The sequence below is a fragment of the Methanothrix soehngenii GP6 genome, from assembly GCF_000204415.1.
GTDB lineage: Archaea > Halobacteriota > Methanosarcinia > Methanotrichales > Methanotrichaceae > Methanothrix > Methanothrix soehngenii.
Genome location: NC_015416.1, coordinates 1484584 through 1540072, shown reverse-complemented (window position 1 = coordinate 1540072; position 55489 = coordinate 1484584). Strand labels below are relative to the sequence as shown.

General features: G+C 48.7%; 62 protein-coding genes and 1 tRNA gene (2 of these 63 running past the window's edge). 38 read left to right on the top strand and 25 right to left on the bottom strand.

Going from position 1 to position 55489, the window contains the following annotated elements:
* The 7 genes from xseA to MCON_RS16125 form a co-directional block, all read left to right on the top strand.
* Positions 1-1000, top strand: the 3' portion of a protein-coding gene (xseA, locus tag MCON_RS07775; RefSeq protein WP_013719449.1) for an exodeoxyribonuclease VII large subunit. Its footprint begins 206 nt before the window's first position; only the last 1000 of its 1206 coding nucleotides appear in the window; its start codon lies off the left edge, out of view; its stop codon occupies positions 998-1000.
* Complete coding sequence (gene xseB, locus MCON_RS07770; RefSeq protein ID WP_013719448.1) at positions 997-1206, top strand: exodeoxyribonuclease VII small subunit; 210 nt, start codon at positions 997-999, stop codon at positions 1204-1206. The genes xseA and xseB overlap by 4 nt, the downstream gene beginning before the upstream one ends.
* A 97-nt stretch (positions 1207-1303) precedes the next feature.
* Complete coding sequence (gene trpB / locus MCON_RS07765; RefSeq protein WP_013719447.1) at positions 1304-2485, top strand: tryptophan synthase subunit beta; 1182 nt, start codon at positions 1304-1306, stop codon at positions 2483-2485.
* On the top strand, positions 2472-3248 hold the full coding sequence (trpA, locus tag MCON_RS07760) for a tryptophan synthase subunit alpha (RefSeq protein WP_013719446.1): 777 nt from the start codon (positions 2472-2474) through the stop codon (positions 3246-3248). Before trpB ends, trpA begins: the two co-directional genes overlap by 14 nt.
* Positions 3249-3296: 48 nt before the next feature.
* Positions 3297-3914, top strand: coding sequence for an SGNH/GDSL hydrolase family protein (locus MCON_RS07755; RefSeq protein ID WP_013719445.1), 618 nt, complete (start codon positions 3297-3299; stop codon positions 3912-3914).
* Between the two features lie 45 nt (positions 3915-3959).
* A complete protein-coding gene (locus tag MCON_RS07750) occupies positions 3960-4598 on the top strand; it encodes a lamin tail domain-containing protein (protein WP_013719444.1) in 639 nt (212 codons plus the stop codon).
* Between the two features lie 172 nt (positions 4599-4770).
* Complete coding sequence (locus MCON_RS16125) at positions 4771-5103, top strand: hypothetical protein (protein WP_157863725.1); 333 nt, start codon at positions 4771-4773, stop codon at positions 5101-5103.
* 275 nt (positions 5104-5378) lie between these two features.
* Here MCON_RS16125 and MCON_RS07745 read toward each other — a convergent pair whose 3' ends face one another.
* From MCON_RS07745 to MCON_RS07735, 3 genes are all read right to left on the bottom strand, one after another.
* Positions 5379-6026, bottom strand: a complete 648-nt coding sequence (locus MCON_RS07745; protein WP_013719443.1) for a methyltransferase family protein — start codon at positions 6024-6026, stop codon at positions 5379-5381.
* A gap of 122 nt (positions 6027-6148) precedes the next feature.
* Positions 6149-7087 carry a DNA-methyltransferase gene (locus MCON_RS07740; protein WP_013719442.1) on the bottom strand — a complete coding sequence of 313 codons (939 nt, stop codon included), beginning with the start codon at positions 7085-7087 and terminating at the stop codon, positions 6149-6151.
* A 4-nt stretch (positions 7088-7091) separates the two neighbouring features.
* Positions 7092-7271, bottom strand: a complete 180-nt coding sequence (locus MCON_RS07735; protein ID WP_013719441.1) for a CopG family transcriptional regulator — start codon at positions 7269-7271, stop codon at positions 7092-7094.
* Between the two features lie 102 nt (positions 7272-7373).
* On the opposite strand from MCON_RS07735, the gene MCON_RS07730 reads away from it, so the two are divergent.
* Positions 7374-7910, top strand: coding sequence for a hypothetical protein (locus MCON_RS07730; protein ID WP_048132128.1), 537 nt, complete (start codon positions 7374-7376; stop codon positions 7908-7910).
* A gap of 198 nt (positions 7911-8108) precedes the next feature.
* Here the strand turns inward: MCON_RS07730 and MCON_RS07725 are convergent, their stop codons facing one another.
* A complete protein-coding gene (locus tag MCON_RS07725) occupies positions 8109-9080 on the bottom strand; it encodes a radical SAM protein (RefSeq protein ID WP_013719439.1) in 972 nt (323 codons plus the stop codon).
* Between the two features lie 170 nt (positions 9081-9250).
* On the opposite strand from MCON_RS07725, the gene MCON_RS07720 reads away from it, so the two are divergent.
* Positions 9251-10375: an RNA-guided endonuclease InsQ/TnpB family protein gene (locus MCON_RS07720; RefSeq protein WP_013719438.1), complete on the top strand. Its 1125-nt coding sequence runs from the start codon at positions 9251-9253 to the stop codon at positions 10373-10375.
* A gap of 111 nt (positions 10376-10486) precedes the next feature.
* Entirely contained in the window at positions 10487-11491 is a 1005-nt protein-coding gene (locus MCON_RS07715) for a calcium/sodium antiporter (RefSeq protein WP_013719437.1), read from the top strand.
* A 41-nt stretch (positions 11492-11532) separates the two neighbouring features.
* Here MCON_RS07715 and MCON_RS07710 read toward each other — a convergent pair whose 3' ends face one another.
* From MCON_RS07710 to MCON_RS07680, 7 genes are all read right to left on the bottom strand, one after another.
* Positions 11533-13044, bottom strand: coding sequence for a potassium/proton antiporter (locus tag MCON_RS07710; protein ID WP_013719436.1), 1512 nt, complete (start codon positions 13042-13044; stop codon positions 11533-11535).
* 81 nt (positions 13045-13125) lie between these two features.
* The gene (locus tag MCON_RS07705) at positions 13126-15120 is read right to left on the bottom strand and encodes a monovalent cation:proton antiporter family protein (protein WP_013719435.1); all 1995 of its coding nucleotides are present in this window, start codon (positions 15118-15120) and stop codon (positions 13126-13128) included.
* Positions 15121-15744: 624 nt separating this feature from the next.
* Positions 15745-16083 (bottom strand): cupin domain-containing protein, encoded by a 339-nt coding sequence (locus MCON_RS07700; RefSeq protein WP_013719434.1) that lies wholly within the window; start codon positions 16081-16083, stop codon positions 15745-15747.
* Between the two features lie 87 nt (positions 16084-16170).
* A complete protein-coding gene (locus tag MCON_RS07695; RefSeq protein ID WP_013719433.1) occupies positions 16171-16911 on the bottom strand; it encodes a 4Fe-4S binding protein in 741 nt (246 codons plus the stop codon).
* Between the two features lie 5 nt (positions 16912-16916).
* On the bottom strand, positions 16917-17312 hold the full coding sequence (locus MCON_RS07690) for an RDD family protein (RefSeq protein ID WP_013719432.1): 396 nt from the start codon (positions 17310-17312) through the stop codon (positions 16917-16919).
* A gap of 29 nt (positions 17313-17341) precedes the next feature.
* Complete coding sequence (locus MCON_RS07685; protein ID WP_013719431.1) at positions 17342-18394, bottom strand: COG1361 S-layer family protein; 1053 nt, start codon at positions 18392-18394, stop codon at positions 17342-17344.
* Positions 18384-20711: an efflux RND transporter permease subunit gene (locus MCON_RS07680; RefSeq protein ID WP_013719430.1), complete on the bottom strand. Its 2328-nt coding sequence runs from the start codon at positions 20709-20711 to the stop codon at positions 18384-18386. The genes MCON_RS07685 and MCON_RS07680 overlap by 11 nt, the downstream gene beginning before the upstream one ends.
* A 113-nt stretch (positions 20712-20824) precedes the next feature.
* Between MCON_RS07680 and MCON_RS07675 the strand changes: the two genes are divergently transcribed.
* Both MCON_RS07675 and MCON_RS07670 read left to right on the top strand, forming a co-directional pair.
* Positions 20825-21118 (top strand): MBL fold metallo-hydrolase, encoded by a 294-nt coding sequence (locus MCON_RS07675; protein ID WP_048132126.1) that lies wholly within the window; start codon positions 20825-20827, stop codon positions 21116-21118.
* Positions 21111-22409 carry a tetratricopeptide repeat protein gene (locus MCON_RS07670; RefSeq protein ID WP_013719428.1) on the top strand — a complete coding sequence of 433 codons (1299 nt, stop codon included), beginning with the start codon at positions 21111-21113 and terminating at the stop codon, positions 22407-22409. Before MCON_RS07675 ends, MCON_RS07670 begins: the two co-directional genes overlap by 8 nt.
* A 219-nt stretch (positions 22410-22628) precedes the next feature.
* On the opposite strand, the gene MCON_RS15615 is transcribed toward MCON_RS07670, so the two are convergent.
* Positions 22629-22799, bottom strand: a complete 171-nt coding sequence (locus tag MCON_RS15615; protein WP_162145012.1) for a hypothetical protein — start codon at positions 22797-22799, stop codon at positions 22629-22631.
* Between MCON_RS15615 and MCON_RS16405 the strand changes: the two genes are divergently transcribed.
* The 5 genes from MCON_RS16405 (at position 22798) to MCON_RS07655 (ending at position 25402) form a co-directional block, all read left to right on the top strand.
* Positions 22798-23172 (top strand): MBL fold metallo-hydrolase, encoded by a 375-nt coding sequence (locus MCON_RS16405; protein ID WP_162145011.1) that lies wholly within the window; start codon positions 22798-22800, stop codon positions 23170-23172. The two genes, MCON_RS15615 and MCON_RS16405, sit on opposite strands and share 2 nt — an antisense overlap.
* Entirely contained in the window at positions 23144-23809 is a 666-nt protein-coding gene (locus tag MCON_RS07665) for an MBL fold metallo-hydrolase RNA specificity domain-containing protein (protein ID WP_052297542.1), read from the top strand. The genes MCON_RS16405 and MCON_RS07665 overlap by 29 nt, the downstream gene beginning before the upstream one ends.
* 50 nt (positions 23810-23859) lie before the next feature.
* Positions 23860-23988, top strand: a complete 129-nt coding sequence (locus tag MCON_RS16875; RefSeq protein ID WP_269798786.1) for a hypothetical protein — start codon at positions 23860-23862, stop codon at positions 23986-23988.
* Between the two features lie 233 nt (positions 23989-24221).
* Positions 24222-24671 carry a helix-turn-helix domain-containing protein gene (locus MCON_RS07660; RefSeq protein ID WP_157863667.1) on the top strand — a complete coding sequence of 150 codons (450 nt, stop codon included), beginning with the start codon at positions 24222-24224 and terminating at the stop codon, positions 24669-24671.
* 110 nt (positions 24672-24781) lie between these two features.
* Positions 24782-25402, top strand: a complete 621-nt coding sequence (locus MCON_RS07655; RefSeq protein ID WP_202795792.1) for a transposase — start codon at positions 24782-24784, stop codon at positions 25400-25402.
* 27 nt (positions 25403-25429) lie between these two features.
* Here MCON_RS07655 and MCON_RS07650 read toward each other — a convergent pair whose 3' ends face one another.
* Complete coding sequence (locus MCON_RS07650; protein ID WP_013719426.1) at positions 25430-25825, bottom strand: hypothetical protein; 396 nt, start codon at positions 25823-25825, stop codon at positions 25430-25432.
* Positions 25826-26102: 277 nt separating this feature from the next.
* Between MCON_RS07650 and MCON_RS07645 the strand changes: the two genes are divergently transcribed.
* The 9 genes from MCON_RS07645 to MCON_RS07605 all read left to right on the top strand — a co-directional run bounded on the left by MCON_RS07645 (position 26103) and on the right by MCON_RS07605 (position 34779).
* The gene (locus tag MCON_RS07645) at positions 26103-26507 is read left to right on the top strand and encodes a hypothetical protein (protein WP_013719425.1); all 405 of its coding nucleotides are present in this window, start codon (positions 26103-26105) and stop codon (positions 26505-26507) included.
* Between the two features lie 26 nt (positions 26508-26533).
* Entirely contained in the window at positions 26534-27571 is a 1038-nt protein-coding gene (locus MCON_RS07640) for a hypothetical protein (RefSeq protein ID WP_013719424.1), read from the top strand.
* Between the two features lie 72 nt (positions 27572-27643).
* Positions 27644-29206 (top strand): mechanosensitive ion channel, encoded by a 1563-nt coding sequence (locus tag MCON_RS07635; protein ID WP_157863723.1) that lies wholly within the window; start codon positions 27644-27646, stop codon positions 29204-29206.
* A 46-nt stretch (positions 29207-29252) separates the two neighbouring features.
* Positions 29253-30536 (top strand): diaminopimelate decarboxylase, encoded by a 1284-nt coding sequence (lysA, locus tag MCON_RS07630; RefSeq protein WP_013719422.1) that lies wholly within the window; start codon positions 29253-29255, stop codon positions 30534-30536.
* 6 nt (positions 30537-30542) lie between these two features.
* The gene (locus tag MCON_RS07625; protein WP_013719421.1) at positions 30543-31184 is read left to right on the top strand and encodes a hypothetical protein; all 642 of its coding nucleotides are present in this window, start codon (positions 30543-30545) and stop codon (positions 31182-31184) included.
* Positions 31185-31267: 83 nt separating this feature from the next.
* Complete coding sequence (locus tag MCON_RS07620) at positions 31268-31996, top strand: ATP-binding cassette domain-containing protein (protein ID WP_048133043.1); 729 nt, start codon at positions 31268-31270, stop codon at positions 31994-31996.
* Complete coding sequence (locus MCON_RS07615) at positions 31984-33192, top strand: SufB/SufD family protein (RefSeq protein ID WP_013719419.1); 1209 nt, start codon at positions 31984-31986, stop codon at positions 33190-33192. The genes MCON_RS07620 and MCON_RS07615 overlap by 13 nt, the downstream gene beginning before the upstream one ends.
* Positions 33193-33360: 168 nt before the next feature.
* Complete coding sequence (locus tag MCON_RS15185; protein WP_013719418.1) at positions 33361-34317, top strand: tetratricopeptide repeat protein; 957 nt, start codon at positions 33361-33363, stop codon at positions 34315-34317.
* Between the two features lie 39 nt (positions 34318-34356).
* On the top strand, positions 34357-34779 hold the full coding sequence (locus MCON_RS07605) for an ester cyclase (protein WP_013719417.1): 423 nt from the start codon (positions 34357-34359) through the stop codon (positions 34777-34779).
* A gap of 66 nt (positions 34780-34845) precedes the next feature.
* Here the strand turns inward: MCON_RS07605 and MCON_RS07600 are convergent, their stop codons facing one another.
* Entirely contained in the window at positions 34846-37404 is a 2559-nt protein-coding gene (locus MCON_RS07600) for a cation-translocating P-type ATPase (protein ID WP_013719416.1), read from the bottom strand.
* Positions 37405-37940: 536 nt separating this feature from the next.
* On the opposite strand from MCON_RS07600, the gene MCON_RS07595 reads away from it, so the two are divergent.
* The 6 genes from MCON_RS07595 to MCON_RS07570 all read left to right on the top strand — a co-directional run bounded on the left by MCON_RS07595 (position 37941) and on the right by MCON_RS07570 (position 41631).
* Positions 37941-38093 carry a hypothetical protein gene (locus MCON_RS07595; RefSeq protein WP_157863722.1) on the top strand — a complete coding sequence of 51 codons (153 nt, stop codon included), beginning with the start codon at positions 37941-37943 and terminating at the stop codon, positions 38091-38093.
* 21 nt (positions 38094-38114) lie between these two features.
* Positions 38115-38486 (top strand): type II toxin-antitoxin system RelE family toxin, encoded by a 372-nt coding sequence (locus tag MCON_RS07590; RefSeq protein WP_013719414.1) that lies wholly within the window; start codon positions 38115-38117, stop codon positions 38484-38486.
* 407 nt (positions 38487-38893) lie between these two features.
* Complete coding sequence (locus tag MCON_RS07585; RefSeq protein ID WP_013719413.1) at positions 38894-39535, top strand: peroxiredoxin; 642 nt, start codon at positions 38894-38896, stop codon at positions 39533-39535.
* Between the two features lie 368 nt (positions 39536-39903).
* Positions 39904-40476 carry an isochorismatase family protein gene (locus MCON_RS07580; RefSeq protein ID WP_052297541.1) on the top strand — a complete coding sequence of 191 codons (573 nt, stop codon included), beginning with the start codon at positions 39904-39906 and terminating at the stop codon, positions 40474-40476.
* Between the two features lie 527 nt (positions 40477-41003).
* Positions 41004-41231: a type II toxin-antitoxin system VapB family antitoxin gene (gene vapB, locus MCON_RS07575; protein WP_157863721.1), complete on the top strand. Its 228-nt coding sequence runs from the start codon at positions 41004-41006 to the stop codon at positions 41229-41231.
* On the top strand, positions 41221-41631 hold the full coding sequence (locus MCON_RS07570; RefSeq protein ID WP_013719410.1) for a type II toxin-antitoxin system VapC family toxin: 411 nt from the start codon (positions 41221-41223) through the stop codon (positions 41629-41631). The genes vapB and MCON_RS07570 overlap by 11 nt, the downstream gene beginning before the upstream one ends.
* 498 nt (positions 41632-42129) lie before the next feature.
* On the opposite strand, the gene MCON_RS07565 is transcribed toward MCON_RS07570, so the two are convergent.
* The 3 genes from MCON_RS07565 to MCON_RS15180 are packed head-to-tail and all read right to left on the bottom strand — an operon-like array spanning position 42130 to position 43971.
* Positions 42130-42342: a hypothetical protein gene (locus MCON_RS07565; protein ID WP_013719409.1), complete on the bottom strand. Its 213-nt coding sequence runs from the start codon at positions 42340-42342 to the stop codon at positions 42130-42132.
* A 54-nt stretch (positions 42343-42396) separates the two neighbouring features.
* Complete coding sequence (locus MCON_RS07560; RefSeq protein WP_048132119.1) at positions 42397-42834, bottom strand: hypothetical protein; 438 nt, start codon at positions 42832-42834, stop codon at positions 42397-42399.
* Positions 42835-42861: 27 nt separating this feature from the next.
* Entirely contained in the window at positions 42862-43971 is a 1110-nt protein-coding gene (locus tag MCON_RS15180) for a trypsin-like peptidase domain-containing protein (protein ID WP_052297540.1), read from the bottom strand.
* 494 nt (positions 43972-44465) lie between these two features.
* Here MCON_RS15180 and MCON_RS07550 point away from each other — a divergent pair, with 494 nt between their 5' ends.
* Positions 44466-44720, top strand: coding sequence for a type II toxin-antitoxin system HicB family antitoxin (locus MCON_RS07550; RefSeq protein ID WP_013719407.1), 255 nt, complete (start codon positions 44466-44468; stop codon positions 44718-44720).
* Between the two features lie 353 nt (positions 44721-45073).
* Entirely contained in the window at positions 45074-45373 is a 300-nt protein-coding gene (locus tag MCON_RS07545) for a hypothetical protein (protein WP_013719406.1), read from the top strand.
* A 71-nt stretch (positions 45374-45444) separates the two neighbouring features.
* On the opposite strand, the gene MCON_RS07540 is transcribed toward MCON_RS07545, so the two are convergent.
* The 3 genes from MCON_RS07540 to MCON_RS15610 all read right to left on the bottom strand — a co-directional run bounded on the left by MCON_RS07540 (position 45445) and on the right by MCON_RS15610 (position 48433).
* Positions 45445-46323: a CHAT domain-containing protein gene (locus MCON_RS07540; protein WP_013719405.1), complete on the bottom strand. Its 879-nt coding sequence runs from the start codon at positions 46321-46323 to the stop codon at positions 45445-45447.
* Positions 46324-46496: 173 nt separating this feature from the next.
* The gene (locus MCON_RS07535; RefSeq protein ID WP_013719404.1) at positions 46497-47270 is read right to left on the bottom strand and encodes a hypothetical protein; all 774 of its coding nucleotides are present in this window, start codon (positions 47268-47270) and stop codon (positions 46497-46499) included.
* Between the two features lie 66 nt (positions 47271-47336).
* A protein-coding gene (locus tag MCON_RS15610) for an IS1 family transposase (protein WP_157863719.1) occupies positions 47337-48433 on the bottom strand; the annotation gives its coding sequence in 2 pieces (ribosomal slippage) (positions 47337-48013 and positions 48013-48433; 1098 coding nt in all).
* 459 nt (positions 48434-48892) lie between these two features.
* On the opposite strand from MCON_RS15610, the gene MCON_RS07515 reads away from it, so the two are divergent.
* Complete coding sequence (locus MCON_RS07515; RefSeq protein WP_013719402.1) at positions 48893-50107, top strand: ISAzo13-like element ISMco6 family transposase; 1215 nt, start codon at positions 48893-48895, stop codon at positions 50105-50107.
* 216 nt (positions 50108-50323) lie between these two features.
* Here the strand turns inward: MCON_RS07515 and MCON_RS07510 are convergent, their stop codons facing one another.
* The 3 genes from MCON_RS07510 to MCON_RS07500 all read right to left on the bottom strand — a co-directional run bounded on the left by MCON_RS07510 (position 50324) and on the right by MCON_RS07500 (position 52472).
* Positions 50324-50629 carry a hypothetical protein gene (locus MCON_RS07510; protein ID WP_048132112.1) on the bottom strand — a complete coding sequence of 102 codons (306 nt, stop codon included), beginning with the start codon at positions 50627-50629 and terminating at the stop codon, positions 50324-50326.
* Between the two features lie 48 nt (positions 50630-50677).
* Positions 50678-52102, bottom strand: coding sequence for a transposase (locus tag MCON_RS07505; RefSeq protein ID WP_013719401.1), 1425 nt, complete (start codon positions 52100-52102; stop codon positions 50678-50680).
* A 287-nt stretch (positions 52103-52389) separates the two neighbouring features.
* A tRNA-Leu gene (locus MCON_RS07500) sits at positions 52390-52472 on the bottom strand.
* A 77-nt stretch (positions 52473-52549) separates the two neighbouring features.
* On the opposite strand from MCON_RS07500, the gene MCON_RS07495 reads away from it, so the two are divergent.
* The 3 genes from MCON_RS07495 to MCON_RS16495 are packed head-to-tail and all read left to right on the top strand — an operon-like array spanning position 52550 to position 53796.
* Positions 52550-53164, top strand: a complete 615-nt coding sequence (locus MCON_RS07495) for a tyrosine-type recombinase/integrase (protein WP_048132110.1) — start codon at positions 52550-52552, stop codon at positions 53162-53164.
* Entirely contained in the window at positions 53124-53402 is a 279-nt protein-coding gene (locus MCON_RS17115; RefSeq protein WP_083804688.1) for a tyrosine-type recombinase/integrase, read from the top strand. Before MCON_RS07495 ends, MCON_RS17115 begins: the two co-directional genes overlap by 41 nt.
* 7 nt (positions 53403-53409) lie before the next feature.
* Positions 53410-53796, top strand: coding sequence for a hypothetical protein (locus MCON_RS16495; RefSeq protein WP_013719399.1), 387 nt, complete (start codon positions 53410-53412; stop codon positions 53794-53796).
* A 203-nt stretch (positions 53797-53999) separates the two neighbouring features.
* Here the strand turns inward: MCON_RS16495 and MCON_RS07485 are convergent, their stop codons facing one another.
* Both MCON_RS07485 and MCON_RS07480 read right to left on the bottom strand, forming a co-directional pair.
* Positions 54000-55022 (bottom strand): tetratricopeptide repeat protein, encoded by a 1023-nt coding sequence (locus tag MCON_RS07485; RefSeq protein WP_162145009.1) that lies wholly within the window; start codon positions 55020-55022, stop codon positions 54000-54002.
* 124 nt (positions 55023-55146) lie between these two features.
* Positions 55147-55489 carry the 3' portion of a hypothetical protein gene (locus tag MCON_RS07480; protein WP_232844361.1) on the bottom strand. It continues 173 nt past the right edge of the window, so 343 of the gene's 516 nt are visible here — the last part of the coding sequence; the start codon falls outside the window, past its right edge; it ends in the stop codon at positions 55147-55149.

Here is a 55489-nt window from a genome sequence, read left to right as displayed (position 1 = left end):
GGAATTGAGAAATGGCATGAATGTCCTCTTGTTTGGGGATGTGGCGGTCTACCGTCCTCAGGGGAGAGTGCAGCTGGTGGCCAGGGCCATTAAGAGGGATGCCGGTCTTGGCTTTCGGTTTTTGCAGTTCGAGGCCTTGAAAAAGAAGCTGGGGGAAGAGGGGCTCTTCGATCAGGAGCAGAAGCGTCCTCTTCCCCTCTATCCGGAGAGGATAGGGATTGTCACCTCTCTGCAGGGTGCAGCGCTGAGGGACGTAGTGCGCACCATCGGCCCCTATCCAGCAAGGATCATAATCTCTCCGGCCAGGGTCCAGGGGGAGAAGGCTGAGGAGAGCATCGTCTCTGCACTTCTCGCCCTGCAGGGCAGGACGGACCTGATCATCGTCTGTCGCGGAGGCGGCTCAGCCGAGGACCTGTGGTGCTTCAACTCGGAGGTGGTGGCAAGAGCAGTCTTCGCATGCGACAGTCCGGTGATCTCCGCCGTGGGCCATGAGACGGATGTGACCATCACCGACTTCGCGGCCGATATGCGGGCGGCAACCCCAACCGCTGCCGCGAAGATTGCAGTGCCGGATGTGGCGGATCTGAAGATCAGGCTGGAGCAGAGCCAGGTTCGGATTATGCGCGCCCTTTGGACAAGCCTGGAGAGAAAGGAGGAGCGTCTGGAGTATATCCAGCGCAGCCTCTCCCCTTCGAGGATGTACTCCATAACCGGAGATCTCAGGCAGCGTTTGGACCACCTGAGCGATGGGCTGGATCTGGCCCAGGCTGAGATGCTTAAGGCGCGAAAGACCAGGCTGGACGCGGCCAAGGGCAAGCTGGCAGCGGTGGGACCGCGCGCCACATTGCAGCGAGGCTATGCCCTGGTCCGCTCGAAGAAGGGGCTGGTCGTGGCCTGGGATGATGTCCTCCCCGGAGAGGAGGTTGAGTTGATCTTGGGTCGGGGTGCGTTGAGATGCCGGATTTTGGAATGCATCGACGAGAAGGAGATGGATGGATGAGCATAGAGGAAGTGGGGCTGGAGGATGCACTGGAGGAACTGGAGAGAATAGTCTCGGAGCTGGAGGAGGGGAAGATGAGCCTGGAGAAGAGCCTGGAGCTGTATGAACGAGGCATGAGGCTGGTCCGGGTGTGCAACCTTCGACTGGATAGTGCCCAGAGGAGGATTGAGTGCCTGACCGGCGAGCTGCCCTCCGATCTGCTCTGAGGCAAAGCTTAAATAAGATCTAGGATGTACTTTTTTATACATCATAGTATTAATTCGTGCATTAAACCATTTAGCTGGTGATTCGTTGAGCAGTATGATGATCGATAATTTCGCAGTCAAGTTCGGGAGGTATGGCGGCCTCTTCGTCCCCGAGACCCTGGTGGCTCCCTTGGCCGACCTCTCTATTGCCTATGACCGGCTCAAGAAGAGCCCCCAATTTCAAGATGAGCTGAAAGCTCTCCAAAAGGACTTCGCCGGCCGGCCCACATCGCTTTATCTTGCCCCCAACCTCAGCCGGAAGCTGGGCTGCCGGGTGTATCTAAAGAGGGAGGACCTGATGCACGGTGGGGCTCATAAGCTCAACAACACCCTTGGCCAGGCTCTGGTGGCAAAGAATATGGGCAAGACCCGCCTGATCGCCGAGACCGGAGCCGGCCAGCATGGCGTGGCCACGGCCATCGTGGGGGCAAAACTGGGCTTTGAGACCCAGGTCTACATGGGTGAGGTGGACATCGAGAGGCAGAAGATGAACGTCTACCGGATGGAGCTGATGGGAGCAGAGGTGATACCGGTCCGCTCCGGCTCCAGGACTCTGAAGGACGCCATAAACGAGGCTTTGAGGGACTGGGCCTCCAGCTTCGAGCACACCCACTATCTGCTGGGAACCGCCGCCGGCGCTCATCCCTTCCCCTCGATGGTCAGGGACTTTCAGAGCGTGATCGGCCAGGAGGCCCGGGAGCAGATCCTGGAGGCGGAAGGTCGTCTGCCGGATAGCATTGTGGCCTGCGTGGGTGGAGGGAGCAATGCCATGGGCATCTTCACTCCATTCCTGAAGGACGATGTGAGGCTGATCGCAGTGGAGGCAGGAGGTCGAGGCCCGGGGATGAGCGACAAGATGGCAGACAACGGCGCATCTTTGGGCTACGGCACAGACGGAATACTGCATGGTGCCCTCACCAAGATCCTCCAGGACCCATACGGCCAGATACTGGAATCCTACTCAGTGGCAGCAGGCCTTGACTATCCCGGAGTGGGTCCGGAGCTGGCATTCCTGGCGGAGAAGGGACGCGTCCTTCCCAGGCTGGCGGACGACAGGACCGCTCTAGAGGGATTCCGCGCCCTATCCCGGCTGGAGGGGATCATCCCCGCACTGGAGTCGGCTCATGCCATCGGCTATGCATTAAGAGAGCCTGAATCACTGGGCGATCTTGTGATCATCAATGTCTCCGGCCGGGGAGATAAGGACCTGGCTACGGTGATGGACTATGAGAATAACTGAGGCCTTCGAGAAAGGGCCCCTGCTGATCGTCTATCTCTGCTCAGGAGACCCGTCGCCCGGTGCCACCCCCGAGCTGGTGCGCCGGCTTGTGAGGGCGGGAGCGGATATCATCGAGCTGGGGCTCCCCCATTCAGACCCTATAGCGGACGGTCCGACCATCCAGGCGGCAGCGCAAAGGGCTATCGCTGCGGGGATGAACACCGATGTATACTTCCAGGTGGCAGAAGAGGCTGATGTGCCCGTCCCCAAGGTATTCATGGGTTACTACAATATGGTCTATGCCCGGGGCCTGGAGAGGTTTGCCCGGGACTGTGCCCGCTGTGGCATCACCGGCATGATCGTTCCCGACCTGCCCCCGGAGGAGGCCGCGCCCCTGAAAGAGGCCTGCGGCAAGCACGGCGTGGACCTGATCTACCTGGTGGCACCAAACACGCCCCCCGCACGGATCGATCTGATCGCTGAAGAGACGGGCGGCTTTCTCTATCTGGTGGCCAGGACCGGCGTCACCGGGGCGAGAAGCGAGGTCTTGCAGGATACAAGAGACCTCATCCTTCGGGTGCCGGGAAAAAAGCCAAAGGCGGTGGGATTCGGCATCTCCACCCCTGACCAGGCGGCTGAGGTCATCCGGGCGGGTGCCGATGCCGCCATAGTGGGATCGGCCTGCGTGGACCTGATCGCCAGGGGCAGGATCGATGAGCTGGAGGCATTGGTTGGGGAGATGAAAAAGGCGGTAAAAGCTGCGGGGAGAGCAAGGCTGCAATAGCTGGGACTATTGCATTGCCATGAAAGACGAATGACCTGAGGAATACCGATGAATGAAGAGCTGAGGAAGTATGTGGAAAGGACGCGCCGGGACATTGAGTCCGGGGCGGATGCCACTATCGTATGCTTTGGTGACTCCATCACCGCTGGCTATGCAGTGCGGCGAGGGTTTCCCTCCTTTTTGCTGGAGTCGCTCCGTCAGAGGTTCCCCGATTCAAAGATAGAGATGATCAACTCTGGCATCTCCGGAGATACCAGCCAGGACGGCCTGAGCCGGCTGGACTGGGCAGTGCTATCTTATGAGCCGGATCTGGTCACCATAAACTTCGGCATCAACGACTGTGTTTTAGGGCTGAGCCTGGAGGAGTTCGAGATGAACCTGGTGGTGATGGTGCGCCGCATCCGGGCAGGCCCGGACTCGGAGATCTTGCTCTTATCCTCCCAGCCCCTGGAGAGCCCTCCCTATGACCAGAGGGTATTGGACTACTATCAGACGGTGGAGAGGGTGGCAAAAGAGATGAATGTGGGCTTTGTGGACGTCTACGGCGCCTGGATGAAGCGGGTGCAAGCTGGTATGCCTCTAGATTCTCTGATCTTGCCAGGCTTGGACCACCCCAATGAGGCGGGCTACAGGATAATAGCCGAGGAGCTGATGAGCCTCTTTTGAGCAAGTCCTTGTTTGCAGGCGAGAAGGTTCGTGGAGGTATGAGGTATGTTAATGAAAAGCGCGGGTGGATGCTTGATCATATTGGCTATTTTATTGATACTTTTTGCTCTCTCGCTGGGAGGGGCAGCAGCCGCTCCAGCGGGCGTTGGGGCGGATATCGTCAAGATCATAAGCGTAAGCTACCAGGATGCCGATCAGTGGGTTGAGATCGCCAACATGGGATCTGGTTTGATGAATCTGGACGGCTGGTCGCTCAAAAACCGGGAAAATCAAAGCTATGCGTTTCCTGCAAACTTCACCCTGAAGGCCGGCTCAACAGCCCGAGTTCACTCCAAAGAGGGCAGCAATTCCTCCTCCGATCTATACAATAGCGCGCTCTTTTGGAGCGAGATGGGCGATACTGCCACTTTAGAGGATATAGCCGGAAGGATCATTTCCCAGTATAGATATCCAATAGAGGTTTCGACTCCCGGTAGCGCATCCGACAACAAACCCCTCTCCCTTCCCAATGCATTCTCCAGCGGCGGGATGAATCCGCCTTTTCTGCCTGCTTATAGACCGCCTCCCGGCAAAGAAATGAGCAGCTTGAGGTCCAGCTCCAGCACGCCGGTGAATTTGACGGGCCATACCTTCATCTGCCACGGCGGTCCGCTCAACTGGGCATGGACAACTGGATTGGGATAGAGAGCTTTTCCCCCCTCTTTGTCCTCCCGCCACCGGCGCCTTCTCCAACTCTCTGGTCCTCGTCGCCGTTCGACATCTCCTCATGCCATCATATGAATCTCATATAATGGTTACTCATTTATTTTGGGCAGAAGAGAATACAGCTAAAAGAAGAGTGAATGAGGGATAAGAAATGAGGATGATGTTCGCAGTTGTTTTCGCCTGTATAATTCTAGCATTTACCGCATCAGGCGTAGCTGGTGGAGTAGAAGTGGGTGACTGGTTATCTGGCGGATATGTCGTTACTGGCTACAATGCTCCTGCTGCCTTAAAATGGAGCCCGTCAGTCTTCAATTACGGATATATCGACTATTCGGTCTCTGATCCCTGGTATAGATCCGTTGCCAGACCGTACCTTGATAGTTGGTATTGGCCATCGTATTATTATCGAAGCGGAATTACCGTCTATCCTGTAAACTACTACAGCCCCGCTTATTATTGGCATGGTTTGCCCTGGCCATATTAACTTTTTGTTGAATCGAATGAGGCGTACTCGAAATGGCGAGCTAGCCTCGGTGGTGGGCTGCCCTCTCGGTCGACGCTGGGCGGGGGAGCACCAATGGGATCTGTTGGGCTCTGGACTCACCTCTTCTCCCCTAACCAGATCCTATTGACGCTCTTCAGAAGGATCGAGCACATTATTGCTGCAGGCGATCTTTCTTTCCGTCTATTCATCCTATCCAAGCCCTGCAGTACTGATGGATCTGGCCCTTTCAGCCTGATATTGATTTTTAACAGATGCTACCAGACATGCGGCAGGAGGCGGTATCGTCTCTCCTGGCAGTATTCCAGATATCCGGGCAGGTCACGCAAAAGCAGCCTCTCCTCAGCGATAATCCTCCAGCAGATGAAGGGAACACTTAGGGCGAAGATGGGAAGAGCCCACCAGGAGCCTAAGGCTATCGGCGTTGCCAGATACATGGCCAGCACTCCCAGGTACATGGGATGGCGGATAATGGCATAGGGGCCTGTGCTGATGACCCTTTGGCCCTCAGAGATCTGGATGATGCGAGATGCATAGCTGTTCTCCTTGAACACCCACAAGACCAGAATATAGCCGAAAAATACAGCAGCGTCTGCAAAGAGTACCAGGTGGACAGGGATGGCATTCAGTCCATGAAGGCGCAGGTCAATGGCAATGGCTACAAATCCAGCGATGATGATCAGAGAGATTGCATTAACGATCGCAATTTGCTCTTTTTCTCTTTCCTGCAGATTCATCCTCCGCTCCAGCATCTCCGGCTCATGCTTCAGAAAATAGCATACTGCAACCAGCATCGGCAAGACGAGAACCGCCCAATAAAGCCACCCCTGCCAGTAACGAAAGGTGCCGGCCAGAAGATAGATAATGATGGGAATGACAATTGCGGCCAGACCAAACCTTATCATTGCCTGCCTTCTCAGCCTTTCGTATCTCTGCCGGTCAATTCCATTATTATTATTATGGGATATGCCGTCTTCCTCCTGAATCCTTTGACTTCCTGGACTGGCATGAAGGCAAAGCTGATGCCCTATCTATAGATGTGCGGAAATCTAAACTCAGATGCCTTAAGATAGTCTTCGATAGATTCAATTCCGATCCATCTACGCTTTCTGGTCTCAGCCACAATACCTGTCATATTGCTTCCGCAGAATGGATCCATAACAACATCTCCTTGGTCTGTTAAGAAATCGATGAAGAGCTGTGGCAATTCTTTAGGGAATCGAGCTGGATGAGGCTTCATATTAGATTCTTTGCATTTTTGGAGATAGGGGCTATTGGCATCATTATTTCCAACCTGAAGTAGATTTGGCGGGATGGCTCCCTTATTATCCCTCTGGAACTTTGAGGTAATATTGTGCCCTGAAGGTCTCTTCTTAGCTACATATCCTCTCTCAATCAATCGCTGCATATCCTTGCTATATGGCTGAAGAATCTTCCTATTATCAGCTTTAGGGAAAGGAGATTTAGACAGCCAGAGCACTAGTTCAACAGAGTCCTTCACTCTGATCCTTCTGACAGTAACCCACTCGGCAGGAGCAGGTAATTTTGCAGGATTGTACCAATAAAACTCCTGTGCTAAATGAAACTTTTTGGCTAATTCTATAATAAGTTCAAATTGATAGGTCGATCTAGTGGGCTTGCCTCTATTCCATGATCCGCCTATGTTGATCACAAGGCTGCCATCCTCGGTTAGTACTCTAAGGAATTGATCGGCAAAATCCATAAACCATTTTACATAAGCATTAGCATCTACGTTACCGTATTCTTTCTTGTAAACAAGGGCATAAGGCGGAGAAGTGACGATTAAGTTAACCGATGATTCAGGCATATTTTTCATGACTTCTAGAGAATCGGCCAAATAGGCTGATCCGTGCTCGGTGAAGTAATAGGGCTTGTAGGGTATTATACTTCTAAAGGGGTTCTCTACACCCATATCCAGTGGGAGCACAGAGTTGTAAGATGTCATTGGACTACCTTTGGTTTTTATTCAGCTTATTCTTTGCGTTGGTTGATATGATCGACTTTTCAGCGAGCCAAGCGAGAACGATATTCCTTACAATCTCAGCATCCCCATTTCCCAGTTCGCCTCGAAAGTTCTCAATGAGGGCCCATTGTTCAGGGGTAAATACTACCTGAACCCGTTTATTCATTGGGCACCTCCCAGCCGCTGAAATGACACACTCATTACACAGGTGAAATAGGCTGGTATTATATTAGTTTTTCCCCCATTACGTTGCTCGGTTAGGTTGGAGATGCCACATAAATTAGAAGAGATCCTAAAAGCACCGGCTAATGACATAATGGACGCTATCTTAAAAGGATTCAGAGCCCAGATCGATGTGAAAGGGAAATTATCTGAGTTTTATGCCTACAGATATATAAAACATCTGGAAGCAGAACATATTATCGAGGAAGTAGAGTGGAGAGATACAGATGGAAGACCCGACTTCGAATTTTTATATAATGGCAAGAAATATTTAATGGAGTGCAAGAACCTAAGAAATAAGATCTATAAACGGCCTCCAAGCTACATGGTGGAAATCCAAAGGACCAGGGATTCAAAGCAGGGCCTGGAGACGAGACGTTATCGAGTAGACCACTTTGATATCCTCGCAGTTTGCCTATTTAACCAGACACAGAAATGGGATTATGTTTTCATCAGATCCAAGGATCTTGAGCGATGGCAAGAGCACCCAGAGTATCTAGAAAAGATGCAACGGGTTCCAATGACAATTGAAGGCCTATGGAAGAAAGATTTGATAGAGATTCTAAATAGCTTCGAAGGCTGAAATCTGTTAATGATACCAATTATGATTTATGATGATGCCGAACCAAAACATGCGAATCTGATGCCATCTCTCTCAATATGCTGAAGAAGATTCTGCCATCATTTGCTTATATCCAGTTGTGCATTCATTGGCTGATTTATAAGGCGCAATGATGATACGGCCTGTCTGATCGATGATGAGGATATTGAGTTCTGAGCGCTATAGATCCCTTCCCGGAGCGAGATCGCAGCCAGTGCACCGGTAGCAGCCGGTGAGAGCCAGGCTGCCGTCCAGACCTTTTTCATCCAGCTCCATCCTCAGATATCGAGCCAGCCCGAGCATCCGATCAGCCGAAGGCCGGACGATATCCACCTCCCCCCGGCGCAGGGGATGAGGATAAGCCGCCCTCAGGATGGGAAGAACACCCATATCAATGAGCTCATCTATTCCCTGGCGGAGGGACTGGTCCGACTCCCCCAGGCCAATGATCACATTGGAGAAGACGTGGTTAGGGCCGAACAGCTCCACGGCCTCCTCCAGAGCATCCATTATCTCTTGATAGGACAATCCCGGGCAGACTTGGGCGAATATATCGCGATCGACCGTCTCCAGATTGTACTTGACCTCATCAGCGCCCGCATCCAGAAGAATCCGATTGACTCCAGGAAAGGGGTTGACAGAGACGCCGATGGGCAGACCAAATGGCAACAGATCACGAACTAGAGCCGCCACCCTCTCCGCCTCATGCTGGGGGGAGACCTCAGTGCCGCTGGTCAGAGAGATGGACTCCAGCCTCCCCGTGGCCATCGCCTCTTTCGCCATCTCCATCACCCTCTCGTGAGACTTCACCTTTCCCATCAGCCTGGGGACGGCGCAGAACTTGCAGTCGTAGATGCAGCGCTCGGAAATGGTGATGTAGGCCTGATCAGGACAGTGCAGGAGGGGCTCGACTACTCTGCCCCTGGCAATTACCCTGCCCTCCAGCGAGATTGTTGCCTCATCCCCATCCATCTCCAGCTGAATAGCAGTGCTATCCACTACCGATAGGCGCACCATACGCGAGCCGGACTGAAAGAAGATCGAGCTTTCCCCCGCACCTGGACCGGCGGTGGACATCTTGCCCTCGCGACCAGGCTGGGAGAGCTGAACCGTTCCCCGGGAGAGAAGAAGGGCTTTTGTCTCCAGATCCATCGTACTAATTCTTATTTTCCAGGTTAAAAGAAATGATGGTCCAGGCAAAGAGGTTTATAACGTCGGGGTGTAAGGGCAGAGAAGACCCCTCTCCTTCAGGGGAGGGGATGAATCGTGCCCCGCCGTTGTGCAGAAAACTATAAACATAATCAACCGCATAAAAAGTATCTATGCTCAAGGCATATAAATTTAGGATCTATCCAACAAAGTCCCAAAGGACGAAGATGGAGAGGACCCTAGATCTATGCCGGTGGACATACAATCAGACCTTAGCATACCGAAAAGATGCTTGGGAGAAAGAAGGCAAATCCGTATCCAAGTACGAGACGCACAATCTTCTTCCAACGTGGAAAGAAGAGAAGCCTGAACTTAACGATGTCTTTTCCCAAACCCTTCAGAATGCCCAGGAAAGGGTGGATCTTGCCTTGAAGGCGTTCTTCCGAAGAGTCAAAGCCGGAGAGAATCCTGGATATCCAAGATTTCGGGGAAGAGGTTGGTACGATTCTTTTACCTATCCTCAGAAGGGGTTCAAGCTCAATGCTGGTAAGCTCTATCTTTCCAAGATTGGTAATATCAAGATCAAGCTCCATAGATCCATAGAAGGCAAAATCAAACGGCTGACCGTAAGGAGAGCTGCGACAGGTAAATGGTTTGCCTGCTTTTCTGTGGAGATCGAAGATCAACTTAAGCCTCCCTGGAAAGACGGTTCTCTCGTTGGTGTAGATGTTGGTCTGGAAAGCTTTGCGACTCTTTCCAATGGTGAGACGATAGCTAATCCTCGATTCTTCCGAGAAGAGGAAACGGAACTCGCCAGAGTCCAAAGGAAGCTCTCAAAAGCACCGAAAGGCACTCCAGAGAGAAAAAAAGCTCTTCGGATGGTTGAGCGGGTCCATGAAAGGATCGCTAACAAGCGATACGATTTTGCCCATAAGGTTAGTCGATATCTGGTTAACAGGTTCGGCTTGATTGCCTTTGAAGATCTTAGTATTCAAAATATGCTCAAAAACCATTGCCTGGCAAAATCCATCTCAGACGTGGCTTGGAATATGCTTGTGACTCTGACCTCGTACAAGGCTGTAAGTGCCGGTTCGATGGTAGTACTGGTAGATCCAAGAAATACGTCTAAGATGTGTTCCAGGTGTGGCATTCTGGTTGAAAAGACGCTTTCTGATCGCGTCCATAGCTGCCCTCAGTGCGGGCTATCCTTGGATCGGGATTGGAATGCGGCAATCAATATACTCAGATTGGGACTACAATCTGTCGGAATAAAAACCGTAGAAGCCTGCCCCTTTTAAGGGGTGGGAGTAGTCACTACCCTTCTAGACACATTTCAGCTACCTGGACTATGAGAGCAGCAGACAATCTGCTAACAGAGATCTGTCAGGAGAGGTGGGAGGCAGCTATCCATGAACGAGGTGATGATATTTTTCGCAGGCCTTCTCGCTCTCATCGTGGGGGCGGAGCTGATAGTGCGAGGAGCATCGCGCCTGGCAGCATTGCTGGGGATAAATCCTCTGCTGATCGGCCTCACCATCGTCTCCATCGGCACCAGCATGCCCGAGCTGGCTGTGGGAATCACCGCCGGGCTGCAGGGGAGCGGTCCCCTGGCAGTGGCCAACATCGCCGGCACCAATCTGGTCAACATCCTCTTCATCCTTGGCCTGAGCGCATTGATTCGACCCCTGGCCCTCCATCTGCAGGTCCTCAGTCTCGACCTGCCAATGATGATCGTCGCCGCCGCCGCTCTGGCCGGCCTGGCCTCAGATGGCGTCCTGACCCCTCTGGAAGGAGTCCTGATGGTTGGCGCCTCCGCAATATACACCCTGGCCGTCGTCCGCAGCAGCCGAGCGGAGTCGGACTATGTGAAAGGGGAGTTCGAGGACATGTGCGGCGATGGCTTCATGGAAAGTTGTGGCCCGAAGGCTCTGCCGCCAGAGAGAAAAGAGCTGCTGGCAAAAGCGAAGTATGTCGCCATGCTCATCGCGGGAATGGCCATAACGGCAATTGGAGCCGACTGGCTGGTGGATGGGGCAACGGGCCTCGCCCGAATGATCGATATCCCCGAGGCGATAATTGGCCTTTCCATCGTCGCCATCGGCACATCTGCTCCGGAGCTGTTCACCACAATCGTCGCCACCCTTAGAGATGAGAGGGACGTTGCCATCGGCAACCTCCTGGGAAGCAGCATCTACAACATACTCCTCGTACTGGGCCTTGCCGCTCTGGCCGCCCCCACTGGCCTTGCTGTGACCCGCCAGCTTCAGCTCTTCGACATCCCGCTGATGACCCTGGTTGCCCTGGCCTGCGTCCCTGTATTTCTCACCGGCAGACGCATCTCCCGATTGGAGGGGGGCCTGGGCGTGGCCGCCTATCTGATCTATCTCATCTGGCTGCTCCTGTTCCGGGCCTGATACCCTCTCACTCTTGGAGCGATCTTCGAGATCCAAAAAGCCTATTCATCCGGTTGGACGACGTACTGCTCAGGCTGATTATCATCGCTCGCAATTTCTTTTTTCTCCACCAAAGAGCGGAGGAGGTCGAGGGAAGGTCCGCTGGACTGGACGGAGAGGCGATCTCCCCCCTTCAATACAGTGCTCCCGCCGGGGCGGATGGGGTGCCCCTCTCTTCTCAAGACAGCGATCCAGGTGTCATCGGGCAGGTTGAGATCTGCGATCTGCTTTCCATCGGCAGAGCTGCCAGAAAGGACCTTGAGCTTAACCAGCGGCTCCCACTCTTCTCTTCCAGGCACCGCCTCTGGCGGCTCGGGGAGAGATACCAGGGGGGCATCCACACCCAGCCGGCGGGCGAAGAAAGGTATGGACGACCCCTGCACCAGGACGCTGGTCAAGACCACGAAGAAGACCACATTGAATATCATATCCGCCTTCTGAACCCCGGATATGAGGGGGAAAGTGGCCAGGATGATGGGGACTGAACCCCGGAGGCCCACCCAGGAGAGCATGACCCTCTCTTTGATGGGCATTTTCCTGAAGGGCAACAGGCATATGAGAACGGCCATTGGCCTGGCCAGGAACATCAGCACAAAGCAGATGAATAGACCAATGCCTGCCACTGGAATGAGTTTCGATGGAAAGACCAGCAGACCCAATGTTAAGAACATGACGATCTGCATCAGCCAGGCCATACTATCATGATCGTCTATCAGGCTGCGCTTATGGATAAAGGAGTGACTGCCCAGGCTCAATCCGGCGATGTAGACGGCCAGAAAACCGTTGCCCCCGAGAGCGGCAGTCAGTGCATAGGTCAGCAGGACCAGCGATATGGTCAATAGGGGGTATAGGCCCCGATAATCGAGGCGAATACGGTTTACGATAACGGCCATGCCCCTGCCCATCATATAGCCGAATACCGCTCCCAGGGCCATCTGCTGGGCGAACATGGAGATCAGAGTGGTGGGGGAAGCAATCGCCCCGGTGATCAATGCAATCAGACTGGTGGTGAGGAAGATGGCCATGGGATCGTTGCTGCCTGACTCCAGCTCCAGCAATGGCCTTAAATCTCCTTTCAGGCTGATCTGCTTAGAGCGGAGAATGGAGAATACCGCAGCAGCATCGGTAGAGGAGATGATTGCCGCCAGGAGCATCGCCTCCAGGAGGCTGAAGTCGAGCACATAGTAGGCGGCATAGCCGACGATTATGGCGGTGAGCATGACCCCAATAGTAGAGAGTATCACCCCCCTCCATAGAACGGGCTTGATCTCCTTCCATTTGGTGTCCAGGCCGCCGGAGAAGAGGATGAATATTAAGGCCACCGTACCCAGGTACTGGGCCAGCCAGGGGTTGTTGAACTCTATTCCCCCCGGCCCGTCTGAGCCGGCCAGCATGCCGATCAGCAGGAATAAAACCAGGGTCGGCACACCCAGCTGGGTGGACGCTTTGCTGGATACTACGCTAAGGAGAAGCATTACAGCTACGCCCAGCAGAAGGTATTCCAGCGGTATCATAACAGTATCTTTTACATCCTTACATCAATATTAGCCTTCTTGATCGTGACCTGTCATATTGTCAGGGCGGCGAGCCTACGATTACGAGGCCGTATTTTGAGAGCCATCAGCCCTGCCGAAGAGATAGCCGACCGATGCTAGCTGGGCCTCGGAGCCCAGGATGATGGCCAAATCATCCGGCTGAAGAACGAAGCTCTCATCAGGATGGTTGATCACCTGAGATTCCCTATTTACCGCCAGCAAGGATATGCCTATCTCTCTCAATCCGATCTCCTTCAGGGACCTTCCTGCCGCAGGCGAGCCGGCCGGGACCTTGATGGTGATGAATTCATTCTGAATCATATTGAGGTCAGTGGTGCAGTAGGGCTCTTTGGAGATGCTGCGAAACATCTCATACCCATCTGCCCGGATACGATTTATGAAAGAGTCTATCCTCTCCCTTGGCACTTCATACTTCTCCAAAACCCGGCAAAATATCTCCACACTGGTCTCATACTCCTCAGGAATAACCTCATTTGCCCCCAAATTATATAGAGCGCTCATCTCATTGATGTATCTGGTCCTGTCAATTATATATATGTCGGGATTCAGCCTCCGGGCCAGTTCGGTCATCCTGCGAGTTTCCGTTCGATCGGAGATAGCTATCACAATCACCCGGGCGCTCTTGACCCCAGTGCTCAAGAGGACATGCTCTTGGGTGGCATCTCCATACCGGATGGGCTCACCATTACGCAGACCGGATTTCACTGTCTCTGGATCGATGTCTACTATTACATAGGGTATTGCCTCGCTCTTGGCAGATAGGGCCACGTTCCTGCCATTAACCCCATATCCTATGATGATCAGGTGGTCTTTCATCGTCTTTATATCCGGCATATTAGCAGGCAGGGAGCGATTCAGCCTCTGGAAACGGGGGAGCCTTGATGTGGCATCTGCCAGCTTTGTGGATACCGCTATGATAGAGGATGTTGCCACCATGGTCAGGACTGCAACATCCAGAAATATCCGGTAGAGCTCCTGGCTTATAAGGCCGTACTCCAGCCCCACCTTGGAGAGGACGAAGGAGAACTCCCCGATCTGGCTGAGGGCCAGGCCGACCAGAACAGCAATTCTCAAGGGCAGGCCCATGATGGCCACCGTTGCCCCGGCGATCAGGGATTTCAGGAGCATCACCCCGGAGGCTAAAAGGATGATATAGAGAGGATTAGCCAGCAGGAAATTGACATCTAAGAGCATGCCGACGGAGACGAAAAAGAAGCTGGTGAAGGCATCCCGCAGGGGCAGGACATTGCCAAAGGCCTGATGGCTGTACTGGGACTCGGATATGGTGAGGCCTGCCAGAAATGCGCCCAGACCCAAAGACAATCCCGCCAACGAGGTGGCCCAGGCCACGGCGAAGCATATCGCCACCAGGCTCAGGAGGAACAGCTCCCGATCATCCGTCCGGGCGATGTGGTAAAGGGCAAGAGGGACCAGCCATTTGGCGCTGATGATCACCAGGGCGACAAGAGCCAGGCCCTTGGCCAGAATGAGGAGGGGAGATTCAGGAACCTCGCCCACAGCGCCTGGCAGGAGGGGGACGGCCAGCATCAGGGGAACTATAGCGATATCCTGGAAGATGAGAATGCCCAGGATGGTCCTGCCCTGGGGGGTGTACATCTCGGATTTTTTCTGGATTATCCTCAGCACAATGGCCGTGCTGCTCACGGAGACCAGAAATCCGATCAGGATAGCCGTACCGACCGGCTGGCCAAAGTAGATCAGCAGGGCATAGACAGCGAGGATGGCCAGGGCGACCTGAAGGGTGCCCCCAACCAGGACATACTTTTTCATCTGCATCAGATCTTTCAGGGAGATCTCCAGCCCGATGGTGAAGAGCAACAGGATGACGCCGATCTCCGCCAGGACATCAACCTGCTCGATGGCCTGAATCAGACCCAGGCCCTGGGGGCCGGCCAGCGCCCCGGTGAATATGAAGCCCACGATTGCCGGTGCCCTGACCTTATGGAATATGAAGAGTACTAATACCGATAGAACGAATATGACCGCAATATCCCCCAGCAGGAGCATTTCCATAACAATCGGCCCCCCACAAGGCCAGATTGTTTTCAACAAACCTTATGGATTATAATCATTTCTGAAAGGGATGGCAAAAGGAGAGAAAAAAGGATAAAGAAAGGATGCTCTTCGCTGTATCAAGTGGGTAGCAGGATAATTAATCCTGGTGGAATACGGAATAAAACCGCAGAGGCGCAGAGCTCACGGAGGACGAACGAACGGAGACGACTATTTGCTCAGAAATATGCTATTTTTTTCAAGTGCTGGTAATAAGATAAATTTCCACGTCTCTGCGAACTCTGCGTCTCTGCGGTTAATATTCGTAGCCGAATATTCAAACACGTGGTAGTTACGGAGTGAAACGGCGGCGACGCACCCCGCTGCAAGCAGACGGGGCATCCGAGGCGTCGCCGCATAAAGATAGTACTACTCGGATCTGATCAAATCCCTAAGTTGGACACGGATGCCCTTTATCCCCGATGCAAGCATCGGGGTATTGCGGTAAAAAAATAATAAAACCTCAGAGTCACAGAGCGCACAGAGGATCATGAAAAAATGTCGAATTCCTGTGACTTTTGCACGAACCCACACCAAACAGCGAGGAGCCAATCATATACCCTTGCCCTGGTGTCCAGGTAGATCTCAAAGCAGCCTGGTGGCCTCGCGTGGCCTGGGGGTCTTGACCACCAGGATTCGAGTGACGCTATTGCTCTCGTTCATCCAGCGGTGGGGAATCTTTGCCGGGCTCTCAATCAAGGTGTCCGCCCCTGCAACCGCTTTCTCCTCGCCGATCTCCACCACCCCAACTCCTTCCAGGACATAGAATATCACATCCACCGGAGTGATGTGCTTTTTCAATGACTCACCAGGCTGCAGGGTTATATGCACTACCTGGGCGCTCTCGGTATCGCTGATGCTCCGGGCATCCACCCCATGGGGATTGGGCTTGCTGGATACGTCTTTGACCTGCACGATCTTCATAAGTGTCTTATATTCACCCCATCTGGCATAAGCATTCCCCTGTATGCGGCTTTGGCCCATGCATTCGCCAGATCATGCGACCGCTATTCACCTCCCAAATGAATAACTAATCGCATTCTCCGAGCAGACATCAACACAGCAGCCGCAGAGGATGCATTCGCTGTTTTCCATGATCCCCTGACGGACCATGAGGTTTACATCAAGGCTCATGGGACATGTTGCCGAGCACCTTCTGCAATTCGAACAGCGGCCTGCATCGGATGAGAGTTGCAGCGCAGGCCAGCGGAAGAGGTCTCGGATCTTCCTTCCGGTGATGAGAATCACGGCGATCGGGCAGAAGTAATGGCAAAAGGCACGCTTGCCGGCTAGCAGGGCAAAGGCGGTGAAAAAAGCGATCTGCACAAAGAATATCGTGTACGATCCCTGTTGTGCAATTGATATGCCCTGATCGGTATAATAAAAGAGGTCGATGGTTTTCAGCCCTCCTGCAGAGCGAATTGCAGAGATGAGTGGGATAAAAAGTATGAAAAGGAATATCGGATATTTAAGCAGGTTCATCCTCCCTGTTCGAACATTTTTATCATTTAGGAGAATATAAATTTCCTGCAAGCCCCCTCCTGGGCAGAGCCATCCGCACCACAGCCTGCCCAAAAGAAGCGAGCTGATGAAAAGGAGAACGAATACGATAAGGCCGCCAGTGGCAACTCCTTGTGATGCACCCCGGATAATTACCGGACAGGATATATAAACAAAGGTGGCGGGCAATAGCACGAAAGAGAGGATGATCATCGCCCTCCTGATCTTTTGTCTGGCCGGGAATTTAATCATAGAATTTATATAACCTGCTTTTTGACAACGGTGTCCGACAGCTTATTGAAGAGGCGCTGCCTCTTTCCCCGAAAGGCAAATAGGCCGATCAGGCAGTCGACGGGGAGGAGAAAGGCCTTGCCAAAGGACTGCAGAGCCGAATCCCTAAAGCCGATGGCCTCTCCATAGGGCCCGACCACCACGATATTGAGCAGCATCTTTCCCAGGGATTGCCCACGGTATCCCTCCAGTGCGGTCCAGTAGACGAAAATCAGACCGGACAGAATCAGCATTGCGTCCAGATGCATTGGATCGATCCCAAGGACCAGGACTACTCTATGCCATATGAGTCCCATGAGCAGAACATCGATCAGCCAGGCCCAGAAGCGATCACTCCAGCTGGCCAGCACCAATTCATCCAATCCGGTCTCCTCCTTCAGCTATTCGAGATTCAGACCTTTTTCTGCCTCTTCTTGTAGATATAGCCACCAACAGCAATCAAGATAATAAGCGCTAGAGCTGCTGGCAGAAGAAGAGACCGGGCGGCAGGCTCAACCTTTACCGGTATTTTCATGCTCTCAGAGATCACTGTGTCTCCATTGACATCAGTATACTTGATCTCGCTGCTTATGCCATAATCCTTTGCTGTAGCATCGGAGTCGACGTCCATCCGGAAGAGGACAGTGGTCTCATTTCCCGGATCCAAATTTCCTATGAAGGCTTGATCATCGGTGGAGGAGAAGGGCTTGAAGATAGAAAGCCTGGCTACAGCATCCCTTACGGGATCCTCGCCGATATTCTTGTAGGTGGCATGGATCTCCTGCTTCTTGCCCCCGGCTAAAAGCTCAGCAGTGGTGTTCTGGATCACGAAGTCCGCCTGCTTCTTGACCCGGATGGTGACGGGCACTGTCTGGTTGGCCTTCTGGTAGACATAAGAGACCCGGTAGTTGGAGAAGGTGGATGTGCCCCCCTCGGTTACTAACTTGGAGGCATAAACCCGAACGTTATCCTGATAGTCATAAGTCATATTCAAGTGGAGTGGATACTCTCCGGCCGGAGCATGCTCCCCTATCTTGATGGTGAACTTGAGAGGAGACTGAGTCTTGTCCCCGGACTTGAGCGACTCGACCACCTGGTCGCCTGACTTCACCTCGATCTGAGGGGCCTGGGAGATCAGGGTGGCGGTGACCCCCAGAGCGGTAGGCTTCTTGTTCTCCTCCTCCAGCTCTGCGCTGGCGAGGGCATACTCCTTGGAATTCTGGGGCATCTGGTCCTGCTTGAAGCCTATGATCCTGCCGTAGTTGGTCAGATCAAGATAAAGGGTGACGGTATCCCCCCGCTTAAACTCATCTGTGCCGGAGATGCTCGCGGATATGTCCGGACTGCCGTACATGGTATAGTAATTGTCCCCGCCAAGCTCCAGGGGTATGTAGGTGTTCTGGGCTAATACCGGAGCCAGGAGGATGAACATAGAGGCCAGGGCGATGGCATACTTAATTTCCATTGATTCTTCTCCATCTTTGATTGTTGATCAGTGCAATTGCTCTCTTCATTTCCAGTTTTGCATTCTCTAATACTTCACGCTGAACTTCCATTCTAATGGCCAGGACTACGAACACGGTGAAGGTGGTGACCAGGGCGAGCACGACCGACATCACCGTGACCACTCCGAAGTTGCTGATTATGTTGAAGGGAGAGGCGATCAGAGCGCCAAAGCCGAAGATGACCGCCATCCCCGATGCCACCAATGCAGAACCTATGCGGTTGGCTGTGATCTTCAGGGCATCGATGGGATTGCCCACATTCTCCAGCTCTTCATAGAAGCGCTCCATCATAAGTATAGCGTACTCCGAACCCACCCCCAGGACCAGAGCGCCCAGTGTGGCGGTGAGGGGGGTGTACTTCAGCCCGCCGTAGTACATGACCAGCCCCATCCAGCCTATCACTACCAGCATGGGCAGCACTGGCAAGAGGGCCCGGATCAGGTCCCGGTAGATCAGCAGCAGCAGGACGAAAATCAGGAACAGGCCGAGCAGGGACATCTCCACCCTCCCCTCTGTCAGGGCATCCATGACCGTGGTCATCAGCACCGGCTGGCCGGTGATCCGGACGGAAACTCCGGGCGGTGGGGTATGCCAGGCCAGGTCATCCTCATAGGACCGGACCAGACGCTCCATCCCTTCCGTTCCCAGGTTGAGCTGGGCATTGCCTATATTCACATCTATTATCGCCAGGTTGTGACCGTTGAGGTATGCGCTGCTAACTGAAGAAGGCAGAGAGGCGATGATCTCCCTGGCCCGGGTGGTGTCGCCGGGCAGCTCTCCCCCATTGGCCGATTTGATATAGGTGGCAATGCTGGTGGCCCTCTCTGTCCGGTCCTCTCTGGACCTCATAAGGTAGCTGCCAAACTCGTCCATCCATTTGAGGTTCTCAGGATCGGTGACATCATCGGCCTGGATCAGGAACTTGATTGAGTCCGTTCCCCCATAGACATCTTTCATATGCTTCAGGTCGATCAGCGGCGGCAGGTCCGCGGGGATATAGTTCTGGGAATTCGTCTCTATGGGGACCAGAATGTCAGCATAATTCCCCGCCAGGGCCAAAAGTAAAGCCAGTGCCAGCACCGCCTTCCACCTCTCAATGCAGAAGGTGGCAGTGCTCTCGATGAAAGCACCAATTGGCGAGCCATTCTCAGAATGGGCTGCTGCCATCTTCTTTCGGGGCAACCTCTTCTCGGACTGATAAAGGATGGTCAGGTTCACAAAAAGGGCGGACAGGTAGCACATGACCAGGCCGATCATGCACATCTTTCCGAAGTCCTGGGTCGATGGGACGGAGGAGCTGAGAAGGGAGAAGAAGCCCGCCTCCGTTACCGTCAGGGCGACGAGCACCGGGATTGCCACATATTTCACCGTTCTCGTCGATGCTTGCAGAACGGATTTGCCTTTAGACAATTCCTCATCTATCCGGTTGTGAAACTGTATAGCATAGTCTATACCAATACCGATCATGATGGGAAATGCGGCAAATGTGGTCATTCCCATGCGAATATGGAGGAGGCCCATGGCACCCAGTGTCCAGACGATCCCCAGTAAGACCACTGGCAAGGGGAGAAGCGACCACCTGACATGCCGGAAAAAGAGCAGCAGGGCTACGATCATCAGCAGGCCGCACAGGGCGAGGATCTGGCCATTGGTGCTGTTCATCATCTGCACGATTGCCGCCTGGAAGGAGGGGTCGCCGGTGATGGTCACGCCGTATCCCGGGGGGAATTCTGCGTAGTCCACTGCGTTCTCTGTTTCCAGGAGGAGCCTGTTTCGCTGCTCTTCGGTCAGGGTGGAGGTGGTGGGCATGCCGATGATGATTCGGGTGTGGCCGCGATCCGGCATCAGATGGGCAATGGAGGTGCCTGCATTTGCCAGGATCTCGTCAATCCTCTCCTGAGAGGGGATTTGCCGGATGCCCGTCCTCTTGTATTCCTCGTCCGCTATCCAGTCGGCTGCGCTCTGGACGCCCAGAACATGCTCCACCTGATGCATATGATCTGATAATCGCAGGATGGAAGACAGGACCTCGGCCCCTGCCACGTCATCGCCCTCGATGAGTATCATATTGCCATCAGAGCCGAAGTTTTCCAGGTAGAGGTGATCGTAGAGCTGATAGAGGGCGGAGTCTTTTGAGACGAATGCCTCGGTTGTCATGCCCTGGCTCTCGATCTGCTGGGCATAGTGAAGTGATACCAGTGTAAGGAGAACTGCTGCCACGATGATTATCACAGGATTGCCGGTAATCCATTCTCCCAATCGCTCCAGGTCAGCCATGGCAGTGAAACCCTCTATCCGGATTTTTTCGAACGAACCAAATTATTGCGATATACTTAAGCTTTGTGTCCTATTCGGAAGCTTAATCTTGGATGAGCCCCCGCACTTTGGGCATGAAGCTGGAGTTCCATGGAGCGGCTGGAGGGGTTACAGGCTCGCATATGGTCCTCCACGCCCGGGATCTCCGAATCGGCATAGATGCAGGCCTATTTCAGGGTGGCGATACCGATCGGAACCAGGATGGCTTTGGCCATGATCCCAATCGACTGAAAGCGATGATTCTCACCCATGCCCATGTCGACCACAGCGGCAGGATTCCTCTTTTTATCAACGAGGGATTCAAGGGCTCGGTCTGTTGCACCCATGCCACAAGAGACCTCTATCTGGATATCCAAGTGGGTGATTGAGACGAAACTGAAATTGATATTGGCTTTTATGGTGCTATTGGCGACGGTTGTGATGCCCGCATTTGGACAGCAGACTGCTGCGGAATGGCTGGAGAAAGGAAATGCTTTTGTGATGCTGAGCATGTACGATGAGGCCATACAGGCTTACGATCAGGCTATCAGCATAGATCCACAGGATGCCTATGCCTGGTCCAACAAGGGCGAAGCGCTCAGGGCCCTAGGCAGATATGATGAGGCCATACAGGCTTACGATCAGGCTATCAGCATAGATCCACAGTATGCCTATGCCTGGTCCAACAAGGGCGAAGCGCTCAGGGCCCTAGGCAAATATGATGAGGCCATCAACGCTTGCGATCAGGCTATCAGCATCAATCCACAGGATGCCTTCGCCTGGACCATTAAAGGTAATGCGCTCTATGACCTAGGCAAATATGATGAGGCCATCAACGCTTACGATCAAGCTATCAGCATAGATCCACAGTATGCCTATGCCTGGTCCAACAAAGGCACTGCGCTCGGTCACCTGGGCAAATACGATGAGGCCATCAAGGCTTGCGATCAGGCGATCAGCATTGATCCGCAGAATGCCTATGCCTGGTACAACAAAGGCACTGTGCTCGGTATCCTGGGCAAATACGATGAGGCCATCAAGCCTTTCGATCAGGCTATCAGCATTGATCCTCAGTTTGCCGAAGCCTGGTACAACAAAGGCACTGCGCTCGGTCGCCTGGGCAAGTACGATGAGGCCATCAAGGCTTGCGATCAGGCGATCAGTATTGATCCTCAGTTAGCCGAAACCTGGACCATTAAAGGTATTGCGCTCTATGACCTAGGCAAATACGATGAGGCCATACAGGCTTACGATCAAGCTATCAGCATCAATCCGCAGATTGCCGAAGCCTGGTACAACAAAGGCGTTGCGCTCACGGCCCTAGGCAAATACGATGAGGCCATCAAGGCTTGCGATCAGGCGATCAGCATCAATCCACAGGATGCCTTCGCCTGGACCATTAAAGGTATTGCGCTCTATGACCTAGGCAAATACGATGAGGCCATACAGGCTTACGATCAGGCTAACAGAATCAATCCTCAGTTTGCCGAAGCCTGGTACAACAAAGGCGTTGCGCTCACGGCCCTAGGCAAATACGATGAGGCCATCAAGGCTTGCGATCAGGCTATCAGCATTAATCCTCAGTTTGCCGAAGCCTGGTACAACAAAGGCGTTGTCCTTAAGGCGCTCGGCAAATACGATGAGGCCATCAAGGCTTTCGAATCAGGCTATCAGCATTAATCCTTAGTTTGCCGAAGCCTGGTACAACAAAGGCGTTGCCCTTAAGGCGCTCGGCCGCACATCCGAATCAGATGCTGCTTTCGCCAAAACCAAGGAGCTGGAGAATGCAGCCTGATCTCTTTTTTTTACTGTAGGCGAATATCATAAAAATCCCGGTACATTGCTCTTCAGACTCATCGATGAATCAAATGGTTTTTGTGGGGATACGATATCGTATCTCTACTGTTCCGGGCACAAATCGCCCCACTTCACCCTTTTAGCCATCCAGTCATAAGACCTCTTGGCCAGTGATCCTTGTGAAGAGCTGAATGCGTGATGGTTGATCTTGCAGCCCATAAACTGGGCCCAGATCTCACCACCCACTACCTGCGGGACTCCCTGCCAGATCATGCTCCAGGACTCCGCCCACCTGATGGAAGAGGCGGCGGAAAGGGAACGCCGCCATGCCAGCAATATGAAAAGGCCTCCTCGTCCGCCTCTATACACCAGAGGAGATGCAGAAAGGGCAATGCGCCAGTTTAAATCCTTAGACTACTCCAAGAAATTTAATATCGGGGACATATCTGTTCGATTCAGTGATGCAGGCCATATCCTGGGCTCAACTATCGTTGAGATGGATATTGGCAAAAAGAGGCTGGTCTTCAGCGGAGACCTGGGCAGGCCGGACACCCCAATCCTCCGTGATCCTCAAAGGGTGGACGAGGCCGACTGGCTGGTGCTCGAGTCCACCTATTGTGATAATCCCGGCATTCGCCATAGGTAGGACCCAGGAGATCCTCTATGAGCTGAATCCCTTTGCAGAAGCGGGCAAGCTCTCCGGGGTGAAATGCTTCGTAGACAGCCCCATGGCCATCTCCGCCTCTGAGATCTACCGCCGCCATCCGGAATGCTTCGATGAGGAGACCCTCGGCCTCATAAGCAGGGGTGACAGCCCACTGGAGTTTCCGGGAATGGAGTATGCCCTCTCCAGGGATAAGTCAAAGGCGATAAATGAGCTGAAGGAACCGCATATAGTCATCTCAGCCAGCGGAATGTGCACCGGTGGAAGGGTGCTCCATCACCTGATGCAGAACATCGAGCGCAAGGAGAGCACAATACTGTGCGTCGGCTATCAGGCAGAGGGAACCCTCGGTCGAAGGATGCTTGACGGCATAAAAAGCGTGCAGATAATGAACCACGAGTTCGATGTACGGGCAAGGATCGAATCGATGGACGCATTCTCCGCTCATGCCGGCAGAAGCGAGATCCTGGAATGGCTGCGCGCTTTTCGGAGCTTTCCTGGCCAGGTATTCCTCAACCATGGGGAGGAGCGTGCCGCAGAGACACTGGCTGAGGCCATCAGGAGCGAGTTTGGCGCTCGTGTCAGCATTGCAAAGATGAATCAGAGCTTTAGCTTATAAGGCAAAAGCCTATTTATCAATGAGGCTATTATAAGCTATGGGGTGCTAAGATGAAAGTAACCTATACCAATAAGAAAGGAGAAAAGGTTGAGCAGAAGTTCGATACTGAGGACGAGGGCAAGAAGCTTAAGGAGAAGCTGAAGTCGCAAGGGGTAACAGACGCGAAATGGGAGTGGTAGTGGCCAAAGACTTACTGAAAAATGCAAATTCTATAAGCTTGATTTTTTCCGCTATTTTTTAAGGGCAGTTAGCTAAATCCCTGTAATCTATATTAGCTCCAATCCCAATTCTGAAGCAAACTAGTACAGCCGGGCTGAGATGAACCTGACGATAAGGTTTTATATATAATCATTGACAGATACTCTACAACAGGGGAGTATCAATGCCGGGTCCGAAACCACCAGCAATCAACTTGAACGACGTCGAGCGCCAAGGGTTGGAATTGCTTGTTCGTCGGTATACTACAGGGCAGCAAAAAGTTATCCGAGCACGGATTGTTTTGCTGGCTGCGATGGGTAAGAACAATCGTGAAATCGCTAATGAATTAGAGGTTTCCTTGGACACTGCTCGATTATGGCGACGACGATGGCTGGACTTGCAGCCGATTTCTTTGGATGATCTGAGTATTGAAGAACGCTTGGATGACCTGCCAAGACCAGGAGTACCACCTCGTTTAACTGCAAACCAGATTTGTCAGATCCAACAGCTGGCTTGTGAGAAACCTGAAGAATCGGGACGTCCAATTAGCCAATGGACAAGCCGTGAGATTGCAGCAGAAGTAATAAAGCGGGGCATTGTAGATACGATTTCAGCTCGTCATTCTGCCAGGATTCTAAAAAAAATGACCTCCAACCGCACTTGATTCGTTACTGGCTAACACCTGCTCCGGACGATCAATTCGACGAAAAGGTAGACGATATCAATTCACTGTATCAACAAGCCATTAATTTGGCTCAAAAAGGTGAAGTCGTAATGAGCATCGATGAAATGACTGGGGTACAAGCTCTCGAACGCAAACACCCTGGATTGCCAATGGCACCAGGAAAAGTGGAACGCAGGGAGTTTGAATACATCAGGCATGGAACTCAATCATTCATCGTGAGCTTTGCGGTAGCCAACGGAAAGGTTGACACCATTTCTTGCGGCGATACGCGCAATGAAGATGACTTCGTATCCCATATCAAGGAAGTGGTAGAAAGATCCTTATCCACATCCCGCTGGCACTTTGTCGCCGACAATCTCAATATCCATAAATCAGAGTCTCTTGTGAGGTATGTGGCAGATGTATCCGACTTGGACATCGACTTAGGAATCAAAGGCAGAGATGGTATTCTGAAGTCAATCGAAACTCGCGAATCATTCTTGGCCGATCCATCTCACTCAATTGTCTTTCACTACACGCCGATACACGCTTCTTGGATGAACCAGGTCGAAATATGGTTTAGCATTTTGGTCAGGAAGCTGCTCAGGCGGGCCAGCTTTGCTTCTATCAATGATCTGAACGCCAAGGTTCTGGCGTTTGTCGAGTACTTCAACAAGACAATGGCAAAGCCATTCAAATGGACATATCGAGGGAAGGCACTTACTATCTAAAATTGGGCTTATTTAAGCCCGGCTGTACTAGCTGGGATTCCACCAACGTTCCGAAATCAAAATATTTAAAATCAGTGCGTTTACACGCTCGACAATATCATAATCTTGTTTTCCCTCTACTTCAGCAATCTTTTTAATTTTTTCCCTAATATTATAAATCGCAGATAATTCACTTTCTCGAATCGTAAATCCATTAGGCTCTAAATAATATATTCTATTATACATATAATGATTAAATAACTTAAATGCTATTTCATTACTTAATTTATTATTAAACTCATCTAAATAATGGGCTGCGGCCAGCAATAAATTATATGCCTCGTGATTTTCGCTCTTGGCTGCAAGCGAAATATATTCCCTTATCCCATATTTATTTAAGATATATTTATCATTATCAGTAAGTTTGGGTCTAAATGAGGTCATTTTAAATCCTCTCTTAGATCTCGCCACCAAATATATTTAGAGATTTTATTATATAATATAATTAAAATACCTGCAATAATACCGACCCAGGACACATCACAAATAATAGAATTGGTATTTATATATTTTCCTAATATAATACCTGAAAAAAAGTTATAAAACTATAACCTATCATTTCTGATTTATCTGAACGGCTTTTCAGTTCTCTCATGAATTCCCCATTATAATTCGCTGAATGAAACGGAATGTTTAAATAGATTTTGTATAACTATCCTTTATGCCATGGCGTCAGATTGTTCAAGACAAGAAATTAGGTGAATCGGATCTGACCGCCATAATCGAGGATTATTTTACAGGACACGAAAACAAAAAAATTAGTTTATCAATTGATAATTTGAAGAGAAAACTTAATATTGGAGAGCAAGATGCGCTAGCTCTATTTGAAATGGTTTCTATTTTTGCCAATATCACAAAGGTAACCGGAAAAGTCCCCGTTAAAACAAGTGATAAAAGCATAGAGTGGATAAGTTATGGTGAGGCAGAGGTGATGGTTAATAAAAATTTGGCTCAAGAATTCTTTAGCAGAAAAGCTAACGATCGCTTGCCAAAAAAGATTTTAGATGCGAAATTCCGAGGCGAATTACGTAAAGATATTAGAGAGAAAATCAGAGGAGAAGGTTGAGACTAGGATAAGTATGGTGCAGCTTAATGGACAAAGAGAAAAACAGAATATTAAGCTCTCAATCTACTCTCTCGTTAATTTCTGAGGTGCGAAATAAAAATAAGGATAAAATTAATTATATTGGTTCTTTGAGTTTTGAAGACCGAGATCTTGTCGGGATAAAGTGCATTTTAAATACAGAATGGATCTCATCGATCCTAAAGCAAAAGAAAATATATTTCAATGTGTTTTATCTAATAGATACTGGTACTTGTCGGAAGAAAGTCGTAGAACATAAAAAAAATATTACGAAATTTCTCGAAAACCGTGACATCAAATCATATTATTTCATAGAGTGTGATTTTCACAACCCTCGAGAGGTATTAGATAAGTTATTAGAAATTGATAGTGAATTGGTTGTTAGATATACTTATCTCGACATGAGTACATTAACAAGAAACTTGGGTTCATATCTCATGAAGGCATTTCAGTATACAAGTGGAGAGATAATCTATTTTGAGCCAATGGAATACGGAAAAAATCTTTCTCAGGGATTGGAGAAAAAAAACTACTTTCCGGATCTCGGCAGGAATCATGATCCATCAAAAGAAGACGTCTTAATCATGTTTACTGGTCATGAATTAGAAAGAGCTCATTTGCTGGCTGAAGATGTTGATCCAGATGAGGTAATTTTAATGGTTCCAAGGGGAGATGATACAGATAATCATGCAAAATGGAACGGTCATGCAAGAAAAGTTGGTGAAGAATTGGCATGCAAGTTGCCCTTGAGAAAAGATTCAATAGAAATAAGATATACACCATCTCATGGATATCAAACAATTTTATGCGATTTAGGTAAGATTATTGCGGATTTTCCACAAGAAAAATATAATATATCATTTGCATCTATGGGGACAAAAATTAGCAATTTGGCTCTTAATACGGCAACATCAACAATAGAAGGCTTATGTGTTTATGATGCCGTGCCGGAAAATTATAACGTAGAGGATTATTCAAAAGGAGTTAGAATTAAAAATCCGTATTCATTTCCATTAAGGATAGATGATAGAATCAAAACATATTAAACTTATTTTGATATACACAGACTCATTTTGAAATCGAATATCCGGGCGCTAATCATCCACTATCTTTAAGTAATGGTATTGTACATTATTGTTAATAGCATTTTGCTCAAACAGGCTTTGAAATTTGCATCTGAAATGAATGGTGATCTTATGAGAATAAGCGATCAGGTAACTCAGATCTTTGGACCTATGAGTTCCAATATCTTTAGTGCTTTGATCATCCTTGTTGTGGGGTGGATCGTAGCTTTGATTGTCAGCTCTCTCATTGGCAAAGCGCTGCGTCGCACTGCAATGGATGAAAAAATAGCCCGGGTGGCAGTGGGCGAGGAAAGGGCCAGATCCATAGACTCGAATCGATGGATTACTCGGATAATTTATTATGTTCTACTATTTTTTGTTATAGTAGCATTTTTCGAGACTCTGGGCTTAACACTGGTTGCTCAGCCATTAAATGAGATGCTAACGGTGGTCTTCGCCTATATTCCCAAGCTCTTTGCCGCCCTATTGATAGCGATCGTCGCTATCGTCTTAGCGATGGTTCTCAAGAGGGTGGTATTGACAGTTCTTCGATCTGCAAACATCGATGAGGACATAGGCAGCAAGGCCGGTCTGGAGAGAAAGGAGATGCCATTGAGCCAGACTATTTCCGAGATCGTATTCTACCTTGTGCTCCTCCTCTTCCTGCCCATGGTCCTCAATGCACTCTCTTTGGGCGGGCTTCTCGAGCCCCTGCAGGTGATGATGGCCAAGATGCTTGGCTTCCTCCCCAATCTGCTGGCAGCAGCAGCTATCCTCCTCGTCGGCTGGTTTCTCGCCCGCATCGTGCAAAAGATCCTCACCGGCCTGCTGCTGGCAGTCGGCTCGGAGAGGCTGAGCGAGAAGGTGGGCCTTTCCCGGGTACTGGGAGAACGAGGGCTGGCCGGTTTGATCGGCCTGATCGTCTATGCCTTGATACTGATCCCCGTCCTCATGGCAGCCCTCCAGGCCCTGGACCTGGTATCTGTCACCCAACCGTTATCTAATATGCTCAACCAGATACTGGCTGCACTTCCCTCAGCCTTCGGGGCCATTCTGATCCTGGCCATCGCTTATGTGCTTGGAAAGATCGTGGCAGAGCTGGTCACAAACCTCCTGGCGGCAGCGGGATTCGACTCCATACTGGTCTGGCTGGGCCTGGGAAAGGAGCCGGCAGAAGGAGAGAGAAAGCCCTCCCAGTTGGCGGGCTACCTGGTGCTGGTGGCAATAATGCTCTTTGCCCTGATAGAGGCATCCAGAATCCTCAACTTCGCCCTGATGGCAGACCTGATCTATGAGTTCATAGTCTTCGCCGGCCGCGTTCTGGTGGGACTGGTGATACTGGCCACCGGCATTTACCTGGCCAATCTGGCTTATGACACAGTGATGGCCAGCAACACCAGCCAGGCGAAGATGCTCGCTCAGGCGGCCAGGATTTCCGTATTGATATTCTCCGGAGCCATGGCCCTGAGGCACATGGGACTGGCGAATGAGATCATCAACCTGGCATTCGGACTGCTGCTGGGCGCCATCGCTGTGGCCGTGGCCCTGGCGTTCGGACTGGGAGGAAGGGAGATCGCCGCCAGGGAGATTGATAAGTGGTTGAAGTCGATGAAATGAGCTTTAATAGAAACGATTTAGTAATCAAGAAGAGATCATGGGATCTATGTTTGGATCCAAAGATCATCTCACCACTATAGACAACCACCTCTATATCGAGGACGTCGACTGCTGCCGTCTGGCCGCGGAGGAGGGCACTCCACTATATGTCACCTCCGAGAGAAGGTTGCGAGAGAACATCCGCCGCTATCATAGAGCATTTCCTGATGCAGAGAAATATTTCGCGGTGAAGGCCAATGGCAATCTGGCCATTCTGCAAGTCGCCGCTCAGGAGGGAATGGGGGCGGACATATTCTCTGCAGGGGAGCTTTCCCTGGTTCGCCTGGCTGGCATCCCCAGGGATATGATCCTCTTCAACGGCAACTCCAAGAGCGAGAAGGATCACATAGCTGCCCTCCAGGCAGGGGTTCGCATCTCCGTGGACTCCAATGAAGAGCTGGAGCACCTGGCCAGGACCGCCCGTAACCTGGATTCAGAGGCTGAGATCCTCTTTCGAGTCAACCCCAATGTATCGCCAAAAACCCATCCCAAGATCGCCACCGGCCTGAGATCCTCAAAGTTCGGCATCCCTGCGGAGCAGGTGGCCGGGACCTATAAGAGAGCGATGGAGCTCGAAGGGATAAAGCCAGTGGGACTGCACTGCCATATCGGCAGCCAGATTCTGGACACCGCCCCCTTCGCCGAGGCAGCGGGAAGGATGATGGACATCACCAGAGCAGTGGTGGCTGAGGGCGGGAATGTGGAAAGAATAGACCTGGGGGGAGGCCTTGGCATCCAATACCAACCAGACAGCACTGCCCCCCTGCCCTCGGATCTGGCAAAGGCCGTCTTGCCGGTAATCCAGGATAGCTGCCGGGATATGGGAATCTTCCCTCAGCTCATTTTGGAGCCGGGCAGGAGCATAGTGGCGGACAGCACTATCATGCTCACGGGAGTCAATGTGGTCAAGAGGGCGCATGTCAACTTCGTGGCAGTGGACGCCGGCTTCAACGTCCTCGCCCGGCCCATGCTCTATGACTCCTATCATCATGTGCTGGCGGCCAACCGTGCGGAAGAGCAGGGAGAGGAGACCTATACCATCGTCGGCCCGATCTGCGAGACCGGCGATGTGCTGGCCCGAGACCGCCGTCTCCCTCGCCTGGTGCGGGGCGATACCCTGGCCTTCCTGGATGCTGGTGCCTATGGCTTCTCCATGGCTTCCCAGTATAACGGCCAGCCGAGACCGGCAGAAGTTTTGGTCTCTGAGGACCGCTGGGAGCTCATCCGGCATAGAGAGGATGAGAGCGCTCTATTGGCCGGGCAGACCATCCCATCCCGGCTGATGTGGTAGGGGAATATGAAGGCAGATCCGTTGGTTGCGGCAGATAGGATAAAAGGGATGATTGAGCCGCTGCTGCAGGGCCAGTTCTCTTCGGGCCTGGGCAAGGTATTGGTCTATGTGCAGTCGGTGACCCGGAGCCTGGATTCCTCTCGAGCCGCTCTGAGAGCATTAGAGGAGAAGAGAACGGGAAGTCTGGATGCCAACTATGACGATTGGGAGAAGAGGAGAGCGGCCATAGAGCAGGCTTATGGCAGGGGTCTGAAAAACTCCATTGGTTTTGCCCGCCGCAACCTGGATTCTGCGCAGCTGCAGGCTCTGGAGGAGCTGGTGCGGCGCCCCCGCCTGGCCAGCAGAACAATTCTGGAGAAGAGGGCTCTTGCCCTGCAAAAGAGCTTCGACCGAATGGAAGATCCCGCCGCGGGCATGCTGGAGCACTATACGAGCACCTCCGATCCGCTTAACAAGTATCTGGTGGCCGGCCCCTGGGGCCACGAGTACCTGCAAAAGAGGAAGATCGATCCTGGGGGGTATGACATCGCTCTCTGCAGGCTATTGGGCTGCCAGGATACTGTGGCAGGCAGAGTGGTGATGAGCTATGCATCCATCTGCCAGGCGATCGATGAGCTGGAGGCAGTGGCACAGGGTGCTCTGGATTGAATTCTCTGGATCATCTCCTCTACTGCAGCAAAAGGTAATATAATCCTAAAGAGAGACTTAACTGGCAATTGGAGGTGATGCGGCTGCTGGAGATTGAAGATCTGTCGGTCAGCATTGGCAGTAAGCAGGTTTTGAAGAACTTCAACCTTAGGATAAACAGTGGTGAGACCCATGCCCTCTTCGGCCCCAATGGGACGGGCAAGACCACTCTCTTGAATGTCATAGCCGGTATTCCCAGGTACACCATCGATAAAGGGCGCATTATATTTAAAGAAAAGGATATCACTCACATGTCCATGGACGAGCGGGCGCGCCTGGGAATAGGCATGGCCTTTCAGCGGCCGCCGGCCATTCGCGGCCTGAGGCTCAAAGACCTGATCACGATCATCAATCCCCAGGCAGACACCGAGTCCATTCTCAAAAAGATGGACTTTGAGGCCTTTGCGGAGAGGGATGTTAACCGCGGCTTTTCTGGCGGAGAGGTCAAGCGCTCGGAGATGGTTCAGCTTTTAGCCCAGCAGCCGGACCTGGTGATGCTGGATGAGCCCGATTCTGGGGTGGACCTGGAGAACATCAAGCTCATAGGAGATGCCATAAACCAGCTCACTCAGAAGGATCAGCGACCAAGCTACCGGACGAAATCGGGGATCATTATCACCCACTTCGGCCATATCCTGGATTATATGAAGGCAGACCGGGCCCATGTCATGCTGGGCGGTGCGATCGTCTGCAGCGGAAATCCGGGCGAGATCTTGGAGCAGATCAAGAAAAGCGGATACGAGGGTTGTGCGGGGTGCGCATGTCAAGCATAGAGGAGAAGGCCCGCAAAGCGCGAGATAAGAAGGCGCTCTTTGGTACCGATGTAAACCTGGAGAGCTACCAGTCCGATGCCAAGCCCCAGAGCGCTGTCGATGATGCACTGGATCTGCCCAATGTGGTAAAGAAGGCAGCTCTGGACGTGGGCGTGACCCTGGATGACGAATCCTCCGGGGCTTATGTGCAGATGGATCAGACCCCTGTAGTGGCCAAGTCCCTCTACGAAGGGGTGGAGATCATGGATATCGCCTCTGCCCTGAAAAAGTACGACTTCCTGCAGGACTACTGGTGGAAGCTGGTGGCCGCGGACGCAGACAAGTACACGGCAGATGTGGCCGAAGCCCCTCCGGCAGGCTTCTTCATCCGCGCCAAGAAGAACATGAAGACCATCTTTCCGGTGAAAAGCTGCCTGTATCTGGGCTCCACCAATCTCAACCAGCGGGTGCACAACATCGTCATCGCCGAGGAGGGCTCTGAGCTGCATGTGATCACCGGCTGCACCACCCCCGCCCATGTTCAGAGGGGGCTGCACATCGGCGTCTCCGAGTACTATATCCAGAAGAACGCCAAGGTGAGCTTCACCATGGTGCACAGCTGGGGAAAGGAGGTTGAGGTGCGTCCGAGGACCGGGGTGACCATCGCTGAGGGTGGATCGCTGTACAACAACTACATCATGCTCCGACCGGTCAAGACCCTGCAGACATTCCCCACAGCCAATCTGGCCGGCCGGGGAGCGGTGGCCAGCTTCAATACAGTGATCTACTCCACCATGGGCAATATCGATGTGGGAAGCGATGTGTTCCTGAACGCCCCTGAGACCAGCGCCGAGTCCATCTCCCGAGTGGTCTGCATGGGCGGGGATGTCATCGCCCGGGGGAGGATGACCGGAACCGTTCCCGGAGCGCGCGCTCACCTGGAATGCGTCGGCCTTCTCCTCTCCAATGAGGGGCGGATCTACTCCATTCCGGAGCTCGATGGCCATTGCCGGGACCTGGATATGTCCCATGAGGCCGCAGTGGGCAGAATCTCCGAGGAGGAGCTGGAATATCTGATGGCACGGGGCCTCTCCTCTGAGCAGGCCACCAGCGTCATAGTTCGGGGATTTTTGGATGTGGAGATAAAGGGCCTGCCCGAGGAACTGAAAAAGGAGATCAAGGATATCACCCAGAGGGAGGACCTGAAAGGATCCTGAAAATATCCTTTTTAGCTTCTTTTCTCGTATTTTTTTTCGATAAATTCCCGCTGATCTTCTCCTTCAATCTCAATCCCGGGAATAGAGAATCAGAGGCCATGCAATTTGCCGCAAATCGTCTGCAAATATTTATTAGGGGGGATGGGGAATACATATCAGGTGTTTTCAATGCGAACCGAAATTCTCCTCACCTTATCCATTCTCTCACTTTTATGCCTGACTGGATTGGGTGATGTGGGTACTATTGAGTATTGGCTGACCAAAGGAGCAGAAGAATACGTTAACGGAAGCCTCAAAGAGGCTTTTAGGTCATTTGACAACGCCACCACCGTCGACCCGGAGAATGCAACCGTCTGGTTTGCCCGGGGGATGGCCCTCAGCGGTCTGAAAAGATACGAAGAGGCCATTTCGTCCTATAATAAATCCATCCGGATCGATGACAAGAATGCAGACGTCTGGTATGCCAGGGCGACAGATGAAAGCTATATTGGCAGGATGAACGATTCTCTTGCTTCCTATGATCAATCCCTGCAGATAGATCCAGAGAACAAATTCGTATGGTATGACAAAGGCAATTCTCTCCAGGAATTGGGTCGATATGAAGAGGCCATAACCTGCTATGATCAGGCCATACTCATCGATGGAAACTGGAGCAGGCCCTGGGATAGTAAGGGTTATGCGCTGGGAGAGCTGGGCCGATATGAAGAGGCCCTGCAATCATTCGAAGAGTCCGTAGACATCTACCCCAACAGCTCTCAGTCCTGGTATGGCAAGGCGCTGGCATTGCGCAGCCTGGGAAGGACCCAGGAGGCAGAAGAGGCATGGAGCACATATCGGGATCTGAGCTATGCCCATATCAGCTTCAGCGATAACCGCGGAGAGTCCATGGAGGACGCCATAGTCATTATGAATGCAAGAACCGATCTTGAAGGGGTAGGCTCAGAGTATTATTATCTGGAAAAGAGGTTCGGGACGGATGCAGTGGACAGGGATCGCATATCTCAGTACCTGGTCGAGGGTGAAGAGGGCAGATCCTATGATGTGCTGGAGGTCCATCTTACATCCGGAGAGAATGCCACCATATACTTTGACATTACTGACTTCTATGGAAAAGGATTCGTCTAAAGCCGAAACTCTTGCAGAAAAAATAGGAGACGATAATCGATGTCAATAGAGGATAACAAACGCATTGTACTTCGCTTTTTCGAGGAAGGACCATCCAAGGGAGACTTGAGAGCCGCAGATGAGTTGCTGGCTCCAAACTTTGCCCTGCACACACCCCTTCCATCAGCTCCAGGAATTAAGGGGATGAACGATGTGATTACAGCATGCAGGTCAGCCTTCGAGCATCTGAATGTTACCGTAGAGGATATGGTGGCAGAGGAAGACAAAGTCGCTGCACGCTTCACAGCTCGCGGCATACACAAAGGTGCTTTCATGGATTTAGTGCCCACAGGCAAATCCATAACCATGACAGGCATCGAAATCTTTCGGATAGAAAACGGAAAGATCGCAGAGCTCTGGGGTGAGGCCAACCTGCTTGGGCTGATGCAACAACTAGGGATCTTGCCGCCCTTGGGGCAATAAGGGTGGATGATCCGGCGGGAAGTTCATCCTTCCCGCGGCGAGATTCACCTACCCTTCAGTTGTTTCCTAATGTGGCCGTGAATCCCGATTTCTGCCATTGAAGATCTTCAGCGCTTCAAACCATAAAATGCTCGCTATCCCGGATGCAAAACAAATGGCTATATCAATAAGATGCAGATAGGCAAAGCTGAATATCTCTCGAAGGAATGGAACATATATCGCCATTGCCAGGAAGACCAAGGCGCCTCCCACCACCCACCAAAGGGCAGGATTGGGGGTGCTCATTGTCTCCAGGATGGTCCTGGTCCAGGATCTATTTGCCAGAATAAGGGCCAGATTAGCAAAAATGAGGGTGGTATAAGTCAGTGCCCTGGCTTCGGCCTCACCCTGACCACGATAGAGTGAGACGGTGAAAACTGCCATGACTATGACCAGAACGCTCAAGCCTTGAAGCAGACTGAGCACCAATGCATGACTGCTAAACAGAGGCGCATTTGGATCTCTGGGCGGCCGGTCCATCACATCTGCCTCCTCAGGCTCGGCCTCAAAGGCAATTGAGCAGGCAGGATCTATGATAAGCTCCAGGAAGACTACATGAACCGGGAAAAATATCAACGGCCATCCCAGGAGCACGGGAATAAGCGAAATGCCCGCAATAGGCACATGTATGGCCAGAATGTAGGCCATGGCCTTCTTGATATTATCAAATATCCTGCGGCCTGATTTTATCGCCTTGACAATGGACGAGAAGTCGTCGTCCAAAAGCACCAGAGATGCTGACTCGCGGGCCACGTCTGTGCCCCTGCCTCCCATGGCTATTCCGATATCGGCAGCTTTTAGGGCGGGTGCATCGTTCACCCCGTCGCCTGTCATGGCCACGACCTCTCCATTGGCCTTTAGGGCTTTGACAAGCCTCAGCTTCTGTTCCGGTACAACGCGAGAGAAGAGGCAGATATCTCGGACCTTCTCCTGAAGTTCTTGATCGCTCAGTATTGCCAGTTCAGGACCGGTGATGACCTTATCTGTTGGCAGGCCAATTTGCCTGGCTATAGCCTGAGCAGTTCCTGGATAGTCTCCAGTTATCATCACCACTCGAATCCCGGCAGAATAGCATTCCTTAATCGCCTCAGGAACGCCTGGCCGCACCGGGTCTTCCATTCCTATCAAGCCCAGAAATTCAAACTCGAAGTCGTGCTGTCCATCGGGCAGATCGGTCTTTTGGAATGAGGCCTTGGCTACACCTAATACGCGCATGCCCTCATTGGCCATGGTCTGGATGTTATTGGATAGTTCTTTTTCCCGATCCGGATCGATGTGGCATAGTTCTGCAATAGCTTCAGGCGCACCCTTGGCAGCGATCACATACTCATTTCCCGAAGACGATCTCCAGACGCGGGACATGGCCAGCAACTTCTTTGATAATGGATACTCTCGAACCAGCTCCCAGTCCCTGTGGATGTGCTCAGTTTTGGCCAGGTAGTCCTCGCCCAGCTTTTTGAAGGCCTTCTCCATGGGATCGAAGGGATCCATCTGACTGGCCAGAATGGAAAACTCAATCACCTCATGAATGGCCTCAGGCAGATTGTCTCTGCCGTCATCCAGCTCGACTGATTGGCCGCTGGCGAATATCTTTTTCACCTTCATGCGGTTAAGAGTCAAGGTACCAGTCTTGTCCGTGCAGAGCACAGTGGCAGAACCTAGGGTCTCTACCGCCGGAACACGCCGGGTTAAGACGTTATTCTGAGAGATTCTCCACGCTCCCAGCGCCAGAAATACTGTCAAGACCACGGGGAACTCTTCGGGCAGCACGGCCATGGCGGTGGTTATGCCCGCCAGTACTCCTTGCAGCCAGTTGCCTCTGGTTATGCCATAGGCAACTACTACCAGTAGACACAGGCCCAAACCGAGCAACGCCAGGTTGCGTACCAGCAGGTTGGTCTCTTTCTGAAGGGCCGTCTCCTTGGACTTGACCTGCTCTAAAGCTCTTCCAATCTTGCCGATCTCGGTGTTTATTCCCGTAGCCCTGGCCACTGCCACCCCCTGGCCCTGCACAACCAGGCTTCCAGAGTAGACGAATGGCAGATCATCTCCACCCGGTCTGGCCATCACAGGCGAGTCGGTCTCAGAGCATACCTTCCGGACAGAGACCGATTCACCTGTGAGAAGGGATTCATCTGCGGAAAGATTGGTGCAGCTCAGCAAAACTGCATCCGCAGGCACGCGGTCGCCTTCTGCAAGAACAATCAGATCTCCCGGGACTACATCCCTTCCGGCTATCCGCTTCTCCACACCATCCCGGATTACCAGTGCACGCGGGCTAGACATGTCTCGCAAGGCCTCCAGGGCCCGCTCTGTCTTGCGTTCCTGATAGAAAGTGATGCCCATAACAACCAGGACAGAGCCCATTAGTATCAGGGCCTCTTGGAGATCTCCAAGCAAAAAATAAACCAGCCCGCCCGCTACCAGGAGCAGGAACATAGGCTCCTTGACAACTTCAAAGGCAATGGCGAAGGCGCTGCGGGGTTTGGTTGAGGGTAGCTCGTTGTAGCCTACTTCTTTTAGCAGTTTTGCGGCCTCGGCTTCGGTGAGGCCTCCAGCGGTTTTTATATCAAAATCATCAGCCAATAACGCAACCTCTTCCTGTACAATAGTCCGGGTATTTTCGTTGTTAACCCTGGGTGAAGAGATAGATATCAATCCATTGGTCTTCGGTTAAGAGATGATCAGCCAGTTGAGGATTCGAGGGCCTTTCAAAGCTCGGGCCATGATTATATGATTCGAGGCATGACTCGGGTTATCAGACCCAATATGCACAAAGGCAAAGATATTGGGTTCGGCTCCTAATGCGGTTTTGAAAGAAGCTAAAATCGATAGAGATTATTGGATCTCCTCGACGGGAGCCAGAGAGGACTTATGCGTCTGCTCATTAACATCGTTCTGATCTTGCTATGATAACTCCCAACGATAGCTTCGTTTATCATACATCCGAATTGCTCATATGGCCGCAGTGCGCGGACGGGCGCTTGCATGCACGCGGGGATGCCCAACGGGGGGGCAGGAGGGCGATGGAAGTGCAAAGGTTTTTATCAACACAGCCATAACATATCTGACGGAGGCGTGATCAGTTGGTTTGCTCAGATAACCTGGAGGTCAAAAATTTGATGTCACCTGTCGTTAATCCTGTAAAGGCTAACTCTGAGACAGGCAAAGAGTTCATCGAGGGCATCAGAGAAGGCCTGGAGGATTTTGCTGAGGGCCGCTGTAAGGTCTTCAAGGATGCCGATGAGCTATTGGCCTACCTGCTAAAACCCTGATTTATCCAATTTTGATCCTTCATGGCATTTAGGCCCCTCCTTCCAAGTCATTTTCATAAGCAATTCAAGAAGCTGACGAAAAAGGATGCTGCTTTGGAGCAAAGGTTTGGGAAGAAGATCAAAGCGATATGTGAAAATCCCGAAATAGGAGAACCCAAAAGCCACAACTTGAAGGGCCTTAGAGGCGACCATGTAGATCCTTTTGTGATTATTTACGGCGTATTCGGCGATTTCATCGTTTTTGTACATGTAGATCATCATGATAAAGCGTATGCTGCAGCCTATGAAATAGCAAAAGCTCTTACTGAAGATGAAGGGCTGCTAGCAACACTCGCAAAGGTAGGCGTTACCTCTGAAGAGCTTGTGGCCTTTGTAAAATCGATAGGTAAGTAGAGGCGATATCACCTAACTTCTGTTCTCTATACTTCTTGTCATCTGCAAGGTCTATCGGTGAAAACGCTCCGAGGTTGGATTTTCGGGCATCTTCCCGGGGGTTGCCCGCATGGCCGGCAGCGCGCGGGCGGGCGCTTGTATGCACGGGGGGCCATCCTCTAAGCTATAAATTGAAAATATTGACGGAGTTCGTTATGGGGACCATCGACCCTAAGTTAATCGGAATCCTCTTTTTTTGAATTCGATTCCTATCACGTGCCAAAGTATTTAACTCTTGGAAAAGGGATACATCTTTAAACATGGAGGTTAGTTGAATGAGCAGAATTTTAACATCATCTGCCTTATCGCTGGTTCTATTGAGTATCCTGGCGACACCGGCGATATCTACAGATAATGCTACTCAAGGGATGCCCCTGCTGGGAGACAGGTTTCCCGATATGACGGTACAGACTACTGCGGGAACGATGGAACTGCCCGATGCATACGCCGGCAAATGGTTCATTCTCTTCAGTCATCCTGGAGATTTTACACCTGTATGCACAACGGAGTTTGTGGCCTTTGCCAAGAGGCACGAGCAGTTCAGGGAGAACAACACCGAGTTGATAGGGCTTTCTATAGACCAGGTCCAGGCCCATATGAAGTGGGTCGAATGGATCAACGATACCTTAAAGACGAACATAACTTTTCCAATAATAGCTGATGGCACAGGGCGTGTTGCCAAACAGTTGGGCATGATCCACCCTGCTAAAGGAAGCAACACGGTCAGAGCAGTGTTTATCATAGATCCCAGTGGAACCATTAGGACGATTCTTTATTATCCGCAGGAAGTTGGCAGGAATATGGATGAGATTCTGAGGACCGTCAGAGCTCTCCAGGTTGCAGATCAGAACCGGGTAGCTATGCCTGCTAACTGGCCAAATAACGAACTCATAGCCGATGGCGTAATAATACCGCCACCGACGAACGAGACAACAAAGGCTACACGAGTCACAGGCAATAACATGACTTGCTTTGATTGGTGGCTATGCTATAAGGAAGTACCCTATTGACAATCCCAAATGGCTTTGCAGAACGCAAAGCCCATATTTCTTCTGCCGGATACGCCGCCTAATTCTTCGGCACCATCATCATCGCTGAGCCATCACCGATAATGAGGTTTGATGAATTAACAGGATTCCAGTCGATTATTGCTGCATAAACTACTTCTCTTGAGACTTGATCACAAAAGGCCTCAGGTCCACACCTGCTTGCAGGCATAGCGGTAGCTGTCGAAAAAATATGAAAAATCTGATGAAAATAAGAGATTCAGGGGGCAAGAACAGGGAAAATTAGAGCGAAAGCGTCAAAATATTAACAGAGTTCGTTGGGGACCATCGACCTTAGGTTAATCAGAATCCTCTTATATGGCCATTCCTCAATGGATGATATGCATGGAGGAATAAGCAATGATGCGGCTTTGATCGTTGTGGAACCGCAAAACGATTTTACAGAAGGTGGTGCATTGCCTGCGCAAAACGCAAGCGAAGCGATCACGGTAATCAACAAAATCATTCCGAGATTTCGGTATGTTATTGCCAGCAAAGATTGGCACCCGCCAGACCATTGCAGTTTTGCTAAATGGCCGATGCACTGCATCGCCGGCACGATTGGTGCAGAATTCCATTTCTCATTAGACCAAAGGAATATCCGGACGATAATCCACAAAGGCGTGGAAAGAGATGATGATGCTTATAGTGTGTTCGAAAATTCGCACCTAGAGGCCATGCTCAGGGCCGATAATATCAGGAGGGTCTATATCACGGGCTTTGTCCTTGATGTATGTGTCTACGAAACCGCCGTAAGCGCAATAGCCCTGGGTTTTGATACTTACATCGTTCTTGATGCGACCAAACCCGCGTATCACGACCAGTTGGAAGAAACAATGGCCAAGATAAGAGATGCAGGCATAAAAGTGATATACAGCGCAGATCTACTGGCCAGATCTGAATGAGAAATGGGGACTAAAACAATTGTCGCCTTTTTTCTAGCCCTTCATTTATCTGGTGGTTCATTTGCTGTATACAAGCTACAGGAGCACTTAGAAATCCAGGGCATTTGCCGTATAATCTATCGGCCTGATTTTTTCCGTTGAATCTACTGAGGGGGCAAACGGGGGCTCGGGATTTATACTGAAAATGCTGCCGCAGGCCGAAAATCCCCTCTCCGGAGGCCCCTGAAGATATAACCTTGATCACAAAAGGCCTCAGGTCCACCACCAGCTTGCCCGCATGGCCGCTGCACGCACGCGTGCGGGCGCTACGCATGCATGTGGGGCTGCCACAGGGGGGCAGGAGGGCGAATGGTGGAAGGGAGCCATGTGGTCTGTGGCCGGGCGGCAGTGGGATGCGGGATGCAGGGGGTAAGAGCGCCAGTGCTCCTATGCCTTCGGGCCTTACCAGGGTCGCAAGGGCATGAAGGAAATTAGCTCACAGATCCTCATCGACAGTTTCATATATAAAAATTGTAAACATAAGTATTATGTCAACTAATGTTTACAGCATCCGGATAGATGATCGTGTTCGCCGGATGATGGATGAGATGAATGACGTCAACTGGCAGGTCGAGATCAGACAGTCAGTGGAGAGGATAGTCCGGGAGAAGAAGAAGCAGAAGCTATTGGCGGAGGCAAAAGAGCTATGGGAGGACCAAATTCCTAATAAAATTGGGGCGGCAGAGATGATCAGGGAGGATCGAGATGCCAGATAAGGTGGTCCTTGATTCAAGTGTAATCGCTGCTATGTTCTTTAGAGAAGATGCTTCAACGCGGGCAATACAAGCAGCTGCAAAATCCGACTTGATCACCCTGGATCTTGCTATTGCTGAGGTTGGGAATGTGGCCAGCAAGCAAGTCGCCTTCTGTGGTGGGGATAAAGACCTGACATTAGCGGCCTTTAAGAAATGCCAGAGTTTCATCTCAGAGGCGTGTGAACTCATCCGGGCTGAGGATCTGACCATGGAGGCATACATCATCTCTTTAGAGGCCAAGACTGCTTTCTACGACTCACTCTTTCTGGCTGCGGCTGAGGAAAGCCAAGTGCCACTCTTGACGCTGGATAGAAAGCTGTATGAAAGGGCAAAATTGACCAAGAATGTGCAGCTAATCTAGGAGGCGGAACTGCAGAGTTGCTTCTCTGCAAATTGTTCAAGGATGCCGGGGTCACCGCGGCCTTTGAACAGACCAAATCGTGAGCGGGCTGTGGAGCTATCAACTCCTGGCACCCGGACTGCTCTATATTGAGGGGTGACAGACGATGTGTGGGCGATTATCCATCCATGCAGGCGCCTTTGCGCGCCATGCGTCATCGGTTAAGACCAGTATGCACAGAATTAGGCTTCTGAGTTTTTTGAGATCATTTTTTGCAGAAAAGGCTCGAGCCCACAGAGAGCTGATTTCAGCTAATTCGAGTTTTTGGCCCAATAGCAAAATGTAAAATAAATTATTAATATAATATCAATAATTCCTTAACCGATGCCGTATGCCCCCCCCTTTGCGCGCGCGGGCGGGCGCTTGTATGCACGGGGGGCTGACACAGGAGGGGGACGGGGCTACAATCCTAATTCAGAAGAACTTGAATATGGCATTGCAGGAGGGCGAAATCCCGCTTTAATGCGAATGGCGTTCTTTCTTCGCCCGATCGAAGATCTCTTCAATGCTCTGCCCTTCGTATATCCTTCTAGAGATTTCGACATAGTCGGTGGGCTCACGGCGAAACATACCCAGAAACTTATGGGCTCTGGCCGGCCCAAGGGCTTGGTAGAGGGCGTCGAGGCCCCTTGCCCTTATCTCAGCGTCGTCCATTTCGCCTACTTCGGACATTATTTCGCCTCACGTCTGATATTATTTAAACATTTGACATGGTCCGGATAGCTGCTAAATGTCAATGATTTGATGCCTCGATATCTTGATAACAAAAGGCCTCAGGTCTACAACCAGCTTGTCCGCATGGCCGCAGCGCGCAGGGGCGGGCGCAAGCATGCACGCGGGCCTGCCTTCCGGGGCCGGAGGGCGACTGTGTGAAGGGCCCAGAGACTTGCGATCTGCGGCCACAGTGGCAGGGGGATGAGAGCCCGGAGATGGGCGAATGTGGGGCGGGCTGGTATGTGCTAGATTATTACTTTTATAATTGAAATCAAGAACTGGCATCTTGGACTCCAAAATAGTTGTTGCATTTCTCTCATTTCCAGAACTCCACCAGCCCTTTTTCTTGATCTCCTCTTCGCTCGGCTTCAATGTTAGCCGGCTGATGCTTTGGGTTAGCTGCGCCACGTAGCCTTGAAGGAACGAAATCTCATCCTCTTTCAGCTTCATGGTTTCTTCGGCCTATCCCCCTTTTGGTTATATCTTCATGTTGCCCGGAAACACCATCACTGGTTCTTCTTCTTTCCATATATTGTTCCCTCTTTTTGCAAATGCTTCTTTTGCTTCAGCATATCGATGAAGTTTTTTTAGAGCCGCACCTTTATTTTGCCAGTATGCACCCATTGACGGGTCTAGTTCTATTGATTCATTGAAACAGCTTAATGCCTCTTCGTATCGTGTCAGATAATACAACGCTAATCCTTTCATGTTCCAAGCTAAGTGAAACGAAGGATCTTCATCAAGAATATAATCGCAGCACTGAATAGTCTCTTTATATTTATTTTTAAAATATAATTGATCCATGCAATAATAGATATATGCCCCAGAAAGGGTGCGTGTACCTTTCACCTTCAAAAATGCATCCTCAGACTGATATCCCAATGTTTTCCACAAAGGTGTATCAGCATCAAAACTTTCAACTTCAGAGTATGGTTCAAGCAATTCCTTTACCTTTTCTGCCGAAGCTTGCTGCATGGTTGATATTAGATATGCAGGAATAGCGAAGTTCAAATTTTGCCCGTTTTTCATTTGAGAGGAGGCTATTCCAATTACCTCTCCTCTCATATTGAATACAGGCCCGCCGCTTGACCCCGGAGAAATAGGCGCGGTTATCTGTATTGTATTATTCCTGATGGCCGAAACTATGCCTTCTGATACTGTTTTCGCTAATCCAAGTGGCCCACCGATTGCTATTATATCTTGGCCTACCTCTGGGGTTGTCGTATTCACATTCAAGTTAGAAAAACTGTGGTTATCAACAGATAATGAGATCCTTGCAAGATCATCACTTTTGTTTAGGGCAGTGACATTCCTGACTTGGAATTTTTTTTCGTCAGACGTGGTTACTATGGCTGTGGAATAGCCTCTCATCACATGATAGCAAGTGACAATTCCTCCATCTTTGCTGATAATAAAACCGCTTCCTTGTCCCAATTCATTCCCATTTGAATCATAAGTTTGAATTAGAACCACTCCTGGCATGACTTGTTTTACAAGAGATGAAACTTCTTCAGAAGCAAGGCATACAGTTGTTAGACCTAAGCATATAGCAAGGCTCAAGGTAAGAACTGCTCTGACTTTTCCCATGACATCATATCTCCGTCCGACTGTGTGACCGGTTCGGTGGTTGAATCTATAAATGTTTTCTTCGATTGAAGGTATTATCGTCCTGCCCGTCCAACTATGAGGGGGGTTAGAAGCCTTTATTTGTCCAGCTCTTGATTTGGTGGGGTGTAGCTTAAGAACCAAGATGGAGTGAACCCCTCCGAGTGGACAATGAGATTAGCAATGCCAACTCATGGAGGGAATCACATGAAAAAGACCGGATTACACCTGCGATCGAGAATTCAAGATATTAATAGTAGTCGTGCTTGAGTCCGGCAAACCACTTGCTCAGATCGCCCGCGAGCACGCCATCCATCCAGTCTCCACTGCCGATGCGAGATGAATTGGCCCGAGAAGACCGAAAGAGCACTCATCGCCGGAAATTGTAGTCGGGCTTTCTGTGAGTGCGAGGAGCGCATGTTGCCTGTCATCTTCCAAAAAAGAGTTAAATCCTCTCCGTGCACATAGAGTACTGCATGTTCGCAGAGTACATCCAGGCAGCCTTGAGAAATGCCAAATATGAGCCTCTGGAGGACGGCACCTACATGGCAACAGTTGCGGGTCTCCAGGGTGTGATAGCGGTTGGAGATACAATTGAAGAATGTCGAGACGACCTGATTGGAGCCATCGAAGGCTGGGTGGCATTGGGATTGCGCCTGGGTCATCCGATCCCCCCGATCGATGGCATTGATATAAACGTTTCAGTGGAGCCCGTGCCAATTGTCGAATAGCTCGTTCCTTTAGATTCGAGCTGATCCGCAGATACTTTGGGTTCCCTCAGTTCTTTCAAGGATTCTGACCACGATTACATGTTTAGGTGCGAGCTTCGTGTTACCACACCAAACCTGCATAAACGCAAGATATCGAGGTTCGACTTCTAATGCAGATATTGAAAGAGGCGGAAATCAAAAGGGAAGACTGGATCTCATCAGATTGGAGCCCGGAGAAATTAAAAGCATTCAGGGGCCTTGGATGCCCTTGATTTTCTCTTGTTGCTTTTACAGCTGGAAATAAACCAAGATGAATAGGAAATTATTTAAATTTAAACGGATCCTTAACAAGGATTACTGGATGTGAGATAAAGATGGTTGATTTGGAGGATCTTGCACGTAATATGGAGAAGATAGAAGGTACACACAATGTCCCCTTTGATGACTTATTCAATGTTAGATTCATGACAGAATATACCGAATTTGTAACGATAGATGACATGTTTGAATCTGCCGGTTTTAAGGTTGACAATGAGGAAGATTTTAATAATATTCCGGAAGAAAAATTAGATAAGTTTATTCGTGAACATACTCGATTTTCAAGCTGGAAAGAAATGCTGAATAAAGCAGGAGAAGATTATATAATTCGCAATTTAGGTCTGCAGTTGATCTGATATAGTTTATTCGCCATCATTAAATGAGATTCAAAGACTAGGCAAAAATCGTGAAGAAACACACTATTCGTTTATTCGCCTTCTATAAGTCGAATCTGAGCAGGGTCTATTCCTGATTTGACCAGCAGTTCTGGAGTATTCTCTTCAGATATGCCTTCAAGGAGCATTGCAGTTCTTCCTTGATAGAATGCTTCTTGGACTGATCGTCCAAAGCCGATGGCTCTATAAAATGCAGCCGCAAACGTTATCGCAGCTAAATCTCCAATACTAGTATTCATTCCTATAGCACAATCAATAACATTTACGATTGATTCTGCCTGAGTCCTGGAATAACAGGCATTAATGAGAACTATTTTAATATTATCTTTCATAGTTTCAAATAGAGATCTAATCGCTTCATTGCTTATAGGCTTCGGCGAACCTGTGCTATCAACAACAATAATCTCACCAGAAGAACTTCCATGACCACAAAAATGCACGATTTCTGGCCGGACCTCATTAAGTGCCTGAAGAATGTCATCTGGCCTAACCGCCCATTCTGAGACAAGCTCTATTGAGTCTCGAAATTTTGAAGCTCTTATCTTAGACGTTATTTCGCGGACCTCTTCGTCCAGTCTCAATTTAGGTGTATCAAGAGGATTAGCAGATAGAATTAGAACTTTTATCTTATGTTGGCCTTCTTTTTTATAAATTTTATCTTTTATATGATGATACAGTATTCTGCCAGGAGTCTCTATCCTTACACTTAAGAAATCATAAGGTGCTGTTCCACATGCTCTCAGAACCTCTATTGCTCCTTGTCCTTCTAAATAGTTTATTGCATCATTAATTTCGTACGGAGTTAAATCTATCTTGGTTTCAATAAAATCATTACTAATATAATCTCGTTCAATATCTGTCTCAACCAAACGTATCAGCAATTTATGTGCATTTATTATTATTGGATTCATAGGTTGCACAAAAGATATCTAATCTTGATTAAAAAGTTTTCTGTCGGCGAATATCCAGAGGTTTTGGACTTAAACTCGCCCCGTGTAATAACTTGAGGGTCTTAACTACCTGTCTACGATCAGGATTCAGTCCAATATAATTGGATCCAACATAATATGATTTACAAAATGTATTAATATTCCTCAACAATAATGAATATACAATATAGTAATACTTTAAATAATTCCTTGAATTTGTCTCCAAAAACGTTTTGTATCTTAATATTATGCCCTGCAAAATTTCTTATATTCCAAGCAACTAAAAGATATTGAATTTCCTTCTTAATAGGTGAACCGTTATAATTCAAATTCATCTGCAACAGTCTGGGTATTGCATCATCTGGGTCTTTTTTGAGATTATTCTGAGATCGCAAATTCTCAAGATCTGATTGTCTCATATATCCTTTATCAGTAGAAAGTGCGATAATTCCCTTACCTATATTATCGGTTCCGTACTTACTGTTTAATAATTTATCAATAACTAAGCAGAGTGCAAACATCCAATTAGCATTCTTTAGCTTTGAGAAGTCATTTTGCATCATAGCAGCATCGACTTTTCGCTGATATTCAAAGACAGTCCAATATGTGAACACAAAATAGTACTTAATTATATCTAGTAACTCATTTTGTAGAAATTTATTATCAAATTCACTCAGAGTTAAAATTCTTCCAAAACAATCCCTGTAATCACTTAAATTAGTCTCAAGGTCTAATCTGATTCTCTCGACGAAACTGTACATTACATTTCTTTTAACTGAACTTAAGCTTGCTGTCAAATATACTGGAGCGCTTCTTGGATAATTTAGCTGCGGACAGACTGAGTTCAATCTAATATCTTCTTCAATTGCATTGTAAATATAGCTAAAGCCTGTATCAATATCCCCAATTAATAAATAAGTGTAAGCCATAAATGCATAAGGTGTACCTTTGTGAATGTGTTTATTATTGCGGCCTTCCCATTCGTGGGTCGTGAGTCAATAATAGGTTTGAATTTTATGATATGGATATACCAATAGCTCATGCAAACACCAGACATGGTCGATCAAACCTGCATGTTTCGCGGGGCAATTTAGTCTCGCAATTCCCGTCTCATCCTTATATTTTAGAGATCGATGTTTTCGGCAGTAGTTGTAGCATGCGAAGTACAGGGTCATTTGATGATCCAATTCCTCAGCCTTCTTAGAAAATCCTATTGTTTTCCTTGATATGCGGTTGTTATCTTGTCTGCACGTCAGATTAAGTCGCTCAATGTAGCTTGTAGATATCATTTTGGAGTTTATGCCCTCTCCAAAGATGATCCTTTTAACCACACTTTTCAGCTTGCCTTCAGCTCTTATCTTTATGACTTGAGCATACTTTAATAACTCGTCCACTATTAATTTGGGGCTTCGTGGACGCCCTCGCTTACCAGTTGGTGCAAACTGCTTCAGCTTTCCATATTGTTTTCGAAGAGACTTTATATAAAACTTTAATCCATCTGTTACAAATAGCGGAATTGAGCTCAGCTTTTTTGCAGTGTTTTTAATGAGTTGATCTGATGATTTCTGAGATCGTTCGCCCACTACATGAGAAAGCACTAGCCTGGATTCCGTTGCCATGCTTATCCAGATCCATGTCCCGTTGTCTTCATATTCGTCTTCCCTAGGTAACGTTTTTTCCCCACGAAAGTCCATGCCTCATCCATCTCTACTTTAGGCGTCTCTATATTCTTTAAGACAATTTCGTCGACTTTTTTACAATGATCTCCCGCTCTAGATACCCAAGTGCTTACAGTTATTGGTTTCACCTCAAGGACCTCCGCGACTTTTGATATACTCATTCCGCTTGTGATCATTTTTATCGCGGTTTCGATTTTTTCTTCGTTTGTCCTTAGATCATAAAGCGGTGTGTTAGTTCTATCGCAGAACGTAGTTCCACAGGTATGACAAATGAACTTCCTGCCTTTACCTGAACTTCTTTTATAGGTCCCATAGACGGTGATGTTTCCTTTTCCAGCAACTCCAAATAAGGAGCAATTCTCATTTGGGCATACTATGTCTAAGAATCGTGGTTTCGGCCCTCTTTTTCCCAATTGCTACACCCCACGTACTATTAGGGATATTGGTATATTTATAACAACCTATAACTAAGTCACGACCCATTCGTGAGTTATTAAAATATATTTTTTCCAATATTGGATTGCATTGATATGGTTTCCAGATAATATCAATTTCTCCCACGAAGGTGTTAGCCTTTCGTATAGGAATGAAGACAGAAATGCGGCTAAGCATTCTTTATGTGTACTATATAAGTCATCAATAGCAAAAAATATATCTTCCAGAACTTGCTTGAATTCATCTCGAAAGGTTATTCTTGCAATATCCGGAGAAAATGGATCAAATTCCCAATTAAGTGGATCTTCAATGAGAGTAAATAGATCTTTGCCATTAATTAAAACCTGATCTATTTCCCAATCTGAATTGTGTTTTACTAAGTTATTGACGCAAAATAAAATAGACAACTTTATATTGTAGAACGTTGTCTATATATTATGGACAACGATGCAGACTATGGACCATTCTTAAAAGCCTTATCCGGTGCAGATCCTATCCAGGCAAGGCGTTTTGCAGCTGCGAAGGCTCTTGAGATTGGATGGGGTGGTGTCTCAAAAGTCTCTGCCATAACCGGATTTTCGCGTACTACTATCAATAAGGGCATTCAAGAGCTTGAGAGCAACGAAGATCTGAAGCCACCCGAAAGGCTCCGCAAGCCGGGTGGTGGTCGAAAACGAGTTGCGGATAGAGAGCCAAACCTATTGAACGACCTAGAAAAAATAATGGAAGAGAGTACAGCAGGCGACCCAATGAGTCTTCTCAAATGGACATATAAATCAACCTATGCCATCGCCGAAGAACTGCAATCGAGAGGTTATAAAGTAAGTCATGATACAGTGAGACGGCTATTGAAGGAAAGCGGCTACTCGCTTCAAGCCAATCGAAAAAACCTAGAAGGTAAGTCAGGTCCAGAGAGAGATACTCAATTCCGCTATGTCAGTAGTCAAGCCGCCAAGTTCATTGATGCAGGTGATCCTGTAATTTCTGTAGATGCAAAGAAAAAGGAACTCGTCGGCAACTACAAGAATTCAGGCAGGACTTGGAGGCAAAAAGGACAACCAGAACTGGTTAATGTGTATGATTTCCCATCCAAAGCGATTGGAGCCGCTATACCTTATGGGGTTTATGATCCTAAAAGAAACGAAGGGGTCGTTAATATCGGAAAGAGCCACAATACCGCAGAATTTGCCGTTGAGAGCATCAGACAATGGTGGAATTTAGTTGGAAAATATCGCTATGCAGGATGCAAAAATTTGCTCATTTGCGCGGATGGTGGTGGGAGCAACGGAAGCCGAAACAGGGGATGGAAGTTCTTTTTGCAGCAATTGGCTGATGAAATTGGAATAACCATTACGGTTAGTCATTTTCCACCTGGGACGAGCAAGTGGAATAAGATCGAGCATTGCATGTTCTCATTTATAAGCATGAATTGGCGAGGAAAGCCTTTATCCAGCTATGAAACCATTATCAAGCTAATCGGATCAACTAAGACAAAGAAGGGGCTAAGGATAGAGGCTCGATTAGATGACCGAGATTATGAAACGGGAATAAAGATATTGGACGAGGATATGGCGCGATTGAAAATTAGTGTACATGAATTATATCCCATGTGGAACTATTCAATAGAACCACGTCTAACTACATCAAAATAGCGAGAAATTGAATATATTATTTAGCGTCAAACCCTAAGATCTTGTTACATAGTTGATCTTATGTTCCCATCACGTATAAATATTTTGATATAAGTGATACGAACCTAACCTTTTTTTATCGAAAATGTCATCCTTAAGCACATCCGCTACCTTGTGAGATTGATCTATGCCGCCTGGCATTCTAGCAGATCAGCAGGACTTGATAATAGGGGACTTTTAACTTGCACCATGACTTTGAACTATCATGTAGTAGCCCAAAATTCGCATTGCTATAATAGCTATGCAAATCACGATTGCGATTACCGCTACTATTTTTGTGAAAGTGCCCGTATTCCCTAATAAAGCACCTAAGGCCGCCAAAGTGTATCCTATTGCAGTAATCAATGCAGGTGCGATACTCAGCATATACCCAGATTCGAAATTTATGCTGGAGACCTGTAGAGTTTGACCAAGTAGCCACATACCGAAAAATGCAATGATTAACCCTCCATAGGTCATCGCTTTAGTAACCTTATCGTCCATAATTTCTCCTCATGTAATGATAACAGAAAATAAAGGTTATATTTAACCTTAACTCCGCGCTTTAGGGAATAAATTCAGTTTCATTTTCTTATCAAGCATCTCTAACTTTTTTGGAACCTCCGAAATCAAATTGCAGTCGTCTAATTCAACCAAATATACTTTGCTTAACTCTAGCAAAACGTCTTTGGGTGAATGCTTATCTAAAATATCTGCTCGTTTCAATGTTTGCTCGATTTTAGAATAGATATATAATGATAAGAATGAAATGAAAATATGTCCAAATATGCTTTCATTATCCTGCAAATAGAGAATGTCTGAATGCAGAGAATTTTTATATGTATCAAATAGTTTTTCAATCCGATCTCTGCTTTTATATTGCATAAATATTTCTTTGGGATCGGAATCAAGATTGGACACTATCAAGATTTTTCCAGCACGTTCTTGTGAATTTGTGAGGTCAATCTCATCAATCTTATCCTCATCTAATTTTCGATATAGTGTAGTATTTTCTTCAAGTTTCAATTGTTGATCTTCGAATAAATACAAAAAGATGTTTTCATTTTTGCGCTTTCCACATTTGATTAATCTCTTTTGATAAAACATGTGTCCACTTAGATCAATACCTGTATTGTAAAGGCGACTATTTCTCCTAGCAGGAAGTATGAAATTCATGCCTTTTTCTAACAGGAATTGTATGGTGCCTTTCGAAAAAAATCCTCGATCTAATACAACAGTTCCGCCCTCTTTTCTAGCTTCAAGAATACTGTTGTAGAGACTTTTTATGTCACGGACGCTTCCCGGCAAAGTCCTAATCATTGTGGGAAGGCCTGTTGTCATTGAGCAAAATAATGCAATATTGATTTGAGGAACGTGAACTTTCCCTTTATTGTATCCTATCTCTGCAAAATTTATTGAAGAACGTGTTAATACTGTGCTTAAATCGTATACAAGCTCTTTATCCCTCATAGATAAAGCTTTAAACACGGAATCTTGGGCTCGACTATCTGATCCCACCAATTTTAAGATTTTGCTAAGATTTTTGGCATCTAATTGAGGATTTATTTCCTGTATATCATATATTTTATCCCAGGAACTCTTTATTCTCTTCAGGGGTGTATATCCCATAGCTCGCGTAATTGCTACCGCGTATATTTCCTTCCATTCATCTGGAAAAGCATCTTGAAGACATGCTCGTAAATCAGGAAGAAGATGATCAAATAATACGGCATTTCCATATTCCTTTATTCCTCTGAGATTCTTGCTAGTTATCGATCTCTTTACTCCCTCAGTAAATCCCTTAATGGGATCGATCTTCCCAATATAGTCAGAAGACTTAATCCTTTTCTTAAGCTGTTTACTCCAATGTGTCGTTGAATAATATACATAATGATGATTTCCTATTTTCTTTATTTCAAGTCCTTTCTTCCCCTGTTTTCTTTGCTCTTCAAGCCATAACCTAGCCCAGTCTTCCATGTATGGTATATTAGGGAATACATGTATATAACAATTTCCCTTTGAAAGCGGTTTATGATAGTGATATATCAAAAATTAGATGGAATTAAACCCTAAATTCGCGGAGTTAAGGATTTAACATGTAGTCAAATCTCACAAAGATTTAAACTCATTACGGATGCAAAGCCATTAAATGGAGGACAGGGTTGTCCCCTTATCTCGGAAAAGTGTATATCACAAGAGACCCCTAATTAGATCGGAGTAAATTAGGACGAGCCCTAAAAAGTGCTATCAGAAAGAGGTATAGATGCGGAGGACGGGAGTCGAACCCGCGAACACCTTCGTGACAGGGTCCTAAGCCCTGCGCCTTTAACCACTTGGCAACCCCCGCGCTTGCTATCGTTTTTCCTTACTCCTGCCCCCCGAAGCGTAGGGGCGGGGTACTCACTGCTTCGTGAGGTTAAAAGCATGTCGAAGCAGATCAACTATGAAATGCCTGCGGTCGATCAGGCCGCGAACCGATTTGAGCACCATATCAGAAGCATGGGCTTCAGAGACTCCACCATTAACGACTACGTTAATAGATTGCGCCGTTATCTAGCGTTTTGTGATACTATCAGCCCTGATCTTGCAGATGCAGAGCGATTCAGAGATAGTCTGATTGACCGCCGATTGTCGCGAAGCTCCATTAATAACTACTCATTCGTGATGAAAAACTATCATCAGATGATCGGCGCGCCTATCAAACTCCCTTTCCTCAAAATGGGAAGCAAACTCCCATATTACTTCGATGAAAATGATATACGGGCCATATTTAATGCAATTACTAATATAAAATACTTATGTGTATTGCAGATAGGTTTTTATGCCTCTCTCCGGGCCTCAGAAGTAGCGAACCTAGATGATTCGGATATTGATCTGATCAATAAAACGATAAGAATTAGGGGCGGTAAGAATGATAAAGACGCAATCCTATACCTCAATGATATCTGCATTGACACATTGAGAAAATATTTGAAAGTCCGGCCCAAAAAGATCATTGATGGGAAGCAACCCCCCCCTATTTTACAGCAACAGGAATAAGAGATATGATCGGACCCAAATTTACAATATCTTTCGAAGATGTAAAGAGCGGTCCGGGATAACCAAGCCTGGCGGGGTCCATGTCTTCTTCAGGCATAGCAGCGCCACACTATTACTAAATCGAGGGTGTGACCTGCTCACGGTTAAAGAACTTTTACGGCACAGGACATCAAAACTACAGAAAAGTATCTGCACCTCACAGATAGCGAAAAGCGAACCAAACATGATAGGTATCTGAGGTTGTGATGATGATGGAAGAGCCCGCTTTTATCACAATCCCATATCAAGAGTTCAAGGTAATCGTCCAAGAGGTGCACTCCCTCCGGGACCAAATCGCGGCCCTAGAAGCCCGCCAGACCGCCGATATAGAGCGTTTGGCGCTAGATATCGCCCTAGACCGCCAGAGACTAACCAAACTGGAAAAGGTTGAACCTCAGCCATTACAGAAGGATAGAGGAGAGATCCTCAGAGCCTTGATAGTGGCCAATGGGGGGAAGATGCTCGCGAAGGATGCCCGCCAAAAGATGCACCTGAGCAAGCAATTATTCTCTATGCTCATTAATTCGATGGATGATATTGAAACCAAGCCGTTGCACTCCGATAAACGTAAACTTGTATTGACCCTGAAATAGTTCAATTGAACTATCGACTAATTTGGGCATCGTCGTATAAACTCTAATCTCTGCATCAACAGCGCGGGATTTTGCGCGGTTTATTGATATTGATTAATTTGAAATAGATATAAATATAGAGCAATATATTAAAAAAAAGTTGGTTTGGAGAGATGGGCAGAAATTAGTTCAAGGTTCAATTGAACTAATTTTCAACTTCAGTGCTAGATGTAAACAATTTTGTTGTCTATCTGTTCTGCATATGCATCATAATACGAATAATTGATACTATTCTTACTAATTGAAGATATTATATAACCGTTGTTATCCAATTCGTTGGCGATATTTAGGTTCTTAATGGCTTCCGTATAGTTTTCTTGTTTCATTAATATATATCCTTTTGTTTGCCATGCCTCATGATTCGAAGGATCTATCTTTAAAGCGTTGTCAATAATTTTTATTGCTTCTTCAAATTCGCCGCAATCAATTAGAACCCTTGCTTTCAGAATCATTGGATCTAACGATATAGGATCAAATTCTAAGGCTTTATCTACTGCTTCCAAGGAACTACTAAATCTCTCAGGTGAATATGATTGACTGATCAACTTAACAGTAAACGCTGTTGATGCCTTAACCGGCACACTATATCCATAAACATTAAGAGTCCACTGTCCGCTTTCTGGCGAGTCTATCTGGACACCTAATTTTTCTGCGCCTAAATCCGCATTTTCCTCAGATGCAAGTCCACTGGGGTCCTCGAAAACAAGCGCCAACTCCGAGTTATTGTCATCAGCATTCAATCCCGCGGCAATTCTCCTAGTTTTTAATGGTACATCGAACGTATAATTCCAGATTTCCTTAGGTCCAACGGAACCTTTTAATATTTTCATTTGGGTGTCCTTATTGTTGATGATCGGGTATTCTGTATTCAAATCAATCAGCAGATCATCTACTATTTGATTAAGTCTGGCACCAACATAAAGACCTAATCCTTTGGCATTCCAGGCATTTGAATCTTCAGGAGATAAATTAATGGCAATATTGAATGCAGCTAGGGATTCATTCTGCTTAAACTGACTCGAAAGTATTACGCCTTTATTATACCAAGCGGTTGCATTCTTTGGGTCGAGTTCAATCACTTTATCATAGCATCTGATAGCAGCTTCCGAAAAATCAGAGCTGAAATAATCGCCCCTCTCCATCCAATAATTAGCTGTATTCTCTTGCCCTACTGCAAATGAAAACATTATATAAATCATTAATATAAGAATGATCTTTAGTCTAATAGTATTCCCTCCATGTTTGCTGGTTAACGGCATCAAAGATAAGAATTTGGATCATTAGCATGTGAAGCTGCCTCCAGCTAATTGCCTACAATATATTCTGGATGGCCTGAAGTCTGGCAGCCTTACTCTCTTCTCTCGCATATACCTTCAACTCACGCATTATAAGGGCCATCATTTCATCAGATTCTGTGCTGCAAATAATAATATAATTATATAAATCAATTGCACCAACGTAAATTTTTGCAGGTGGATAACGATCAGATATAACTATGTAGCCGCTATATGGTTTTGATACAAATGACGGGTTTAGACTCTGAAAATTATTTAGAAATTCCTCGGCATTAGTGTACGTTAAATTGATGTTCTCAAAGCCCGAATAAAATTTCATGAGCAGGTTCATAGCATTCGCGTTCATAAAGTCTTCATTG

Excerpts from the sequence above, each read along its gene's own strand:
- MCON_RS15180 (WP_052297540.1), bottom strand. The coding sequence starts at position 43,971 with ATGGGAAAAGTCAGAGCAGTTCTTACCTTGAGCCTTGCTATATGCTTA.
- xseB (WP_013719448.1), top strand. The coding sequence starts at position 997 with ATGAGCATAGAGGAAGTGGGGCTGGAGGATGCACTGGAGGAACTGGAG.
- MCON_RS07580 (WP_052297541.1), top strand. The coding sequence starts at position 39,904 with ATGGATGATATGCATGGAGGAATAAGCAATGATGCGGCTTTGATCGTT.
- MCON_RS07595 (WP_157863722.1), top strand. The coding sequence starts at position 37,941 with ATGTCACCTGTCGTTAATCCTGTAAAGGCTAACTCTGAGACAGGCAAA.
- MCON_RS16875 (WP_269798786.1), top strand. The coding sequence starts at position 23,860 with ATGAAAGTAACCTATACCAATAAGAAAGGAGAAAAGGTTGAGCAGAAG.
- MCON_RS07495 (WP_048132110.1), top strand. The coding sequence starts at position 52,550 with ATGTCGAAGCAGATCAACTATGAAATGCCTGCGGTCGATCAGGCCGCG.
- MCON_RS07535 (WP_013719404.1), bottom strand. The coding sequence starts at position 47,270 with ATGGCTTACACTTATTTATTAATTGGGGATATTGATACAGGCTTTAGC.
- MCON_RS07700 (WP_013719434.1), bottom strand. The coding sequence starts at position 16,083 with ATGAAGATCGTGCAGGTCAAAGACGTATCCAGCAAGCCCAATCCCCAT.
- MCON_RS07710 (WP_013719436.1), bottom strand. The coding sequence starts at position 13,044 with ATGATACCGCTGGAATACCTTCTGCTGGGCGTAGCTGTAATGCTTCTC.
- MCON_RS07750 (WP_013719444.1), top strand. The coding sequence starts at position 3,960 with ATGTTAATGAAAAGCGCGGGTGGATGCTTGATCATATTGGCTATTTTA.
- MCON_RS07685 (WP_013719431.1), bottom strand. The coding sequence starts at position 18,394 with ATGGAAATTAAGTATGCCATCGCCCTGGCCTCTATGTTCATCCTCCTG.
- MCON_RS07570 (WP_013719410.1), top strand. The coding sequence starts at position 41,221 with ATGCCAGATAAGGTGGTCCTTGATTCAAGTGTAATCGCTGCTATGTTC.
- MCON_RS07540 (WP_013719405.1), bottom strand. The coding sequence starts at position 46,323 with ATGAATCCAATAATAATAAATGCACATAAATTGCTGATACGTTTGGTT.
- MCON_RS07505 (WP_013719401.1), bottom strand. The coding sequence starts at position 52,102 with ATGGAAGACTGGGCTAGGTTATGGCTTGAAGAGCAAAGAAAACAGGGG.
- MCON_RS07485 (WP_162145009.1), bottom strand. The coding sequence starts at position 55,022 with ATGTTTTCATTTGCAGTAGGGCAAGAGAATACAGCTAATTATTGGATG.
- MCON_RS07735 (WP_013719441.1), bottom strand. The coding sequence starts at position 7,271 with ATGAATAAACGGGTTCAGGTAGTATTTACCCCTGAACAATGGGCCCTC.
- MCON_RS17115 (WP_083804688.1), top strand. The coding sequence starts at position 53,124 with ATGGGAAGCAACCCCCCCCTATTTTACAGCAACAGGAATAAGAGATAT.
- MCON_RS16125 (WP_157863725.1), top strand. The coding sequence starts at position 4,771 with ATGAGGATGATGTTCGCAGTTGTTTTCGCCTGTATAATTCTAGCATTT.
- MCON_RS15615 (WP_162145012.1), bottom strand. The coding sequence starts at position 22,799 with ATGATCTGGCAGGGAGTCCCGCAGGTAGTGGGTGGTGAGATCTGGGCC.
- MCON_RS07635 (WP_157863723.1), top strand. The coding sequence starts at position 27,644 with ATGGTATTGTACATTATTGTTAATAGCATTTTGCTCAAACAGGCTTTG.
- trpB (WP_013719447.1), top strand. The coding sequence starts at position 1,304 with ATGATCGATAATTTCGCAGTCAAGTTCGGGAGGTATGGCGGCCTCTTC.
- MCON_RS07720 (WP_013719438.1), top strand. The coding sequence starts at position 9,251 with ATGCTCAAGGCATATAAATTTAGGATCTATCCAACAAAGTCCCAAAGG.
- MCON_RS07655 (WP_202795792.1), top strand. The coding sequence starts at position 24,782 with ATGAGCATCGATGAAATGACTGGGGTACAAGCTCTCGAACGCAAACAC.
- MCON_RS15185 (WP_013719418.1), top strand. The coding sequence starts at position 33,361 with ATGCGAACCGAAATTCTCCTCACCTTATCCATTCTCTCACTTTTATGC.
- MCON_RS07705 (WP_013719435.1), bottom strand. The coding sequence starts at position 15,120 with ATGGAAATGCTCCTGCTGGGGGATATTGCGGTCATATTCGTTCTATCG.
- MCON_RS07730 (WP_048132128.1), top strand. The coding sequence starts at position 7,374 with ATGCCACATAAATTAGAAGAGATCCTAAAAGCACCGGCTAATGACATA.
- MCON_RS07590 (WP_013719414.1), top strand. The coding sequence starts at position 38,115 with ATGGCATTTAGGCCCCTCCTTCCAAGTCATTTTCATAAGCAATTCAAG.
- MCON_RS07615 (WP_013719419.1), top strand. The coding sequence starts at position 31,984 with ATGTCAAGCATAGAGGAGAAGGCCCGCAAAGCGCGAGATAAGAAGGCG.
- MCON_RS07515 (WP_013719402.1), top strand. The coding sequence starts at position 48,893 with ATGGACAACGATGCAGACTATGGACCATTCTTAAAAGCCTTATCCGGT.
- MCON_RS07645 (WP_013719425.1), top strand. The coding sequence starts at position 26,103 with ATGCCATGGCGTCAGATTGTTCAAGACAAGAAATTAGGTGAATCGGAT.
- MCON_RS16405 (WP_162145011.1), top strand. The coding sequence starts at position 22,798 with ATGCTCCAGGACTCCGCCCACCTGATGGAAGAGGCGGCGGAAAGGGAA.
- MCON_RS16495 (WP_013719399.1), top strand. The coding sequence starts at position 53,410 with ATGATGATGGAAGAGCCCGCTTTTATCACAATCCCATATCAAGAGTTC.
- MCON_RS07725 (WP_013719439.1), bottom strand. The coding sequence starts at position 9,080 with ATGGATCTGGAGACAAAAGCCCTTCTTCTCTCCCGGGGAACGGTTCAG.
- MCON_RS07605 (WP_013719417.1), top strand. The coding sequence starts at position 34,357 with ATGTCAATAGAGGATAACAAACGCATTGTACTTCGCTTTTTCGAGGAA.
- MCON_RS07640 (WP_013719424.1), top strand. The coding sequence starts at position 26,534 with ATGGACAAAGAGAAAAACAGAATATTAAGCTCTCAATCTACTCTCTCG.
- MCON_RS07680 (WP_013719430.1), bottom strand. The coding sequence starts at position 20,711 with ATGGCTGACCTGGAGCGATTGGGAGAATGGATTACCGGCAATCCTGTG.
- MCON_RS07695 (WP_013719433.1), bottom strand. The coding sequence starts at position 16,911 with ATGATTAAATTCCCGGCCAGACAAAAGATCAGGAGGGCGATGATCATC.
- MCON_RS07565 (WP_013719409.1), bottom strand. The coding sequence starts at position 42,342 with ATGTCCGAAGTAGGCGAAATGGACGACGCTGAGATAAGGGCAAGGGGC.
- MCON_RS07755 (WP_013719445.1), top strand. The coding sequence starts at position 3,297 with ATGAATGAAGAGCTGAGGAAGTATGTGGAAAGGACGCGCCGGGACATT.
- MCON_RS07625 (WP_013719421.1), top strand. The coding sequence starts at position 30,543 with ATGAAGGCAGATCCGTTGGTTGCGGCAGATAGGATAAAAGGGATGATT.
- MCON_RS07675 (WP_048132126.1), top strand. The coding sequence starts at position 20,825 with ATGAAGCTGGAGTTCCATGGAGCGGCTGGAGGGGTTACAGGCTCGCAT.
- trpA (WP_013719446.1), top strand. The coding sequence starts at position 2,472 with ATGAGAATAACTGAGGCCTTCGAGAAAGGGCCCCTGCTGATCGTCTAT.
- MCON_RS07510 (WP_048132112.1), bottom strand. The coding sequence starts at position 50,629 with ATGGACGATAAGGTTACTAAAGCGATGACCTATGGAGGGTTAATCATT.
- lysA (WP_013719422.1), top strand. The coding sequence starts at position 29,253 with ATGTTTGGATCCAAAGATCATCTCACCACTATAGACAACCACCTCTAT.
- MCON_RS07545 (WP_013719406.1), top strand. The coding sequence starts at position 45,074 with ATGGTTGATTTGGAGGATCTTGCACGTAATATGGAGAAGATAGAAGGT.
- MCON_RS07650 (WP_013719426.1), bottom strand. The coding sequence starts at position 25,825 with ATGACCTCATTTAGACCCAAACTTACTGATAATGATAAATATATCTTA.
- vapB (WP_157863721.1), top strand. The coding sequence starts at position 41,004 with ATGTCAACTAATGTTTACAGCATCCGGATAGATGATCGTGTTCGCCGG.
- MCON_RS07740 (WP_013719442.1), bottom strand. The coding sequence starts at position 7,087 with ATGACATCTTACAACTCTGTGCTCCCACTGGATATGGGTGTAGAGAAC.
- MCON_RS07715 (WP_013719437.1), top strand. The coding sequence starts at position 10,487 with ATGAACGAGGTGATGATATTTTTCGCAGGCCTTCTCGCTCTCATCGTG.
- MCON_RS07550 (WP_013719407.1), top strand. The coding sequence starts at position 44,466 with ATGTTCGCAGAGTACATCCAGGCAGCCTTGAGAAATGCCAAATATGAG.
- MCON_RS07560 (WP_048132119.1), bottom strand. The coding sequence starts at position 42,834 with ATGAAGCTGAAAGAGGATGAGATTTCGTTCCTTCAAGGCTACGTGGCG.
- MCON_RS07585 (WP_013719413.1), top strand. The coding sequence starts at position 38,894 with ATGCCCCTGCTGGGAGACAGGTTTCCCGATATGACGGTACAGACTACT.
- MCON_RS07745 (WP_013719443.1), bottom strand. The coding sequence starts at position 6,026 with ATGATAAGGTTTGGTCTGGCCGCAATTGTCATTCCCATCATTATCTAT.